The sequence below is a fragment of the Spirochaetota bacterium genome, assembly GCA_030154445.1.
Lineage (GTDB): Bacteria > Spirochaetota > Brevinematia > Brevinematales > Brevinemataceae > Brevinema_A.
Window position 1 is genome coordinate 1 of record JAGUQW010000003.1, and the last position, 57,671, is coordinate 57,671.

Below are 57,671 nucleotides of genomic sequence, written 5' to 3' on the forward strand. Positions count from 1 at the left end.
AGTATTATCAATAGTATCGTTGATAATAATATCGTCAACAGTGACTTCGTCTAGGATCTCAGTATTATCAATAGTATCGTTGATAATAATATCGTCAACAGTGACTTCGTCTAGGATCTCAGTATTATCAATAGTATCGTTAGTAGGCACTGTTAAATAGGACTGTTTTATAAAATCTGAAAAATTAACTATTTGATCTAAATTATTATTATTATCAGTAATTTTTACTATAGGTGATACTGGTTCATCTTCAAAAAAATCTATAAATAAAGGGTCTACATTATCATCTTCTATATACTCAGAAATAATATCTGTAGGTGCTAGAAATGATGTGTGTTGAAAATCATGAGATTGTGATAGAGAGGGTGCTTGAGTTACTTCTTCTTTATCCAAAGAAGGAACATCTTTTAGAATTTTAGAAACTTCTTTATCAAAATCTGCAAATATTTTATCCAAATCATTATGAAATTCTGGAGTCTTTGAGTTTTTTGGGCTAGAAAAATTAATGTTATCTATAGATAGGGGTGAAAAATCATCATCTACTAAGATTGGCTTTATTTCAAAAGGATCATTTTGTTCTAGAGTAGCTAAGGTATGTTGTTTAAGAAATTCGAATTTGGTTGATTGAAACTCATTATTATCAAGAGAAAAAACTTCTACTTGTATTTGATGTGGATCTGACATATATGACTCCATTTTTATCCTGAAATATTAATATTACTGGTATTTTTAGCATTAGTATTCTCTTTTGCTAGAAGATCATCCCAACCATTTTTTAGATTAGTTATAAGAGTAATGCTTTCTTTTATAGGAGCTGTGTTTTTTTGAATATTAGCTTCAACTAATAAACGATGTATATATATGTATAATCCAGAGAGATCTTCTGCAATACTACCTGCTTTAAAATCTAAAGACGATAATAATTCACTTATAATATTTTGAGTTTTAATGATATTATTATTTGCAGATTCAATATTTTTATTTTCAATTGCTTCGATTGCTAAGTGAGCAAATTTTATTGCTCCAGAATATAGCATTACTATAAGCTTTAATTGACTAGCAGTTTCGATATCATTTGTTTTATAAGTTTCATATCCATACATAAAAAAATCTCCTCAGATTAATCTATAATATTTATCGGTTGCATATTATACTTGGTTGAGAGCTTTCAAGATAAAATTTAAGGCACTTATCATACTTTGAGGATTAGCCTTGTTTTGATTTACTATATCAAAAGCTGTTCCATGATCTGGAGAAGTACGAATAAATGGTAATCCTAAGGTAACATTTACCCCATCATTAAAATGAAGTAATTTGAAAGGAATTAAAGCTTGATCATGATAGCAAGCTATCAACATAGTATATTTATTATTTTCAGCATCTTGAAAAATAGTATCAGAAGAATAAGGTCCAGAGATAGGGTATTTAAGAGCTAATTCCTTAATAATAGGTGTGAAGATAGTAAGCTCTGTATCTCCTATGATACCATTTTCACTTGCGTGAGGATTCAAACCACATACTGCAATTTCACCTTTAAGATATTTTTGATTAAATTCAATAGCTAATTTGAATATATGGTAACACCTTTCTTTTGTAATATAACTAAAAACATCTTTAAGAGGAATATGAGAACTCAATAAAATAACAGACCATTTAGGACTCCAAAATAACATCTCTGATTGACAATTAAAAGCTTGACCTAAATACTCTGTATGTCCCACAAAGTTGGTTATACCACTTAAGTAAATAGCTTCTTTAGAAATAGGAGCTGTCAATAGTCCATGGTAGTACTTTGATTTAATCAGTTCAATAGCTCGATCTAGGCTTTTAATGGCAACTCGTCCTGCATGAGGACTAATAATACCATATTCAGGAATATAATCATCTTTTATAGGATAAAAAGTAATATTATTATACTTACTAGCATATAAGTTCCAAATATGTTCTAAACCAATAATAGAGATATTTTTGTGTTTATCTATAGATAAGTTATCCAAACATTTTAAAGTTATTTCAAGACCAATACCATTAGGATCACCTAAAGTTATTAAAATACGCTTAGAAGACATAAATTATTCATTAAAAGAATCAATAATAATTTGTGATATATCATTATTATCACTATTACTAATAAGACAATGTCCATCCCAAATCACACCATTTTGAATAATAAGTTCTGGTGTAGAAATATTACCTAATATTTTAGCTGTAGGAAGTAACATTGTACGAGTTGTAGAATTAATATTACCTAATACAGTACCTTCAATAACGATAGAATGGCTTTTAATTTGAGATTTTACTTTTCCTGTTTTACCAATAGTTATATGTTCTATATTAAGTTCTTCTCCACTGAAAGTTCCATCAATGCGTAGAGCTCCAGAAAGTGTCAAACTTCCTTCAAAAATAGAATTTTCACCAATGATATTCTCTGTATTTTTTATACGATGAGGCATAGAGCTCTCCTAGATATTTTCTTGTAAATTAAATATATAAATTGTTTATGATTTTTTATCTAAAAATAAATGATCAAAAAGATCTTTATTTTTTATATTCAAATATTGTAAAGCTTCTGAAATAAAAATATTACACTCATCTAAAGCAATACTAAGTGGCAAGCCATAAATTGATATATCTTTATCTGTAGATGTAATAGTTTGAAGAAAATCTTCATTTGAAAAATTAGGATCATTAGTTATTATATCTATATAATTTTGTATATTTACAAAAAATGAATAAATGTTTTTAATTAATTGTACATATTCTTTTTTAATTAATTGTTCATGCTGATTAGAATTTGATGAAATAGTAAGAAAATCAATATAGCTATGAAAAATATGTAAAATATCTTGATATTGTGTATAAAAATTTTCTCTAAGATAATTACTTTTAGATGCTGATATTAGAATTTTTTGAGTAAATATAGTTTGATAATTATCATTAATATACTCGAGTATAGAATATAAAATATTAATAAAATCCAAATCTATATAATGTACATTATTGGAAATAATATATTTTATAGGAATTTCAGATAATAAAATAAAATCACTAAATTCTACAGGAATATTATTTTCTATAGTAGTTGTATAGGTTAAAATATGAGCACGAGTAATACCTATAGTTTCAAGATCTTGCCAAGTCAAACTATTATGCTCTAATTTGTTTATTATTTCTTGAATAATACAAATATTTTTATTAATCTCTAATAATCTTTCAGGATTTTTATTACTCTGATGAGCTAAAGTGAATTTTTTCTTTAAAATTTGTAATTTAGATAATATAGTAGATTTATGAGTATTTATTTGATGCATATTAAGTTACTCCTATAATTAATTATCTTTTTTTAGTATCTGTTGCTAATTCTTGCATAAATTTAGATGGGCTATATGCTTCTATATTAATTTGACGAGAATCATTATTTTGTAAGGTTCCAGAACTTTGAGTTGATGTTATATCCAAATTAGTATCGCCAATTTTTATTTTTACACCTGGCATAAATGCTTTGGAAGCAGATATAGATGCTGTTCCTCTTAATTCATGTAAATCATCTTTAGTCTTTTCAAGTAATACTAAAGTCTTATCTCTTTGATTTTTTAAACTAGAAATATTTTTTTGTACATTCTTTGCTTTAGGAGAATTCTCTACTAACATAGTTAATTGAGTAGATACGTCTTCTATTTGAGATTCTAAAGATATTATAGATTGATTCAAACTTTTAATTTTATTTAATGCAGTTTGAGAATAACCTACTTCAATTTTAGTATCAATATACGATTCTGCTCCTATTATTGTAGCAACAATTTCATGTTGAGCTTTAATATCTCCACCAGCAATAATAGATTTTTTATCGCCTGTAACATAAACTCCTTTATCCCCAATAACTTTACTATGTAGTAATGCCTTAGTCACAATGAGATTACCGCCAACAAAAACTGTTGTTCTTTCAATAAAACGAGCAAATAAATTACCCTTACAGGTTATTTTAGCTTCATCTTTTCCTTGAATACCTTGGTGTGCTACAATATCACCTTCTGCTTGCATAATACACTTTCCAATATGTCCATAAACCTCTATATTACCACCAGATATAACACTGAAACCATCGTCAATATTACCTTTGATGATGATATTACCAAGAAAATCAATATTACCAACACTCAAATCTACATTAGATGAAATTTCTAATGCTGGATCAACACAAATTTGCTTATTTTTTAGATAGACTTGACCTGTTTTATCAGCAAGAACTTCTAGGTTATTTGGTGACAAATAAACATTAGATCCAAGATTCCATTCAACTGGAGTTCCATCAATTTTTGGTAATTCACTGCCTGTAACAGTATATCCAACCTGCCCTTGTGTTGCAGGTATCATTGTTGCTAACACACTGTTTTTAGTAACATTATGAATAATATTTAGTTCTTTGAAATCAACACTACCATCAGATCTAACAGCATGTTTGAATACTTCACTTCCAGTTGGAAATGTATATTCAATATAAGCATTTGTACCATCTATAGAAGAAACACCTTGAGCAATTACAATAGGGATATTATATAATTCATTATCAAGAGCTTCTGTTATATATTTATTATTAATTCCAAAAATAACATCTTGTTTTTTTAATGCGTGAAGAATTTCATCTACTTCTGGAATTCTACCATTATCTATAGGTTTAGAAAAACTTAACATAGCTTCCATTTTATCTTTAGAAACAGTAATATAAAATTCAGAGTCATTATTTAATGATCTTACAAAAGGTGCTACAATAACAGGTTTAAAAGTTATTAGAGCTTTCACTATTAATTCATCATTAACAGAGGTGTAACCACGATTAGCTAATGCTTGTAAAATATTTTCTTTTGTAAGAGATCGTCCTACTCCCTCAGGTTTAAATACTTGCAAAAACAAACCCTTTTTTTTCATCAACAAACGAAAAGATCCATCTTTATTTTGAGCTAAATCATTATATTGATTATAATCAATATTGACTACAAATAAATGTCTGAATTCTTTTTTTACAGAAAAAATATAGCTACATGGAGTTTTAATAAAACCAAACAAAGAATTTTTACCTTGAACAACAAGAGAAAAAGATAGGTATTCTTTAGGAGTGTTGAAAATATCAATAGCTTTTTTGATAGCTTCTTTTTCAGAAAAAGCAAGAATTTCTATTTCTGAATCTATTGATTGTTTATAAAGATCTTGAGCTCCTGTAAGAAGTTCAGACCATTGATCTCTCTCTATTAATTGTTGTAATCGTTCCATAAAATCCTCATATATAAGACATATACTATCGTTGGTATGATGAGTTTATCTTAAGCTCTTGTCTATACTTATTAACAGTTCGTCTTGCTATTTTTATTCCTTTTTTATATAGAATATCAGTAATCATTGTGTCTGACAAAGGGGTAGTGTTGTTTTCATTTTCAATTATTTTTTTTATAATATTTTTAACGGTATAGGTATCAGCAATGCCTATTTTACGATTCCATAATATTGAGAAAGGAAAAATTTGTTCATTAAAAATAAAATATCTATCTTTTAAAGCTCTTGAAACGGTAGATATATGCCTTCCTGTAATTTTTGCAATATCTTTTAATTTGACTTCTTTATTATATTCGTCATTTTGATGATTTTTTTCAAGAAAAAAATCACTTCTCGCTAATATAAGTGCTTCTGCATGCCTTTGTAAAGATTCCATTCTTAAATGAAGTGCTTCTTTGATAGTATTAGCTTCTTTTAAGAATAATTTTAATTCTTTGATAGTATAGCTATTTTCTTGATAATCTTTTATTGATAAAGATGGCGTTAAAAAAGATGAAGGAGTTATTATAAGCTTATTATCTTGAACTGTAATTAGAAAATCTGGGTAAATAGGCTTAATATTGTTTTCAACTAAAGGACTTTTTGCTATTTTTTTAATATTTTGTAAGGCTTCTTGTAAAAGTATTTTATCAACATCTATGTGTTTTGCTAATTTATCTATTGTTATATTTTTATTAGAATATTTGGTTAACACTTCGGATACTCTATATTCTAAGCTATCTACAGTATAAAAATATCGCGTCATAAATAATAAATACTCAGCACTATCTAAAGATGCCAATCCTAAATAGGAGCTATTCATTATGAGTAGTCTTATTTTTTCTACTCTTTCTACATCAAAATTAATACCTTGACATAATTTTTGAGAAGATGTAATTAAAAATCCATTAGGAGATAAATTGCCAATTAAAAGATACAAAGCAGGGTAGTCAGATTCATCTAACTCTAATAGTAACTCTTCTCGAAGATTGTCAAATAGTTTTTTTTCTGTAGCTATAACATCTTCAAAAATATTAGATGTTTTTGTTGTAAAATGATCTTTCCACGGAATATAAATATTATCTACAGCTACTATTGGATTTTTGTCTGTTAATTCAGATAATAAAATATTAAGATTGACTTTATTCATTTTTAAAATAGATAAATTTAATGCCATTGTTTGAGAAAATATAGGGTTTTGTACCTGTTGAGTGTATAGCAAATAATACTCCATATAAACAAAATAAGATAAGTATTCTATAATATATCATATCTCTAAAAAAAATGCAAAATAAACATATAAAAAAACAACCCTTTGGTATAAGAGTTGTTTTTTTTTATTAAAATTATTTATCTGAGCTAGATGTTATATTTGAAATCATAGATTCTTGTTGTTTTATTTTTTCTTCAAAGGTGCTAATATTATCAATAAGTAATTGTACATTTATTTGATCTCTATCAATTTTAGAGCTATCTTTATACATTCTTTCATAAATGCCTAATAAGATATTATATTGTTTATTAATATCTAGAATATTTTTTTCTAGATCAAATATTTCTTGAATTAATACTTGTTCTGTTTCTATCATTTTAATAATTTGTTTGTTCTCAATACTGTTGTTTTTTTGCAAATAATTATATATTTTAGAAAGACTAGTATTATTTTTTCCAGAAGTATCACCAGGATTAAACTGAGATAAAGTAAGGGTATTATTTTGTTTTGAAATAGGAGTGAGTTGTTGTATAGTTTTTTTAGTTTGATCAATAGTATCTAACAAATTCTTGTTATTATTATTTTCAAATTGATCATCGATATTTATGATAATAGGGACATTGAATTGAGAGGTAACAACTCCATTTTGATAACCTTTCACATCTATTAATATATCGTAAGAATCACCTTTTTGTTCTTTCGGAGAGATACTCCAACTAATAGGCTTTTTATTTCTATAGCCAATTGCTGTAATTTTTTTAATGATAGGATCAAAAATATCTAGTGTTGGAGGGGCTTTTATTTCTAATGTTACTTCATCAAAAACTGCAACATTAGTATTTTGTAACCATAGATCTATAGATAAAGGAGTAGTTTTTTGACTAGTAAAAGAACTTGTTCGAACTTCTAATCCATTATTTCCAAAAACATCAATCAAAGTAGGCAGTCCAATCATAGTAGAAGCGATCCTAATAGAAGAATTTGGAGCAACAGATTGAGGATCAAAAAATAATACAACAGCATTATCTTTGTTATTAATTTTTGAATATTTTGAATATTTATATTCCCAAATATCACGGAGTGCCTGATCTATAGTAGTAAGATATATTCTACTAGGTTTAATGGGGTGTTGATTTTGTAAAAATCCTTTCAAGGATGATGAAGACAACTCACCGGTTTGATCAGATGTGAGCCAATATTCAGGTAATGATTCTAAAGTTGCCGTATATTCTGTATTGATAGTTTCATAATTAGGGAGAAAAAAAGCATTATTTTGATCATCTCCAAGAGTAGGATCTAAAATTAGCCTTGCAGCAACTTTTCTGGATTTTGTAGTATCTTTATTAATAATATCGTATGTTATTTGGACAGCATCGGGGAATAAAGTCTCAGTATTTGTAACAATAGCAATAGTCTGTATAATTTCTAAGCCACCAATAGCCCATCCATAAATAATAATATTATTCTGTATTACAGGAGGACTAATCCACCTACCATTTTCAGATCCAAAAACAACAGGCGTTTCATCAATAGATATTGTGGTAACATTTAAAGCATTTGTTGAAGAACCTAGAAATGGTGATAAGTTTTTATCATTAGGGGGAATAGGGGAAGTATATTTGAGAAAGGAATTAGGAAAAAATGAAGTCTCAATATTAATTGGAGTATCATTTTTAACAGCATCGTACACAATATATCTACCTGTTTTAATATCCATACTTATACTTATATATTGATTTGATATACTAACCCATTCTTTAGATTGGGTATAAATATGAGAATTTGACAATGTTAGAATAATAAAAAAGAATAGAAATCTGAATTTGTAGTTCATAAATTCTCCTAGTTATTTGTAATATAAAGATGTGTAAGTACTGTGTTATTTTTTAGTATTTATATTTTTTTCTTTAAGAGCTTTGACTCTTGTTTGGGCAACGGATTCTAATAAATTTAACTTTCTTTCTTTTAAATGTAATAGTTGTTCTTTTATCGTTAAAACTTGTTTCATTCTATCGACAAGTTCTTTTTCTTCCGTAATATTATCCATAATTTTACGACTACTATCAATATTATTTTGAATGCTTTGTTTCAAATTCTGAGATATAGGACTAGCACTAGGTGTCGTTTCTAACTTAGAAATCAAAATTCTAATATCATAAGCCATTCCTGAGTTAGGAAAATCTCTTAAAATTTGATGTAGTATTTGAAGAGCTGCGTTATAATTCTCAAGGCTTATGTACCCTTGAGCAATCCAATAAAGAGTATTGTCAGCATTTAAATCTTTAGTACCATAATTATAATTATAATCTTTTAATACATCTATTCCTTCTAATTCTTTATTATTTAAAATCAAACTTCTTCCTAATTTATAGAGAGCATAAGAATATTCTTCAATTTCTGCATATTCTTGTACTATTTGTTGATAATTAAAAGAAGCTTTATCATATTTTTTTTGAATAAAATAAATATCTCCTAAATAAAAATGTGCTTTTGCTTTGTAATAACGAGTTGTTCGCCAATCTTTATTCCTGAAAGGAAAAGCAATAATACTTCTAAAAGAAATCTCAGCTTGAGTTAATTCATTATTGTTTAGATATTGTAAACCTACAATATAAAGACGATTCAGTGTGTCAGAAGAATAAGCTGTATCATTATTAAGAGGATTACTGGTTTGAGTATTTAATGATACAGCTGTGAAAACAATAAAAAAGACAAATAAAATAAACCGTTTTGTCATATCTTGCCTCAACTTTTAAATTTTACTCTAATAACATCGGAAAGTTGATATTCATATCTAAAATTTTTAATAGATTAATTTTGATTTTATCCTTTGTATAATATATATTACAATTAAGATAAAACTTGATTATAATTTTTAAATACATTATAATATTATGATATATCTCTTAATTATAATAAGATTATATCGATAAGGAGTTCTAAGTGTTTAAAAAAATAATAAAAAAACCTTTTTTTGAAAAAAGAATAATTCAATTACAAACATTATTAGATATTAATACAGCATTTTTAACAGTAAATCCTGCAGATGTATATTATTTAACAGGTTGTACAGGTAGTAATAATCATCTTTTAATTTGTTCAGAAGTTGTTTATTTATTTACTGATGGACGATACTTAACCCAAATAGGAGAGCAAGCACAGATTTCACTTTCAGTAGAAGAAATTAGTGTAACTGTTTCTTTTGAATCAACTCTTAAAAAAATTTTAATTCAAGAAAATATCAAATATTTAAAATTTTCTCCAGATCATATGTCTTATCTTATTGGTAAATCTATGGTTTCAGCATTACCAAAAGAAACTCAAGCTATACAAGATCTTAGTTTATTTAATCTAAGGAGTATCAAAGATAATATTGAAATTGCAATAATCAAACAAAATTTACTGATCACACAAGCAGCTTTTATATATATTCAAAGTATTTTAAAGGCAGGATTGACAGAATTAGAAGTAGCAGCAGAATTAGAATTCTATTGTAAAAAGCAAGGTGCCGAAGGAATGGCATTTAGTACTATTATAGCTTCTGGTGAAAGATCTGCTTTACCTCATGGTATAGCAAGTAATAAAATTATTAATGATGGAGATTTGGTACAATTTGATTTTGGAATTGTTAAAGATCACTATTGTTCGGATTTCAGTCGTGTACTTCAAGTGGGAAATATTGATCCTAAATTAGCTGAAATTAGAGAAATTGTAGAAGATACTACAAGATTAGTAGAAGAAAATGCTTGTTGTGGAATGACTGGGAAAGAAATCGATGCGATTGCTCGAAATTATATAACACAGAAAGGTTATGGTGAATATTTTGGGCATGGATTAGGGCATTCTTTGGGGATAGAAGTACATGAAAATCCTAGATTAAATACAGTTTGGGATAAACCTATTCTTGAAAATATGGTTCTTACTATTGAACCTGGGATTTATTTGCCTGGATTGGGTGGAATTAGACTAGAAGATATTGTTGTAATGAGACAGGATAAATTTGAAGTGCTTACTGAATGTAAGTATGATTTTTAATGAAAAAAATATATAGATTTTTTCTTTTTCTTATTATTTTATTATTGATCTATGAAGGATTTAAATTTATTTACTTTTCAATAGCTTATATTAGTGAAACAGTAACAAAAAAATTCTATAAGTACACTTTAATTAATACTTATATGTCTTTTAAGGCTCGTATAGAGCACATCTTTACATATACTATACCTATATTTTCCTTATGTTCAGGTATATTTACAGGAATAATTTACACTACTTGGAAGTCTAAAATATCTGATGGTACTTTAGACTATATGTATTTTATTAAAATACAAAGTAGTAAGTATATAAAATTATTAATAAAATGGATTTTAATAATTTGTTTTTTACAATCAATAAATTATATGATTATTAATGCATACCAAATAAATATAGATTATTTATTTATGCTTCAAATATATCAGCAAGGGTTGATATATTTCTATATAATTGGTATACAAATATTTATGTTATCGATGACAACATATTTATTAATCATATATTCAACATATATACTTTTTATTATGATACATGTTATTATTAAACAGAAAAAAATAGAAGTGAGTAGAGAGAGTTATTAATGAAAAAAATATTTACATCTATTTTTTTAAATTCTTGGTCAAAAACATTTTTTTTTATATGTTTATGTGTACTATCTACATATTTTGTTATCAACAATTTTACAGAACAATTAACTAATATAGATAATTGGAAAAAAAAAGAAACTTGGATTATGTTATCTCTTATAATTCCAACATTGTTTCTATTGCCTAATTTTTTAAATACTTTTTTGTTTTTTAAGATAATTCAAATAGAAGATAACACCAAACAACAAAATATTTTATTAAAAAAACAAAACGCTTTATTACAACAAATATTAGAAAATAAAAAATAATAATATATAGTGAGAGGGTAGGATGAATTACGACGATATTAAAAAAGGAATGATTTTAAATTTTGAAAATCAATTATGGTATGTAACTTGGTGTCAACATCACAAGCCTGGTAAAGGTGGAGCTGTGATGAGAACAAAACTTAGAAATATTATTAAAGGGAATATACTTGATAGAGTGTTTCGTGGTGGTGATTCTGTAGAACAAGCTCGTGTTGATAATAGAGAAGCTCAGTATCTTTATAAAGAAGGCTCTGATTTTATTTTTATGGATCAAGAAACTTATGATCAATATTCAGTACCGAAGAATATTGTTAACGATATTATTTTGTATTTAAAAGAACAAGGTCTGGTTGATCTTAAAATTTATCAAGATGAAGTAATTGCTGTTGATATTCCAATGTTTGTGGAATTACAAATTACAGAAACAGATCCTGGTCTTAAGGGAGATACTGTTAGTGGTGGTTCAAAACCAGCAACTTTAGAAACTGGTGCAGTGGTACAAGTTCCTTTGTTTGTTAATGTTGGGGAAATAATTAAAGTTGATACAAGAGATGATCGTTATATTGAACGAGTAAAAGGATAAAAATTTAATCAAAAAAAATCTAAATAGTTATATTTAGATTTTTTTTGATTTTTTACTATATTTATCAAAAGAGGTTTTTAAATGAAAATTTTAACAATATTTTTGTCTGTAATACTGTTAGTATCTTGTAGTGATAGCTCTAAAGCAGAATCAATATACTATAATGGTACGATTATTACAATGAATGATGCTATGCCTATAGCACAATCCATAGCTGTAACTAAAGGTAAAATTTTGGCAGTGGGGTCTTTGGATGAAATTTATAATTATACAAATAAGCGTACTAAATTTGTTAATCTTAGTAACAAAACACTATTACCAGGTTTTATCGATCCTCATAGTCATATTTTTGGGATATCTATGCAATCTGTAGCTGCTAATTTATATCCTGCTCCAGACGGTGTTGTGAATAGTATTGATGATCTTTTATTAGAATTGAAAAAATATTATGAAACAAATCCTGATCTTTATAAAGAAATAGGATTTGTTATTGGTTTTGGTTATGATAATTCTCAATTAAAAGAACAAAGACATCCAACAAAATTTGATCTTGACAAATATTTTCCAGATATTCCAGCATATATTATGCATCAATCTGGGCATATAGGTGTTGCAAATAGCAAAGCTTTGGAATTTTTAGCAATAGATTCTAATACGGTAGATCCAATTGGAGGAGTTATTCAGAGGGTTATGAATACACAAGAACCAAATGGTATCTTAGATGAGAATATACATATAGATTCTTTTTATAAAATTGCTAAATTTTCTCCACTTTTTGCTGCAAAAATGTTTTTGAATGGTATTGATATAATGAAATCACTTGGATATACAACGGTTCAAGAGGGTAGATCTAGTGAAGATCAGATAGTTATTATGAAGTTATTAGGATTTTTAAGATTGTTACCTATAGATATTGTTGCTTATCCAGATATATTTAAAGCTCCTAAGGCTGTTATGACTGCTAGTAAAAAATATAAAGGACGCTTTCGTGTTGGAGGAATGAAAATTAGCTTGGATGGATCACCTCAAGGTAAGACTGCATGGCGAGATAGACCATATGTGATTCCACCTCATGGATACGATACTAATTATGTAGGATATCCTTCTGTTGAGCGAGATCTTGTTTTTGAAAAAATAGAAATGGCGTATGCAAGTAATATACAAGTTTTAGGACATGCTAATGGAGAAGCAGCTATTGATTTGTTTATAGATGCGGTAGCAAATGCTGACAAAAAATATGGCAATAAGGATCAAAGACCTGTATTAATACACGGTCAGTTCACAAGAAAAGATCAAATAAATAAAATCAAAAACTTAGGAATATTTCCTTCTTTATTTCCTTTACATACTTATTATTGGGGAGATTGGCATAGGGAACAAACTATAGGTAAGCCTAGGTATAATGATATTTCACCTACAAAATGGTTTGAAGATGCTGGTATGATGTTTACTTCACATCATGATGCCCCTATTGCTGTTCCAAATAATATGAGAGTATTATGGGCTACAGTAAATCGAATTTCAAGAACAGGTGAACAAATAGGTCCAGAACAAAGAGTATCTGTAATGACTGCACTCAAATCACTTACACTATGGAGTGCTTATCAACATTTTGAAGAGAATACAAAGGGATCTTTAGAAGTTGGTAAATTAGCAGATATGATCATACTATCAGATAATCCCTTGACAATAAATCCTATGGAAATTAATGATATTCAGATTATTTCTACTATAAAAAACGGTAATGTAATATTTCATAAAAAATAAATTTGACATTTTTTTTAATATATGTCATTATAAGATATATTAATTTTAAAGGAGGATATAAATGAAAAAAAGTTTATTTATATTACTTACTATCGTATTAGCAGGTTGTACTGTTACTAACGATAAAACCCAAGAATTGGGTGTTGATGGATTTCCTGTAACATCTGGATCCGGAATGAGTCTAGCTGCAGAATCTAGACTTATGACTCAGAATACTCAGAATGCACAAGGAGTCCTAGATAGATTTTTGGATCAAATGAGAGGTAGTGATCTTGTTACTACTACTCTTGAAACACCTATCGCTGTTCTATTCTTTACTCGTGGTGGACAGTATGGTTCTCAAACTTATGAAGGTCGTATAGAACTACACAATCCAACAGGCACAATGGAAGGCTTCCAATATATAACATCAGATCCTAAAGATTCTAGAGGCCGTCTTTCAGCACCTATAGTTTCATTTGTTGCTGACAAAGTGAAATTGGATTTTGGATCAATTGATGGTGATTTTTATTTTGGTGACGAACGTGGTGAGCCTTTAGTATTTTACATAGGTGATGATTTAACAGGTAGTAATCCAAAGGATTTCCTTGGATATAGAGCTAATTTAGATGGTGCTACAGTAACACCATCTACTGATGGTTCAGGAACACTTTATGTTTCAGGTGGTTATAGTAGTCCACTTATTATAGTTGCAGATAAAAAAGATAACTGGAACTTTTAATTCGTTTTCTCTAATTATAAAAAATTAATTAAATGACAAATAAAAAACACCCTATTTATAGGGTGTTTTTTATTTGAATTTATATTTAATCCCAGTTTCTAATTGAATAACAAATAAATTTTGTAAGTATTGATCTTTGACCCATGTTCCAATTTGAACTCTAGTATAAGGAATTAAATTAGGATACTTAGATGATATTTTTTCATACGCTATAGCGCCAAATACACCTGCCCTGAAAACACCAGAAATTGATTGTATATGTTGGATACTTGATGAAAAACCAAGTGTTAGTCCTAGATTAAGCATAGAATAGCCAAAAAGAAAATTATGACGCCATAGGATATCGTTTTTCTTAATAACAATAGAATCTCGTGAAAAATATTTATATTGAGCTTCTTTCATATTAGAACTATAAAAAAAGCTCATATAGGGAGTATACAAAAATACCAACGCTCCATTGCCAACTTTACCACCAAGAGTTAATGTTGGTGCAAACTCAATTTCTAAAATAGCAGTATTAATTTTATCACTAGTAATATTGTTAGGATTCAATCCTGTAAAACTGAGATATCCATGATTATAAGATCCATTAGGACCATCAACCAAAGATTCTCCTAAAAGATCTTTGTAATACCCAACTCTCATATTAAATTTTAATGGAAGAATAGGTTGCCAAACAACAAAAGCTGTAGCTTTTACAAAAGGAGCTAATCCAAGCTCTACACCTGTTTCTAAATAAGAATTTTGAAACATAATATTTTGTTTATCTCTTGATAATACTTTTCTGTAGTAGACTTTATTTCTATAGCAAACACCTGCAAAATTCCAAGCAACTCTAAATGCTGAATCTACATACCAACCTTGATCAAGTATAGAATTTTTTTGTTGGGCAAAACTACTATTCGTTATCCATAATAATATCAATAATAATTTAATCATTCTATTGATCCTCCTTAATGATATTTTACTAAAATAGTATACCTTATATTTCTTTAATAATCAATAAGATATGAAAAATTTACTAAAATAATTTAAAAGTGTTTTTTATCTCTTGATAGTTATTTTTTTGTATCTTATATATTTAAGCGAGAAACTAAGTATTAGTATGATATCAAATAAAGTTGACATTTTTTTTAAATCATGCTATTATAAGTAATATTCCTTTTAAAGGAGGATATGAATGAAAAATAATTTATTTATATTGCTTACTATCGTATTAGCAGGTTGTGCTGTTGTTCATAATATTGATAAGAAGGGTCAAGAGTCTAATGATGGATCTAGTTCAGAATTGAACCCAGTAGAAAAAGAAGAAGCTATACTAATAGCTAGTAATAATAAGAAAGCACAAGAAGTCCTAGACAAATTGATGAGTCAAATTAAAGTTGTAAATGGAAGAAAACAGATGGTTGTTCCATATTTTCAGCGTAGTGGTAATACAATAAGTATATACCTACATAATTCAACAAGTAAGATGGATAATTTTACATATGACTTATATACACTTAATATATTTGATAAAGTGCTTCCAAAACCTAAGATTACATTTTTTGCTGATAAAGTTAAATTGGACTTTGGTTTACTTCCTGATAACAGGTTCTTTAATAAACCTGGTGATGAGTTCGTCTTTTATGTAGGTGAAGATGTAACAGTTGCTAATCCAAACAATTTTCTTGGATACAGAGTTGATTTAGACGGAGCTACTATAGTAATATCTAATGATGGTAAAAACATTCTTAGTATAACTGGTGGTACTAGTTTACCACTTACTTGGGTAGTTTTGTGATTAAGTAAATAATTGGGATTCTAATTCACTCTCTAAATTATAAAAAATTAATAAAAAAATACCCTATAAAAGGGTATTTTTTTCTTGATAATTATTTTTTTTGTTTAGATATTTCAATATCATTTAATGTCATTCGTTTAACAAGTTCATTAAAGCTAGTCTGTGTAGGATTCCATTTGAGCTTTTTAATAGCTTTGGAAGGATCTCCCAATAATTGATCAACTTCAGTAGGACGAAAATATTTTGGATTAATATCAATCAATAAACGATTACTATTACTACAATATGCTTTTTCATCTATACCAGAACCTTCCCAACGGAGAGTTATACCAGCGACAGAAAAAGCTTTGGTACAAAATTCTCGAACACTATGTTTTTCTCCTGTTGCGAGAACAAAATCATCAGCTTGATCTAATTGAAGTATTTGATACATTCCTTCTGTATAATCAGGAGCATAGCCCCAATCTCGTTCAGCATCAATATTACCTAAAGAAATTTTGTCTGCAATTCCAGCAAGAATATCACCAATACCTATAGTTATTTTTCTAGTAACAAATGTTTCTCCACGGCGTTCGCTTTCATGATTGAATAGAATCCCATTAGAAATAAACATTCCATAAGATTCACGAAAATTTTTCGCAATCCAATAAGCATATAATTTGGCAACACCATAAGGAGAACGAGGATAGAAAGGAGTTGTTTCTGATTGTGGAACTTCTTGAACTTTACCATATAATTCTGAAGTAACAGCGTTATAAATTTTGATGTCTTTTTCTTTTTTGAGAGCACGAACTGCTTCTAATAAACGAAGAGTTCCCAAAGCTATACTATCTGCAGTGTATTCAGGCATTTCAAAAGATACTTGAACATGTGATTGTGCACCAAGATGATAAATTTCATTAGGTTGAATTTCATTAAGTATAAAGAAAATACTAGTAAAATCAGTAAGATCTCCATAATGTAGTTTGAAATTGCTTGATTGATGTTTTCGTAATTTTTCTATATATAGATGTTCAATTCTTTGAGTATTAAAACTTGAGGATCGTCTGATCATACCATGAACACTATATCCTTTATCTAATAATTGTTCTGCAAGGTAAGAGCCATCTTGTCCTGTAATACCTGTAATAAATGCTACTTTCATATGTTTATTCCTATTTTTATTTGGGATTATAATAACCTACAGCAACTTTTAAAAGTTGCAAAATAATTCTGAAATTACCCATCCAATTAATTTTAGTAGGAATAGGTCCTGAAGCTGGATAAACTCGGGATTGTGGGATTTCTATAATTTTGTATCCTAATTTTGGTACGCGTGATGCAATATACCATTGTAATTCCCATGTTTGAAAAATATTTCTGAAAATTTGTAATCGATCATCTGTTAACATCTTTACATTAAAGCCTCTATAGGCAGACATTGTTTCCGTATATTTAAATCCAGAAACAAAAGACAATAAAGGATTTGAAAAATATTTGATAGCTAATTCACGCATTTTTGGGGTATTTTCGTGATGACCACCTTTTAAAAATCGAGATCCTTGTACAAAATCATATCCTTGTTCTAAAAGTTTTATAAAATCAGGTATTTGTTCAACACTATCTTTATTGTTTCCATCTACAGTAATACAATATTGATAATCTTCATCAATAACTTTTGAGAATCCTACACGATAAGCATATCCTTGTCCTTTTGTAGAAATAGTTAATATCCCACGAATACCCATACTAGTTACAAATTTTTCATTTAAGGATCCGTCTGTAGTTTCACCATCAAGAAGAAAAATATCTACTTTAGAATTAATATTGTTGTCTTTAATACGTTGTAGTTCTTTTTGAATACGCTCTCCTTCATTCCATGTTGGAATAAGTAGAGCTATATGAGATTTTTTAGCAAAATATTCTTTGTATTCAAAAGAAGGTAATTCTTTAATCATGTTCTATCCTTTTTTATATCATATTAAATTTCGGTATTTTCTGAATTTTTAAATGAAACAGGTAATAAGAATAAAGCTAATAAACTAAGCCAATTTGCTATGGCAAAATAACGCCAATCTGTCGCTTGAGAAACAAAAAATAAAACTGCTAAATTCATAATCCATGGAAATAAGATAATAAGATTAATTATTTTTTTATAAAGGAAACAGTATACTCCATAAAATAAAAGTATAAGAGTTGTAAGCCATAATGGAATCAGAAAATATGATTTATCTCCTAAAGAATTCATTGTTATACTTGTTGGTGATACATGTGCATTCCACGATATACCGATAAAATTAAGTCTTGTTCGTAAATGAATAAAAGGACTTCCTATCCAAGTATAAAAATAGTAAGATAATAAAGTTTTATTATCTTTAGTAATATTATCAGCAATATTATAAAAATCTTTAGTGTTTTGCTCATTAGTATTTGCCCAAAACATTGCTGTCACATAATTATATTGAGCAGCCATCCATATATTTCTATCAACAGACTTGGTAAGTTTTAAAATTTCAGGATGTAAGGATTCTTCTTGTTTGTATAAATAAGCTGTATTTATTGGATTAAATACTAAACTCGATTTGTGTATAGTTAATGTTTGACTAAAAGATAATACATTAAATAACATTATATTCACAATCAAGATACAAGATAAACTGCTTAAAAAAGGAATAAAAAATATTTTCCAATTTTTATGTTGAATAGCATATATGAATAATAGCAGGAGTCCACAAAAAAGTATTCCTATACCATTGAAGCGTATCATCCCTACAAAACTCAAAATCATTCCTAACATGATAAGAAATATATTTTTTTTAGTATATTTAGAATTAATATAAAATTGTAAAAAAAGATATGCTAGTAATAGTATACCTTGAACATAATAAATATCTTTCCATAAGATAATCATAAACAAAGCATTAACAGGAATAATCTGAAATAATCCAAATACAATAAGAAGAATTTTTTTTGAGAAACCATATTGGTAAAAAAAAGTACACCAAAGACTATAAATTAAAGAAAAAGTTGTTACTTGAACAAGTGTTAAAAATCCTACTCCTATATTATAATCAGTACTAAAAATCGTAATAATAGACCATAACAATTTTATAAAAGAAGCATAGAGAATAGTGTGATGCGTATTAAAATCATTGTTTTGAACCATATATAAAACTTGATAAGAATCATTACTTAGAAAACCTGGGAAATATATAATCCAATAAATCAATCCTATTCCAAAAAACAAGCAAAAACTTTGCCAATAAAATAATTGTATATTATTTTGTACTGTATACTGTTTATTAGATTTTGTTTGAAGCCATTCTATAAGTAATATATAATTAAAAAATATCACTATACTTAGTAGTAAGTACAGTATAAATTCATAAGTTTTAAATTGCCACAAAATTCTTTCTGGTAAGAAAAATATACCACCAGTTAATGAAAAAGAAGTATAAAGAGATAGTAATAATACAAGCCAAAAATGAAGATGCTTTATGCTATATAATAATAATAATTTTTGTTTGTTTTTTATTAAATATGTTGAATAGGAAAGAAGAATTCCTAATAAAACACCAATAATTATTCCTAAATTTAACATTTGAATTTCCTAATAAATATATATATATAATATTATATATATATATTTATATTTGTCAATAGTTTTTGTATAGAATACTAATTTTATCATAATGTTGTTTTTTTATGATTTTATAAGTTATTATATTTAATACATTTATCTCAATTATTAAATAAATGAAAATAGAATCTTGACAAATAATACTAAAAACGATACAATATACTATATATCAAAATATTTTTAATTAAAAATAGATAATTTATAGAGGATTTAAATGAATAAAGATTCAAAAATTTATATTACAGGACATAGAGGATTAGCTGGGTCTGCTATTGTTCGTGAATTACAAAAACAAGGATACACAAATTTATTACTAAAAACTTCAAATGAAGTCAATCTTTTAGATGCTGTTGCAACTGATAAATTATTTGTTGATGAAAAACCTGAATATGTCTTTATGTGTGCTGGTACTGTTGGTGGTATTATTGCAAATAAAACCTATCCTGTAGAATTTACCCAAAATAATACTTTAATGGCTATTAATATTTTGTCTTCTGCTCATAAGCATCATGTCAAAAAACTTGTATATTTAGGAAGTTCTTGTATTTATCCTAAAGAGTCTATGCAACCAATTAAAGAAGAGTATCTATTAACAGGATCTCTAGAACCAACAAATGAAGGTTATGCTCTTGCTAAGATTATGGGTATTAAACTTTGTGAATATTATCGTAGAGAATATAATAAAGATTTTATTTCTGTAATGCCTTCAAATCTTTACGGTACTAATGATAATTATGATCCTGAAAATTCTCATGTAATTGCTGGTTTATTGTATCGTTTTCACGAAGCAAAAGAGCAAAATTTATCCGAAGTAATTGCTTGGGGTACAGGTACACCAAAACGAGAATTTATTTATACAGATGATTTCGCACGAGGAACAATTTTTGCGATGAAAAATTATTCAGATAACATACATCTTAATATAGGGTCTGGACAAGAAACTTCTATCAAAGAATTAACAGAATTAGTTGCTGAAACAATAGGTTTTACAGGAAAGATAATTTTTGATTCATCAAAACCTGATGGTACAATGCGTAAAATAATGGATAATACTAGAATACTAGCAATGGGATGGAAATCAGAAACAAGTCTTAAAGAAGGGTTAAAATTAGCTTATCAAGATTATCTTCTTGCTCTTAAAGAAAACAAAGTACATGTTAGAAAAGTTAAAATTTAAATCTAATACTCTATGATCACATATTTTTAAGTATTAGATATATTTTAAATATATCAAATTTTGAGAGGGTAAATATGTTTGAAAAATATATTAGTGTACCGATTATTCCTGTTGCTGTTGTAGAAACAGAAGAGGAAATTAGAAATATTGCAGAATGTGCATTAGAATTTTTGCCTGCATTAGAATTGACCATGAGAACAGAATATGCCTACAAAGCTTTAGAAATCTTAGCCAAACATTATCCTCAATTACCAAGAGCTGCAGCAACAGTATTGACCGTAGAACAAGCTGAGCGTATTATTAATTTAGGTACAAATATTATTATTAGTCCTGGTTTTCAACCATGTTTATTAGAACATGCCAAACAAAAAAATTATCATTATATTCCTGGAGCTGTCAGTCCTGCAGAAATTGAACAATGTCTTGCTTATGGACATAAATATATTAAATTTTTTCCAGCATCTGTTTTTGGGGGAACGAAATGGCTTCAAGCTGTTGCGCCTGTATATTCCCATATGGATGTTAAATTTATGCCTTTAGGTGGAATAAAATTAGAAAATGTACAAGAATATTTAAAAGAATCTAATGTGTTTGCTTGTGGAGGTTCATGGCTTTGTCCTCGAAATGTTCTTGAACAAAAAGACTGGAAAGAGTTACGTAGACGATTCCAAGAAGCACATAATTTATTAAAGGAGATCAAATAATGTCTTATATTGTTGGTTTTGGAGAAATTATGTTGCGTCTTTCTGCTCCTGGAAATGAAAGATTATTACAAAGTCCTATCTTAGAAACAGTAATAGGTGGTGGAGAAGCTAATGTTTGCGTATCTTGTTCAAGATTTGGTTTACCATCTCGCTATTTAACAGCATTGCCAAAAAATGCTTTGGGTGAAAAAACTGAAGAATTACTTAATGGTCAAAAAGTGGATACATCAGCTATAGCTTGGTGTGGAGAGCGTTTAGGGATTTATTTTGTAGAAAAAGGATCAAATCAAAGAGGATCAACTGTACTTTATGACAGAGCTAATTCATCTATTGCAGAAGCTAAAACAAGTGATTTTAATTGGAAAGATGCGTTTGATAATGCTCATTGGTTACATATTTCTGGTATTACACCTGCGTTAACTCAGAGTGCTGCAGATCTTACTTTAGAAGTCGTAAAGCAAGCTAAAAAATATGGTCTTAAAATTTCTTGTGATCTTAATTTTCGTAAAAAACTTTGGAATTATGGAAAAAAATCTTCAGAAATTATGCCTGAAATTGTAAAATATGTAGATGTTCTTATAGCAAATGAAGAAGATATTCAATTATCTTTAGGTATTCCTCTCAGTACAGATGTTACAAAAGGGCATCTAAAAGCAGAAGACTATATACCTTTATTAAAAACAGTAATGGAAAAATATCCTCACTTAGAAGGAATTGCTACAACATTAAGAGAAAGTATTAGTGCTAATCACAACGATTGGTCGGCTCTTTATTATGCTAAAGAAACATTATATGTTTCTAAAAAATATGAAATTACAGACATTGTAGATCGAGTTGGTGGTGGAGATTCTTTTGCGGCGGGATTAATCTCAGGCTTACATTTTTTTCCTGAATCTTTACAACAAAGTTTAGAATTTGCTGTAGCATCATCTTGTCTTAAACATACAATTCCTGGGGATTGGAATCTTATTTCTAAAAAAGAAGTTATGAATCTTATGAGTGGTGATGGTTCTGGTCGTGTACAACGATAATTTATAATACTATAAAATTTTAAAAACCTCAGTATATTATGTATTGAGGTTTTTTATTTGTCTAAAGCATAAAAATTTAAATAAAAAAATGCCCAGCAAGGATACTGAGCTTTTTATGGTAGTATTGAACTAACTACAATTATATGATAACATAATATATAAACTTTGTCAATCTTTTTTGTTTTTATTATTTAATGATAAATATTGAATTTTTATAAAATTATTGTTATAATATAAAAAGTTTTATTTTAGAGGTCTTATATTATGGGGATTCGTTATAGTCGATTAATTAATAATCATAATAATAGAGAAGTTGTACTTCTTAAAGGATATCCTTGTAAATACGGTAAATGTAAGTTCTGTAATTATATAGAAGATAATTCCACAAATGATGGCGTAATATCAAATATTAATAGTGCCGTATTATCAGAAATTACAGGAGAATTTCAAATTTTAGAAGTCTTAAATTCTGGATCTGTATTTGAAATACCACAATTTAGCTTAGATAAAATAAAAAAAATTGTCCAAGAGAAACAAATAAAGATCTTATATTTTGAAATTTATTATGGATATATCAAAAGAATAAATGAAATTAGAAATATGTATCCTAATCAAGAAATACGCTTTAAAATGGGTTTAGAGACTTTTGATAATGATTTTCGTAAACACACTTATGGAAAGAATTTTTCATTGACGCATGAAGATTATATAACATTAGGAAAAGAAATCTATTCTATTTGTCTTTTGGTCTGTACCAAAGGTCAAACAAAAGATATGATTACTAATGATATAGAACTAGGACTAAAATATTTTCAACACATTACCATTAATATCTTCGTAGATAATGGGACAGTCGTAAAGAGAGATAATGAGTTAGTTGAATGGTTTATTAGTAAATATTCTCATTTACAACAAGATCCCCGAATAGAATTATTAATAGATAACAAAGACCTCGGTGTTTTTGAACAATAAAATCTAACTAAAAAACACCCTAACATAAGTTAGGGTGTTTTTTTTATAACACAATATCAATAGCTTTACATAATATGGAGATAAGTTCATCAGAGCGTGTATCTATACTTTTATCTGACCATAGATTTTCTTTTGATAGAGTTGGGGTGAAAGCATATAAAACTTTCTCATATTCTTTTGATTTTTTATCAAAATCAGTCCCAACACTACTATTTTTAATACTATGAAGAATAGTAAGATTCCCAATCATATGTTTTTTATTATCAGAACATTGTATCCATTTTTTATCTGATGAATTTTGCGGTCCAATATGTTCAATAGTATCATTTTTTGTAAGAGCTTTGAATTTAAAAGCTTGTTCTTGGTTATCATGTTTTAAAATTTGTAAATTATGTAAAAAGTATAAAAGAGGTCGTCCCCATTTACAGTTATGATAAATATCTGATTCTTTGAGAATTGAGTGAAATTCATTCACTAACCTTTCTTCAGTATATTCACTATCAGATACAATTTTAGGTTTGATTTTTAGGATATCCTCCACAGAATTTTTCTCATTAACAGCCTTAATTAAAGAAAAATCAAATGATTTTATTTTTTCAACTGTCCATCCATGAACTAGATGAATCCAATGCCATCTTGCAATAAACTTAGCAATTGTACAAATATCTTGGTTTGAATATTCTTGATATTTCATTGTTACTAACACAGGAATCCATGTGTAAGCATTTTTTCCTAAAACAAGAAGATGTCTTAAACACCAAATATAAGGATCATTCATATCCCATATATCTTGTAAACATTGTGTAAATTTCTCAAAATCTTGTAGTGCTAGCAATTTATCTTGTTTGAATGATCCCGTATTCCAAATCTCTTTAATATTCTCGTTATATGTTTTTTTAATAGATGATGGACGGTACATATTGATATAGTATCTAAAAATGGTTTCAAGCGAAATTTCAAGAAAATTTGCTTGTTTTTCTAATTTTTTCCATTTTGAGCTGAATTCATTATATGTAATAGGATCGTTTTTTAAATTAGCCATCGCTTCGGCTTTAATAATATCTGTTGAATCTAAATCTAGTCCTCTAGTATTTAATACAGAAAATATCTTGAGTGCAGCTTCTCTAGAATTAGTATCAACTTGTACAAACTCTAGATGATCAAAACAAAATTTAATAAAATCAACTAATTGAAAATTATCTCGAGCTTTAAAGTGATCATGATATTCTTTTTGTAGTTCTTTTTAATTTCCATACATATTGTATTATATCAGTAATATCAGATTGCATATCAACTGGAGATGCTGATTTTAAAATTTCTTGAAAAATTTTAGAGTCTTGATGATTGTTTTTTAATTTTTGAATTGGTTTTCCTAGCTCTTTTGTGGAAATATATTCATTAAAGTCATCTTTTAGGATTTCATTATGGTCTACACAAGCTTTCAGAAAAACCATAATAGTAGTTAACCTTTGTTGTCCATCAATAATAGAGAATCTATTTACTCGCCCTAGTCGTCCTTGGTCTACGATTTTTAGAATAATAGAGCCTATAAACACACTAGATTCTTCATCTTGATTTTGAAGATCTAGTAAAGTATCTATCCAAGCATCCCAATTAGGTTTGTCCCATACATAAGAACGTTGAAAATAAGGAACTTCATATACATCTTTTCCAGAAGATAAAATCTTTTTAACTCGTACTTTTTTTACTTCCACTATATAAACTTCAAAAAATATAATTCCCCAATTCTACGCTAATATTATATCATACAATATTTTAAAAAACAATCCTAAAATTATATATATTAAGGTTTTTTCATATTACACAAACTTTATAAATAAAGGTAAATACCTATTAAGTTGTTTTGAAATTTCATCAACTAAAGAATATTTATTACGAGAGAGACCCCATTCATATAAAAATCCTCGAAAAAAAACAATAAGCGTATTTGCTATTTCTTGTTCCGATTCTTGTACTAGTAATAAATCTTGTATCTTCAATTCTTTAATACACTTATAAACTTCTTGGTATAGATTTCTATCTTGGGAAAGAAGAAAATTATCATGAAGTATAATATTATGGATAAAAATTTCTAAAATAAGATCTGGCCCCAAAGATTCTGCAATATAACAAAATTCTAAAAAAATAAATACTATTTTTTCTTGAGAGTAAGCTAAGGTGTTTTCATTGATATTTTTTACAAATTGTTCTGAATATAAATCTAAAATTTTAACAATAATAGCTTGCTTATTGTCAAAATAATGATAGAAAGTACCTATAGAAATATCAGCTTGAACACAAATATCTTTAATGTGCAGTTTCTGAAAAGGTTTGATATTTATTAATTGTAAAGTTGATTGGATAATTTTTTGCTCTGTTTGTATCGCTTGTTCTTTTCTTGATAATTTTACCATACATTTTCCCTCTATCTAATAATTTTTATTATAATAAAAATATTGACAAATTGCAATAAACATAATAGAATACATTCATAGAATATATTTTATGAATATTAAAGGAGGTTAAAATGACCTATAATCATTTTCAAAAATTAACTTTATTACTTGTACTGACAACGATATCTTGTTCAAAAGATACAGGAAATATACAAAAAGAAGCGAGTGCTATTACTAAAAAAGTGAATTCTACATTGGCACAATATTTACCTTTTGAGAATACAGAAGATTTTGATGCTGCTCAAAAAGGATTTATTGCTAATTCTGAAGGAAATATGAGTTTTACTTTTATTTCCAATCAAACAGCACCGAGTACTGTAAATCCTTCTCTTTGGAGACAATCTCAACTAAATAACATCTCTGGATTATTTGAAGTTATTCCTGGTATTTATCAAGTTAGAGGATTTGATCTTGCTAATATTACTTTTATTAAAGGTAACACAGGTTGGATCGTTGTTGACCCTCTAACAACTACTGAATCTGCTCAAAAAGCTTTGGCTCTATTTAGGGCACATAAAGGAAAGGCTCCTATAACAGGTGTGATTTTTACCCATTCTCACATTGATCATTTTGGTGGGGTTAAAGGGATTCTTTCAGAAAAAGATATAAAAAATGGTGTGCCTATCGTTGCTCCTCAACATTTCTTTGAAGAAGCTGTATCCGAAAATCTTTTAGCTGGTAATGTTATGGGAAGAAGATCTTCTTATATGTACGGAAACCTACTTCCAAAAGATGAAAAAGGAAGTGTTGATGCAGGATTAAGTAAAGCAGTTGCTGTTGGAACAACAGCTCTTATAGAACCAACAAAAACTATTTCTAAAACTGGAGAAAAATATTCTATAGATGGTGTTGAGTTTGAATTTTTAATGGCTCAAAATACAGAAGCTCCTGCTGAGTTTATGTTCTATATGCCAAAATATAAAGCTGCTTCCAGTGCAGAAGTAATCAATCACACCTTGCATAATTTTTCTACCTTAAGAGGAGCAAAAACAAGAAACTCTTTATTATGGGCTGAAGCAATTCAGACTTCTAAAAAATTTTTAGCAAATAGAACTGATATCTTATTTGGATCTCACCATTGGCCAACTTGGGGACAAGACAAGATCAATACTTTTTTAACAAAACATGGAGACTTGTACAAATTTATCCATGATCAAACATTAAGACTTGCAAATATGGGATATACTTACCTAGAAATAGCAGAAGCTATTGTTCTTCCTGACAGCCTAGCAAAAGAGTTTTATAATAGAGGATATTATGGAACAATCAATCATAATTCAAAAGCTGTTTATGACTTTTATTTTGGTGCTTGGTGGGATGGAAATCCTGCTAATTTATATAAGTTACCTCCTGTTGATGTAGCTAATAAATATGTCAAATTCATGGGTGGAGAAGATAAAGCAATCACTATGGCTCATGACTCTTTCCAAAAAGGTGAATATAGATGGGTTGTTGAAGTTATGAATCATGTGATCTTTGCAAATCCAAATAATCAAAAAGCTAAAAATTTGAGTGCTGATGCTATGGAACAGTTAGCTTACCAATCTGAATCAGCGGTTTGGAGAGCTTATTTCTTAACAGGATCTTTAGAGTTAAGAAATGGTGTGCCAGTAGGGCATCCTACTCCTCAACTAGGTTCTCCTGATATGATTAAAGCTTTACCTTTTAGTACTTTCTTAGATTACTTGGCTGTTCGTTTGAATCCTGAAAAATCAATAGGTGTGAATTTATCAGTAGCTACTACCGTAGGTGTAAACAAATATACAATTATTATTGAAAATTCTGTGCTAAAATATCAAAAAGGATTACATTCTGATGCTGATTTATATGTGACTATGTCAAAGGATACCTTTGAACAATTACTTTTAAAACAAATAAGCCTTACTGATCTAGAAAGTAAAGGAGCTTCTGTTTCTGATAAAGAAAAATTCAACAAACTGATGGCTCTCTTTGACGATTTTGAATTTTGGTTTAATATTGTAACCCCTTAATAAATTTATTAATAAATAATGTCATACGATGCGATTATTATCACTAGAAATACAATTGAAATTTTTAAAAGGGAAATAGCTTCCAGAGTGGAGAACTCATAAATTAAGAAAATGTAAGACGCGTAGTTTTCAGAAACAATTTGAAATTCTAACTCAATAATATAACGATAAAAATAAAAGCCACCCTAATCGGTGGCTTTTATTTTGTATATTTATTTATATAAATTTTGTACCTATATCAATTAGTATTTCGTATAAAAATATATATATAAATAATACACCTCAACACAGGGGGGGATTTTAGTGTTGATAATATAGGATGTGGAAGAAAGTTTTAAATACTTTGAAATATCCAATAAAATTAGTCCAGTAGAGTTTTTTGATATTCTAATGTTTGTAGTGTATAATATTAAGATATTTTTATATAGGTGAGGATAGTATGATCGCTTTCATTTTATTAATTATGATTTTATTTTATTTTAGTAGTAGTAAGCAATTTTATCAATTTGAATCTCCTCACAAAAAGGGAGAAAAGGCTGAAAACGCTTTAGTATCTAGATTGTTACAATTAGGAATACAAGAAGAAGATATTTTCTATAATTTATATGTAGAAAAATCTAATGGTCAGTTTTCACAAATTGATTTAGTTATTTTAACAAAAGTTGGGGTAATTGTTATTGAAGTTAAAAACTATAGTGGTTGGATCTATGGAAATGGAAATCAACGACAGTGGACAAAAGTATTAGCCTATGGAAAAGAAAAGTATCGTTTCTACAATCCTATCATGCAAAATAAGAGTCATATTTTGGCATTAAGAAAAAAATTCAGACAATTCCAAAATGTACCTTTTTATTCACTCATTGTTTTTTATGGTAATTGCGAGTTAAAAGCTATCAATTTTATTCCTAAGGAAGTATTTATTGTAAAATCATCAAAAATATCAAATGTTATTAAGAATATTATAAATAATAATAAAGTGATTGAATTTAATAAAAAACAAGTAATTCAACTACTAAGACAATATATGGGAAATGGTGCAAATAAAGAAATTCAACATCAACATATTAAGAATATAAGGTTATTATTAGAGAAAAAATAATACCACTCAATAACCCAGAACAATTATCCAAACTAGTAAAACTATTTAAAGGGAAATATTGATTTAAGTATTACTTTTTTTTTATTTATGATATAATACATATTGTAATGAATAGGGTAATTTATTATTAAATAGGAGGTAGGTATGAAAAATGTTTATTTCAAACCGTTTGTTGGTAAAAATTACAAAAATAACATACAAAAAATAATGATGTTAGGAGAATCTCATTATTTATGGGAAGAAGATCAAACTCCCGAAAATAGCTATGAATGGGGACAAACATTAACGAATGATGTTATGAGTGGAGTACTTGAAGGTACACATAATAGCCAACAAACATTTAATAATTCTAAAGCTGTTATTACAGGGGATTATAAGAGTAATAATAAAGAATTTTGGAATAATATGATTTTTTATAACTATATACAAGGTTTCGTAGGAAATTCAGCTTTATATGGAGTCCATGATAAACACTATTTGAATGAAGAAATGGTTGAACAATCAAAAAAAGCACTATTTGAAATAATGAATGAATATACTCCCAATTTAGTAATTGTTTGGGGAAAAGATTGGAGAAAAATGCTTTCTTGGATGCCTGAAAATGATTGGAATTGGATTGATAAAGATCTTTTTCTATGGAAATATGATGAATATCCAAATGTATTATTTTGGAATATACAACATCCATCAACACCATTTTGTTATGATGAATATCATCAAAAATTTCAAAAAGTAAAATCTTATTTATAATCAAAATATCTGAAAATATAAAAAAATAGAATATTAGAAATAGTATTCTATTTTTTTTATTGTTAGTAATACCTTGAAAAAAATATAGATCAAAGTATTCTTAAATTTTTCCATAGTATTTTTCATAAGAAAATAGCTATTTTTCGCTTATCTCCACAACACAATGGTAACAAAAGCGAATATGAATGTTTACAAAGTAGGTTAGGGCAATCGACATTACGAATTATATACAAATAAATCCAACACTATAAAGTCTAATTTCTATAAAATCTCCTAATTAAGATTTTATCTGTTGTATCCACTCATCAATATTACTTTTGAATTCATTAAATTTATTTTTATCTTCTATGTGTATAGGTTAGATTTTCTGCCTCTTTAGCACTACTTTGAAATTTTAAATTTAATTAGCTTAAGAGAGTTTGTTTCTAATTAAAGAAATAATAACTTTCTGCCTTGTTTCGGGGCGTTTTTTGTCATGTAATTGCATAAGAATAGCTGTTTTTTGTGAGTTTGTTAAGCTATTAAATTTTTCTTGAAGATGATGAATTGTGAGCATCGTTTTAAGATCTGGAGGGATAATATGATTATAACAATCATCTAAAATTGTCCAAGAGCCATTTTGTTTTGCAAGATGAACCCTTTCATACCCATGTTCTGTCATTAATCCTTGTTGTGCCAATTTAGTAATGAGCTCTTTATTTATTTTGCTCCAAGTACTTTTATCTTTTCGTCGAGTAAATAATTGCTGATAATGAAAGTTATCGATCTTCTTTTTGGTGCTATCAATCCAACCAAAGCAAAGAGCTTCTTCGACGGCTTCTTGCCAAGAAATAGAGGGAATACCAGAGCTTTTTTTGTGGTAGATAAGATAAATACTAGTTTGAGATATTGAATTTTGTTCTAGCCAATCTCGCCAATCTTGACGAGAGTAGGGAGTAAATTCATTCATATTGACCTCGTAATTGTTATTTGGACATCTACGAAAATGTCCATGCGGACAGAAATTATATCTATATGATACTTTTCTAAAAAGAAAAGGAACGGATACTTGCCAAATTACGGAGTATAATAAAGAATAGCACTACTAAAAAATAGTGCTACTTGGATTCGTTATGTTAATTATTGAGCTTGAATGTTTTCCCAAATACGAGAATGAATTTCTAAAGTTTCATTCTCAAGAGCCTTGAGAACTTCTAAGCGTCCTAATTCTTCATAAGAAATAGGAGACTCTGTTGTAATATATTCTCGTGCAGGAATATTAAGAGATATAGATTGAAGATAGTTAATAATACGTGCATAAATTTCAGGTCGATGAATAAAATTAATAAACTTCATTGCGGCTTCTTTATTAGGAGCATCTTTCAATATAACAAGATTATCTACCCACATCATACCTCCTTTATTAGGAGTGACGAAAACAGTATTAGATAATTTTTCTTGACTAAGAGAGGGAATAATTGCTCCAGGATAACCATGAACAATATCAATTTCTTCATTAGCATAAGCAAGTGGATAGGAATCAGCATCAAAACGTAGAATATTTTGTTTCCAAGCATTTAGTAAATTTTCTACGTCTTGAAGTGCTTGTGTATTTGTTTCATCAACTTTGTATCCTAATATTAAAAACGCTGATCCCATTACTTCACGCATATCATTAAGTAAAGACATTTTACCTTTATAAGCAGAATTTGTAAAAATTTCATAACCTCGAATATCATTACTGACTTTTGTTTTATCATAGGCAATAAGAGTTGGCCCAAAAGTAAAGGGAATAATATATTCTCCTGTTGGATCTACAGAAATAATGCACTTTATAATATTTGAGTCAACATTTGTAACATTAGGTACTTTTGTTTTATCAATAACCGCAAGTAATTCTTCTTTCATCATGATTTCTGCATAGTCAAAGGACGGTGTTACAATATCATAGCTAGCTGGATTAACTTTTACTTTCACATAAGCTTCTTCATTGGATGCCATCGCGTCTTCAATGATTTTAATACCTGTTTCTTTCGTAAAATCATCATAGACATCTTGTGGGATGTTGCCTGTCCACATAAAAATTTTTAATGTTTCTTTAGAACTACCACAAGAAACAATTGAAAACACTAATAAAATTAATGATAATATATTTTTCATTAATACTCCTTCTTAGTTTTTAATCTATTACCGTTTGTAGAGTATTTTCCCATCAAATACCGTTAATATAACATGATTATTATGAATTTCATCTATCTCTTGTTCAAATATGTTCTTTTCTAAAACAATAAAATCAGCATATTTTCCTTTTTCAATACTACCTATTTTATCTTGCATAGATACTTGGTGTGCTGCATTAAGAGTATATCCTTTAATAAGATCTTCAAGAGATAATTTCTCACTTTCTTTTGGTAAGGATTCTTGTTTCTTTGGAAATTTCCTCGTGTGTCCTGCTTGTATATTATAAAATACATTCATTGCGAGTGTTCCTAATCCAGTAGGATAATCACTACCAAATGTTGTTAATACTCCCTTCTTAATTAAGGAATTAAAGGGATATAAATTTTGATAACGTTCATTCCCTAATGTATGTCTAGAATCTTCTGATGCTACATGCCATAGTGGAGTTGTATTTGCAATAACACCACTATCAGTAAAATAATGTAGTGTGTCTTTATTAAAGACTTCGTTATGTGCAATAGTATAGGTTGATGACGATAATGGAAATTTTTTTTTTGAATTTTTACAAATCTCTAACGCTGTATTGATTGTTTTATCTCCAATTGCATGAAGATGAATATTTAGTCCATTTGCAGAGGCCTTATTAATTACTTGTTGTAATTCTTTGGTGCTATAAAATATACTACCACGTTGATCGCTATTTTCATAAGGCTCACTCAAAGCTGCGTTTCTTGCTTCTACAGTACCATCAAGCCAAATTTTCAATGTGTTCATACGAGTATAGTCGGATTGAAAACGAATATTTAATGTATTCAAAATATCAACAGGATCATCTTTTGGATTTTCATGATTGTTATAACTGTAACTTGTAAAAAATCTGAGTGTGGATTTTCCTTCAAGAGCTAGATTTTCCATATAATTAATGGTAGATACGCTGTTATCATTGAAAAAAAACTCAGATGCATTAAATACAGATGTGATTCCATACGATGAAAACAAATGAAACATGGAACTTAAATCTTTTTTAAGAATTTTTTCAAGAAGTCCTAATTTTTTAATAATAGGTTGCATCGATTGAGATTCTACAATCCAACCTGTTGGATTACCGTCTTTATCTCTTTTATAGTAGTCTGAATAAGGAATAGGATCCTTAGTTTCTTTAGTGATATTTGCTATTTCTAGGGCTTTAGAATTAACCCACATAGAATGACAACCCTCATCAATAAATATAGCAGGTTTGGTCAATATAATAGCATCTAATTCCTCAGCGGTAGCCTCATCTTTGTCAAAAATATCTGCTGCAAACCCACTTCCAAAAATAAATTCAGTATTAGGATTATTTGTTGAGTATTGTTGTATCGCCATTAAAAGTTCTTGTTTTGTGTTTGATGGATCAAAACGTATTCCAAGATTTAGAATTTCACCTAAAAATATATGAGTATGGGCATCAATAAATCCTGGAAGTACTAATTTATTATCTAGGTCAATAATATGAGTCATAGTATCACTTAATTCAAGAGCTTCTTTTGTTTCACCAACATAAATAATTTTATTATCCTCAACTAAAATAGCTGAAGCCCATGGATATTGTTTATTGACAGTATAAATTTTACCGTTGATGAAAGCATATTTACTATTATTTTTTGATAATATTTTTATCAATTTATCTCCTAAGATTATTTATCTTTAGAGCTATTATATCATATTTTATTTTGTTTTGTCAACTGACGTCCATGCGGACGGCAACTAATATTCTTAGATGAGAGTTCTTAGGAGGTGTCTGAGAAGAAATAAGATAAGTAGAATACTACTAAATTACGGAGTATAAAAAAAAGTACCACTCGAAAGTAGTACTTTTTGTAACTCGCCCAACTGGACATCGGAGGAGACGGGACTTGAACCCGCGGCTTTCGGCGTGACAGGCCGATACTCTAACCAAACTGAGTTACACCTCCAATTTTATTATTAATAAAATTATAATAATTTGACGGGAGAGGGACTTGAACCCCCGACCAAGAGATTATGATTCTCCTGCTCTACCGACTGAGCTATCCCGCCTCAATGGCAAAGATATAACATTTAACCATTCTGATTCTTTGCGGAGGGAAGAATTGAACTTCCGACCTCCGGGTTATGAGCCCGACGAGCTACCACTGCTCTACTCCGCTATGTGTATATATATTATATGTTATTTCTTTTTAAAATGCAAGCTTTTTTGTAATTTTTTTTTATTTATTTTTATTTACACTAAACCATGTGTTTTTATTTGTTGAATTTGTTGGTGGTGTAGGGCTTCTTTCTATTGTTTTGTTCATAATTCTATTTTTTTTATTTTGTAAATCTTTAAAATCAACTTGAATTTTTTGAAGTAATAATTTTTCATTTATAATATCTTCAGTATTATTAGTTAATATTCTCCCAACATGTTTAAAATATATAATACCATCTGGAAGAGGGGATAATTTTATATATCTTGTTTGAATTTTAGTAAAAAATGCTGTTGCCAACTGTAAGGCAAGATAAGAGTCTTTAGTACTACATATTTCTAAACAAATAATATTTAAAAAATTATATAATTGAGTTCTAACATTAGTTTTTTCAATAGTTGAATTAGCATTATTTAACTCAGAAAGTAACAAACGATATTCAATAACTTGTTGTTGAGAATATAAAGATACTGTAATATCCTTTGCTGCCATTATTAATTTTTGTAAACGCTTTGCAAATAAAAATAAAGCTAAAGAAAAAATTAAAGCAACTGCTGATAAAATAATATAACCACTAGACTCTAATTTTTCAGGAAATATAGAAATAATATTATCCGTCTTTTCTTGAATAAAATCTAATGTTCTTTGTATTGTTTTTTCTTGAGGTACTATTATTGGTACTACTATATCATTTGTTTCAGATATTATATTATCTGTTGGAAAGGGAAAGGGAGCTGTAGTAATATTAGTATCAGTATTTGTTGGCATAGTTTACTCCAAGTATTGTTTATTATTCAACAATAATACTTTTTAATAATTTTGAATTTTTATCTGTCCAGATAGTAATTAATATGAGAATAATAGCTAAAAAGAAAATAATATATTGAATAGCCCAACCACCACGAACATACAAACTTTTATAAGTTATAGGCATGACAGGTACTTCTGCAACATAAATACCTTCTTCATATTCTTTAATAGGAGCAATATCCATACGTCCCATAGGATCAACAACTGCAGAAATACCTGTATTAACAGAACGAGCAATAGATCTTCGTAAAGAAATAGCATTATGAGTAGTATTAGCTAAATGTTGCCATAAAGGTGCTTTTGATCCAAGTTTCCATTTATATGCCCATCCATCATTTGTTGGATTGACAAAATATTGAACTCCTTTATCAACAAAAAGTCGCCCTAATATTGCATAAATATCTTCAAAACAAATTAATACTGCAATTTTTATTCCATTTTTGCCAGTAAAGATAGTCAAGTCTTCTCCTGGTGATGCCCAAGCAGCTCCTAAAGATGATAATAAATTATCTAACCAAAGCCAATTTTGTGATCCTGGTATCCATTCACCAAAAGGAACAATATGTATTTTTCTATACATATTTGTTACCATTATATTATTAGTATATTTAATAAAAGTAGCACTGTTATAGGATTTTCTTGTTTTTTGATCAGCAGAAAAATGGGTAATTACTACAGGGGTATTAATTTCTTTTGATAATTCAATAAATTGTTTTTGATACTTATTTTCTGGACTATCTATTCCTAAAACATCTATATTTTCCCAAAAATAAGAAGATAGCATAATTTCAGTTTGTAATATTAAATCGGGATTTTGATTAGTAACAGATTTTATCATGGTTAGATATTTTTGAGATAATTCATCTCTATCTTTAGTCCATGAACTATGACCTGGTCTATTAGGTTGCATTAAAGCAACTCTTTCTCTAAAAAGTTTGGTATCAATAATTTTTTTCCAGTGATTTGTGGAAGAAACGCCATAAGCTAAATTACATAAAAATATAAACATGGTAATATAGAGAGGTATCACTACTTTTTTAAGAGAAAGGATGATATCTTTATGTTTTTCCCAACTTAATACTAATTCTGCTAAAGCAGAATTAGTTAATAAAATAATAAAGCTAACTCCCCACGCTCCAATAATATCAGCTGATTGAAGAAATACTAAATATTTCCATAAAGCATCTGCTGGTGTATTCCATCTAAAACCAAGAAAACCCACAGAACGAAGAATCTCGAAACAAAGCCATACCAAAGGAAATATTACAAATCTTATTGCTGGAAATTTAACAGAAACATATTTAGTTAAAATCATTGCCATCATCGCATATAATGAATAAAGAGGAAATACAAAAAATGCACTAATTTCATGAAAAGCAATAAGCCAGTATAAAGTACAAAAATAATATAAATAACTAAACAAAAATCCATATTTAGCAAGTTGTATTATTGGTAATTTCTGAATAATATATATTAATGGAACATAGGAAACCCATATCAATGGAAGATCAAACATAGAAAAAGAGAGTGTACTTAAGATAACCCAAGTAAAAAAACAAAGAAAAGTAGATTGGCGTATAGAAATCCTAAAATTTGGCATTTGTATTCCTTATTTTAAATACTTATAATAATAAGTAATATTGAATTTTTTGTGATATACTAATTTTATTATTTTAATTATTTGATCCCACTGAGATAAAGATATATTGTGATATGGTATAGGGAGTATTTGATAAGGACTAAAAGCAAGAATTAAAGCTGTTTTAGTAGTGTTAATTTGATACATATTAGATAATTTAGTTTGTTGAACTCCATTAGATGTAGTCCAGATTATGGTATCTTCTAAAAATTCAAAGTACATTTCGTTTTGTAAAAATAGAGTGTTTTTATAAATAATATTAGCTCTTTTTTTTATAATATGTGGAATAAGAATTCTGTAAAAGATCCACAAAATAAACCAGACAATAATAATTTTCATTTCTAAAATATTAGAATAGATGATACTAATAATAACAGATACAATAATAAAACATACAAGACTATTTGATATTATTTTAAAAAATATTCTGTTTATAAAAAAAAGTAGTAGATTATCGGAATACTCTTGCTCCGATAATTTGACAACAATTTTAATCATTTTTCTACCTTCTTAATATAAATACAATATTATTATATTAGTAATAGATATTTTCTAATTATATCAACTCTGTTTTATTATGTCAATGTAAAAAGAAAATTAATTTTTATATTTAATATTGTAATTAATATGATATCAATATAATTTAGTAGAGTTTGAAAATATAAAAAGTATTATATTTTTTTGTTTACATAATAGCTATTATCGATAATTAAAAACACCAATAATATTTTTTAATTGGAAGAAAATTATATTCAATAATGATATAAATTAATGATTTAAGACTTTATCTAAAAATTCTTTAGTACGCTTTTCTTTAGGATTTAGAAATAAATCTTGTGAAGATGTATCTTCTAGTATATTTCCCTCATCCATAAACAAAGTGCGTGATGATATATTAGCAGCAAATCCCATCTCATGAGTTACTACAAGCATAGTCATACCATCTTTAGCAAGATCTCTCATCACATCTAATACTTCTTTGACCATTTCTGGATCTAATGCTGAAGTAGGTTCATCAAACAAGATCACATTAGGCTCCATGGCCAAAGCTCTAGCAATAGCAATACGCTGTTTTTGTCCACCAGAAAGTTTGTTGGGGTAGTCATTAATTTTATCACTAAGCCCTACTCTTTCTAAGAGAATTTCTGATTTTTTTAAGATTTCTTTATTAGATATATTTTTTACCAAACGAGGAGCTAAAGCTAGATTTTCTAATACTGTTTTATGCGGAAATAAATTAAAATGTTGAAATACCATTCCAACATTTTTACGAATTTCATTAATATCAACAGTTGGATCGCTAATATCTATATTATCAATATAAATATGTCCTTGTTGAAATTCTTCAAGTTTGTTGATACAGCGTAATAATGTAGATTTTCCACTTCCGGAAGGCCCTATAATAGATACCACTTCCCCTTTGGCAATACATGTAGAAACATCTTTTAAAACAACTAAATCACCATAGCTTTTATATAAATTTTTTATTTTAATCACTGGCTTTAAAACTCTCTTCAATTTTTCTCATAAATTTAGTAAATGTTGCTATCAAAATTAAGTAAATAATCCCTACTAATAATAATGGTTCTATTCCTCTATATGTCTGACTAGTAATAATATTTGCAGACCGTAATAAATCCACACCTCCGATAAAACCTACAACAGAAGTTTCTTTGATGAGCGTGATAAATTCATTCACTAAAGTTGGTAATATTTTTTTGATTACTTGAGGCATAATTACCTCTCTCATTGCTACTGAATAAGTCATTCCCAAAGCTCTTGCAGCGTCCATTTGTCCTTTGTCTAGATTATTTACACCTGATCGGATAATTTCAGCAACATAAGCTCCTGAATTCAATCCAAATGTTATCCCAGCTATAAAAAATATAGGAACATCTTTTAGTACTCCTACAAATACTAGATTGGCTAGTATCATTAATTGGACTACTACGGGTGTTCCTCTAAACAGATCAATATAAACTGTTGCAAATACATTAAAAGGATTGATATTTGTGTTTGGTACTGTAACAGTTGAAAGTCTCATGAAAGCCAATAAAATTCCCAATAATACCCCTAATACTGTTGAAAAACATGTAACCCCTAGAGAAAAGGACAATCCTTGTATAATATAATAATACCTATTTCCGTCTATAAAAACATGTTTTAGTGTTGCTAAATATTCCATGATATTCCTTATTTTCGATACATATTAAATTATAACTAATATAATTATTTTAGTATTATTTATAAGAATATGTCAATATAATATATTTATATATTTTCAGGACAGTATATAAATTTTCTAGCGATAGTTATCTAGTTTACGCAGACCTTAAGATTAATTTGATAAAATTTCCAAATCAACAAAATCCTATCAGGAGGAAAATCTTAGATCCAAATCTCAGAACCCCTATCACTTCACAATCACAGTTCAAATAGCTAATAAAATCCGTACCATTATTTCTACTACCACATACAAACAATAAAAAACATCAATAATATCTTGATAAAAATAAAAGTATATTATACCTCCTTATTATATTTTAGGCGGTATAATAAGAAAATTATTTGTATTTGGTACAAGTATTTATGATTTAAAGAATGCTTTTAACACTCTTCAATCCTATTTACACTAGAAGGATATATTAAATGAGCAAATTTACACTTACTGAAGTTGTTGAATCTTTAGAAATAATAATAAAATCAATCTAGGACAAAAATCATCTATTCTCACCATACAAGCTCAAAAAAATATTTTAGAATATACCAAACTAGGCAATAGTATCGATAATAAGGGTTTTTATTTAATTGTTACTAGAAAGCGTAGTATTTTTTTTGATACGGATATGAGGGCTAAGATGATGAAAATAATAACATTACCAAAATTAATAGTTGGAGATATTGTTATTATTTTACAACTTATTACAATTATATTTGTACAGAAGTTTTGATTATCTAAGGGAGTTACTTATGTAAGTTTGGTGGAATATTGATAATATAGAAATACTTATAGAATATAAATTAAAAACACCCCATTTTAGGGGTGTTTTTTCAATTAATTATATAGTACTATTTTTTTGTATAATTTATAGCCGTACTTATAGCTGTTGCCATATCAACTTCTCTAAATCTATATCCACCAGTAGGATTTTTATTAACTTCTATTGTACTTAATGTTGTGTCAGTTTTTTTAACAATATAATATGTTTCAAAGATATTACCATTTTCCCATTTTCCTAAACCACCTGTACTGATTGATCTCCAAACAACACTTTTTTGGCTAGGAGTTTGCTTATATAAAGTTGTATAACCTTCTTTATCTTTAATTAAAATAGCACCATTATTAGCATATAAAGGAAAATTATCACTAATAGTCAAAGTCCCTTCTTTAGCAATTTTACTCACTATTTCATTATCAAAAATTGTGCCAGGATGAATACTTGTACTACCATCATATAAAATTACAGAAGTTTCTTTGAATTTATCTGAAGAAAAATATATATTGTCTATAGAGTTATAATTAAAACCTGGTTCAGATATTTCCTTTTTAAAATAAGACCACACATCCATTCCATCTACAGGTCCTAATTGATCAAGTGTATCTCCCAAACCGGCATCGATAGTAGGATCTCCCATACCGCTACCAATACTATCATTAGTATCATTAGTTTCTTTATTACCACTAGCGGAACAAGATCCTAGTATAAAAAATATGCTTAATAATACTATATTTAAAATAGATCTTTTCATTTTAAAATTCTCCTACAAATTTTTATTTTTTATTTTTTATCGGTAATATTAATTACAACACAATACAACTTGATTATATTAATTTAAATGATCGTATTTTTTCTAGTTATAATCACAAAAAAAACCTACTAAATGTAGGTTTTTTTTGTGATTATAACTAGAAATTATTGTGCTTGAATATTTTCCCATACACGAGCTTGAATAGCCATTGCTTCTGAACTAATCGCTGTTAACATAGTTGAACGACTTAGATCTTCATAGTTAATACGAGCTTCTGTAGTAATTAATTTTCTTGCAGGAACATTAATAGATAAGGATTCAATATGATCCATAATTCTAGCATAAACTTCAGGTCTATGAATATAATTAATAAATTTCACAGCAGCTTCTTTGTTTGGGGCATCTTTTAATACCAAGAAACTATCCAACCACATCATTCCACCTTTTAATGGAATAATAAATTTTGTATTATTTTTTTTCTCTTCTGTTAAATTTGGAATAATAGTATCAGAATATCCTTGAACAATATCAACTTCACCATTAGCATAAGCCAACTGAAAAGAATCCGAGTCAAAACGAAGAATATTTTGTTTCCATGTCATGAGCAATGATGTAACTTCTTGCATAGCTATAGCATTAGTTTCATCAATACCATATCCTAAATAAATAAGAGCTGCCCCCATTACTTCACGCATATCATTCAATAATAACATACGCCCTGTATAAGCTGAGTTTGAAAAAATATCAAATCCTGTAATATCATTCGTAACCAATGTAGTATCATAAGCAATGACAGTAGGACCAAAAGCAAAAGGCATAATGTATTGATGATTACTATCTATTGCTAAGATATGTTTCATAATATTAGGATCTATATTTGTAAGATTTGGCATTTGATTGGTATCAAGAATTGCTAACAATCCCTCTTGCATCATAATAGTCGCATAATCTAAGGATGGAGTTACAATATCATAACCACCACCACTAGTTTTGACTTTGGCATAGATCTCTTCATTAGAAGAAATCGCATCTTCTATTATTTTGATTCCTGTTTCTGTTTCAAAATCTTTATATACATCTACGGGAATATTATCTGTCCACATAAAAATTCTTAAAGATTCTTGTTTTTCTCCGCAAGATACTAAGCTCAAAAAAAGCACAGGTAGTATAAATCTATATATATTATTCATAAGTATAAGTCTCCTATTTTAATAATTTTTAACTATTTGAATGCTATTTTCATGTAATGTTTATTAAGTGTAAATAAAATAATAGATCCCCCTATTATTAAAGTTGATAGCGCATTAATAGTGGGTGATAATCCAAAACGAATGGCTGAAAACATATAGAGTGGTAGAGTTGTTGATCCTGGGCCAGATACAAAAAAAGTAATAGCAAAATCATCAAGAGATAGTGTTAATGTTAATAAAAATGATGCTATTAATCCTGGATAAATAATAGGTAAAATTACTTTTAACCAAATCTGTAATTCATTTGCTCCAAGATCTTTAGCTGCTTCAATAACAGATAAATCACTATCTTCTAATACTGATAATATCAATAATAAGGCAAAGGGAATATTCATCGTTGTATGAGCAATAAAGATAGAACCAAGTCCCAAAGGTAATGCCATCACAACAAAGAGTGTTAAGAGTGAAATACCTATAATCAAATCAGGTAACATTAGTGGTAAATAAGATAATGTTAATAAAAATGTTCTTAATTTATTGTTTTTATGCCAAATAGCCCATGCTCCACAACCCCCTAAAAAAGTCGACATTAGAGCAGAACCTATACCTATAAGGAAACTCATTTTTAGAGCATCCCATAAACGTGCCGAATTAGTAAATAATTCTATATACCATTTTATACTAAATCCTTCCCAACTAGTAGCTTTACTAATATTAAAAGAATAAAAAACAATCAAAAATATAGGTATATAAAAAATTAATAGTGTAATACTGAAAATAATAAAATTAAATAGTTTTTGTGTTTTCATTATGTATTTCCTTTTAATTCTTTAGGGTAATTACAAAGCATTAATAATAAAGCAATCGAACATATCACCGTCGATATAGCTGCTGCAAGGGGCATATTTCGTCCAACAGTAGCATTATGTACAACTAAGCTCCCCAAAACATAAGAGCTTTGACCACCAACTAATTTTGCTACAGCATAATTTCCAAAGGTATTAATAAAAGCAAAAATAAAAGCTGAAATCACTCCATTCTTGATACTAGGTAAGTATACATAAAAAAAACTTTGCCACGGTTTTGCACCAAGATCATCGGACACTTCCCACAAAGAAAAATCAAATTTTTCAATAGCGGAAAATATCGGAATAATCGCAAAAGGTAAACATATATAAATAGATAGAAGAGTAACAGCAAAATTATTATACAAAAGCGGTAACGGTTTGCTAATAATATATAAATGTTGCAAAAAATTATTAAGCATACCATTATTTCCTAATATTTTAATCCATATAAAAATACGAATTAAAAAATTAGTCCAAAATGGTAAAATTAATAACATTAACCAAGTGTTTTTTTGAGATGATCGTGAAATATAATGAGCTGTCGGTATAGAAAGTACCATACAGACAATAGCAGATATTAATGAAATTACAAAAGTTCTAAAAATAGTTACTGTAACACGAGGTTCTAATAATTCTCTATAAGCATCAAAAGTAAAGGTGAGCACTACCTGCTCCCCTACTTTTTGTAATGCTACAAATAACCCGTCTGTTTTAATATTAGGGTGGAAATTTCTAATTACTGTAATAATAGTATCCCAAGAAGACTGATCAATAAAAGATACAATAACAACTAATAATGTTGGTATTACAAAAAAAAGACTCATCCATATCAAATATGGAGCAATATAAAAATAAAGTTTGTTATTATTCATTAGGCATCACCTCTACAATATAAGAATCATCAGAATCCCATAAATACCAAGCTTCATCACCCCAATGTACAACTTCTGTTCCATCTTCAAAGAATATATCATGTTGTTCAAATGCTTTGATATAATCTGTATGATTTGGAATTTCTAAAAAGTATTTACTTTGAAATCCAGCATAAATAACATCGTATACTTTACCTTTAATCAGATTATGCCATTCATTAGGTAAGATTGGTTTATTTTTGAGTACTTCAATTTTTTCAGGACGAATAGAGACTTTCACTTTGTTTCCTAAGGACACTTCTTTGTCTAATTCAACAATAATTTCACCAAGAGAGCACTCTATCAATGCATGTGTAGCATCTAGTATTTTAATGATAATTCCATTAATAAAATTGTTTTCTCCAATAAAATCTGCAACAAAAGGTGTTGCTGGAGTTTCGTATAATTCTACTGGAGTTCCTATTTGAAGTATTTCCCCTTCATTCATTACGGCAATTCGGTCAGAAACACTCAACGCTTCTTCTTGATCGTGCGTGACTAAAATAAAAGTAATACCTACTTCATCATGAATACGATCTAATTCTAATAACATATGTTGTCTTAATTTTGCATCCAAAGCAGATAATGGCTCATCTAATAATAATACTTTAGGTTCATTAGCCAAAGCTCTTGCAATAGCAACTCTTTGTTGTTGTCCCCCTGAAAGTTGAGAAGGGTATTTGTTAATATGTGATTGTAATCTTCCAAGTTCTATATACGATAATACTTTATTATGAAATATATCTTTTTTAATACCTTTAACTTTAAAAGAAAAGGCTATATTTTCATAAACTGTCAAATGAGGGAATAGAGCATATTTTTGAAAAACAGTATTGATAGGTCTTTCATTCGCTGGAATCATAGTTATATCTTTATTTCCAAGATATACAAGACCTTCATTAGGCGCTAAAAATCCACCTATAATTCTTAATAAGGTTGTCTTACCACATCCTGAAGGTCCTAATAAAGAAAAAAATTCGCCAGAATTAATTTCTAATGATATATTTTTTAGTATTTGATTAGATTCATAAAAATGACTGATATTTTTAATAGAAATAGAATTATTTATAATTTGTTTCATTGCAGTTTTTCCTTAATATATAATGATATATCTAATTTAGATATATCAAAAAATGCATATTGTATGATAAATTAAAATGGACAATAAGTAGTAAAAAAAAATAAGATAAAAAAAAGGAAATCAAATTTGGATTGATATTTTTAACATGAAAAAGACATGAAAATGTAACAGTTGTGTGAGATATTGGAATGCCGTATCAACAGGTAGTATAAAAAAATATAGAGTGGTCATATGCCCCCCCATTGTGAAAATTGTTTCATATATAATAAAACAGTTGTGATATTATATTGTATATAATATTTTTTGTCAATAATATGCAAATTATATATTGATTTTAATAAAGATATAATTTATAATATTATCATTGATAATATTATAAATTAGGAGTATGCTGTGATATCTATAAAACAATATTTTTCAACTATAAATTATAAAAAAATATTAAAAACTTGTTTGTTTGTAATTTTGTCATCACAATCACTTTATTTAATCATTCACCTTCAATTTTTATTGGGAATGCCTCAAGCAAGTCTTTCTATTAATGATAGTTTGTATTTTCTAGCAATAGGTATAGGATTATATATTATATCCAAAGGAAATAAAATTCAATATTGGACAGGGTATGCTATCATTCTTTGGCCAACAGTTATTTTACAATATTTCTTTATTAAAATATTTAACAAACCCTTCTTATTATCAGAATTACATAATTTTGGAACTTTATTAAAAGTCTCAATGTTACCAGTAAAAATTTTATATATTAGTTTGTTTATATTATGGTTGTATGGGCTTTTTTATTTAATATTTAATTTTATTAAGAACTGGTTCACAATAAATCTTATATCAAAATGTATTCCAATATTGATCGTATTATTTTATATTAAAATATTTATGAGTCCTATCTCACCTTCATTTTGGCAAAGAAATCCTGCGCAAGTATTTTTTTTTAGTGGAATTATTCAAACTATTCGATCTCGTATAGAAGAATTTAATATTACAGTATCTCCAGAAACAGTAAAAAGTAGCGTGGCATTATTAAAACAATATGAAGCAAAAAGAAAAGTTTATTCTATAAAGGATTCGCCTCAGACTATTCCTCAAAAGAAAAGACCCATTGTAATAATTGTATTTGAATCATTCTATGATTACAAACATTTTATCCCCCTCTTTGATGAAGATCCTTTTCCACAAGAATACAGAAAATTGATGAATAATAATACCTATACAGGACCAAATCAAACTTATGGTAGTTTTCCAGCAAGATTCGTATCTTTAACAAGTACTATTCCTATAGAACCTCCATCTAGTCATACTAACATTAATTACCCAACTTTACCACGAATATTATCACAATATGGCTACACTCCTATTGCTTTAGAAGCTGTAACTCCTACATATGGTTTGCAAGACTATTATAAAATATGGCAATTTCATACTATTGATTTTCATATGTTTGGTAATGATTGGAGTGGAAAGAGGGTACCCTATGATACTTTTGAAAAAAATATTACTCAAATTATTCTAAATACTCCAGATAATATTACTCCTTTTTATTTTGGATTCTCTTTCTTAGGGCATAGTGGCACCTTGGCTTTTACAGACAAATTGAAAGATCCTACAACTGATATTTCTAGTTTTTTAGCTTTATCACAAGACAAAACTATGGCTAAGAGATTACTTAAAGCTAATATTTTTAATGCTGAAAGATTGCTTTCTATCAAAAAGATGATTTTACAAAAATATCCCGATGCATTAATTGTACTTAAATCAGATCACTATAGTACCGATTTGAATCAATTTTTGAATAACAATAATACTATTCCTCAGCAATATAAAGATTCCTTTTACAATGATCCCGCCCCTTTACCATTTGTAGTAATAAATGGTACTAACGGTATCTTATCTTTAGAAAAAGGATTTTCACCTGCTAATATCCCATTAATGATTCTAGCTGAGAGTAAATTACCTTATAAAGGAACTATTCTTTCTTTATTATACAGAAATACTCCTAAAAACATGATGAATATTTATAATAAATGGTATCAAAAAGACGGCAATGAGTACATACTCATAGATTTAGAAATTTCTAACAATCAACAATACAAAGAATATAGTAAAGCTATCAACACGGTATCATTAGATTTATACAAAAATACTTTACCACCTGTTACACTAGATTTATATAATAACTTTGAATAATATATAAATTGACTTTTTATATTTGATAAACTATCTTTCTAAATATAACATATTTATTTAGGAGTTTATATATGAAAATTTTGATATTATTATTTTTGATACTATTAAATTCTTCTCTTTTTTCAAATACTTATTATAAAAAATCGGATTTCGATTATAAAACAACAGTTCAAAAAATAAAAAAAATTATAGTAGATAATAATTTAGAAATCCTTATAAATATAGATCATAGTAAATCTGCTAAAATTAATAAATTATATATGCCGCCCTCCGTAATTATAATATTTGGTAATGCACAATTAAATACCTCTCTCATGCAAGAAAATCCTGCCTGGAGTATTCATTTACCATTTGCAGTGTCTGTATATAATGATTCTCAAGGAGATACATGGATAGCGATGCCTGATATGAAATATTATGAAAAGAAACTCAAACCATCTCCTATTCAAAAAAAGAAATTATCTTTTATCCAAGTAACATTAAATAAAATTCTAAATTTAAATTAAATATTTATAAAAAAAAAGAGAGTATATACTCTCTTTTTTTTATAAATATTTAACCTAGAATATCAATAGTATTTCCATTATCATCATCTAATAGAGACTTTTCAGGAATATATCTTTCATCTTTTTCATCTTTTTCTTCTTGATGATGATGGAACGATGAATTATCCATCCCATGTTTAATAGTATCCATAACTTCTGTATGATTTTCATCATCAGGTATTCGTATTACAGATTCTTTATTTTTTAAATTTTGTTCTAAAATTATTTCTGCATGTTGAGCATGTTTAATATTATAATCAGAATCTAAAGGTTTAAGTGTTTGAGATTGAGTAATAGTCATCATCATATCAATAGGTTTAATACTCATATAATGTCTCCAATTTAAAAAAAATACCAATAGTTGTAAGCCGGATTCTGTTTTTAAGAAAACATCTGTCTTATTATTATTATTACTAATAAAATTTTTGCGATCTACCCGTATGAAATCATAAAACCAATGAAAATACATACTGCTTAATCTTGCCTTAAGAAGGGTTTTTCATGCCTCTTCTTTTATAAGAAGAGCGGTAGGCTCTTACCCCACCTTTTCACCATTGTGATCTTAATTAAGATTTCACTGTTTATTTTCTGTGACACTTTCCCTCATATAATATATATTATATGGACGGCTCTTAACCGTTTCTTGGTTTTTTAAGGTCCGGACTTTCCTCTCGCATCTATAATATAGAGTATGAGCGTTTTCCCTATTGGTATATATATTTATTTTTGTTTTTTAGCCAATTCTTTATAAGAATATAGTACATTCACTACTTTTTCTTTATCTCTCATTTCTAAATATAATTTATGAGTATTATCTATATTGTTCATGCCTATAGATCCTATAGGATGTCCTTTAGATATATTTTGTCCTGTTTTCACATTCAATCTATCCATACCAGCGTATACAATTGTTCTATTATTAGAAATTTTTAATATTACTACATTTTGTAATGTATTAATATAGCCAGCATATTGAACTGTTGCTTTTATCGGAGCTTCTATTGTAGATTTTGATTTTAATATTATATTAATACCTCGTCCAGAAGGAGTAGTTGATACAACTTGGGATAATTTGATAGGTAAAGGAATATTTTCAAATTTAGTAGTTCTTATACCTGTTCCAGATTTACTCTTAATATACTCGGCTTTTTTACTACTTTTTGATCCTGTAGATTTTGGTACACTTTTGTCAGTAATATATATTTTTAACACTTCACCTATATAAATACGAGTATTTTTTTTATTATTCCAAGATAACAATTGAGATCGAGAAATATTATATTTGATAGAAATATCATCTAAAGTATCACCTCTTCTTACTTTATATTGAATCAATTTTTTATTTGAAATTATATCTTTCTTTGTAGAATTTTGTTCTAAATTTTTAGTAACTTTCACAGAAATATTTAAAATTTCTCCTACTAATAATTTATCATTATTTTTATTATTATTTGTTTTAATTTGAAATGGGCTTGTACCAAATTTTGCTGCAATATAAGATAAGTTTTCCCCATTTCTTACTGTATATTTAATATTTTTATACTTAGATAAATTAGAATTTTTAGGTTCGCTAATGTTTTTAGAGTAAATAGTCAATATTTCATTAATATAAATACTAGATTTTGTTTTATTATTCCAATCCAATATATCTCGTAATGACACTTTGTAATTAATAGCTATTTGTCCTAATGTTTCACCGATTTTAACTTTATGAATTGTTTTTTGTATAGTATTTTTTTGAGGAATAACTTTATTACCTACAATTAACTGCTCACCAATATAAATAGAACTAGAATTTTTTTGATTTAATTTTTTTAATGCAGCAATAGATGTTCTGTATTTTAAAGCGACATCACTTAGTGTATCACCCTTTTTTACTTTGTAAGTAATAGGCTGTGTTTTTATGATTTGTGAATCTATTTTTGTTAATGTTATAGGATCATTTTTTGTTATAGGAATTTTTAATACTTGACCTTCAATTACATGATTTTCAGAAAGATTATTTAATGTAATGATATGTTTGATTTGTGTATCAAAAAATTTTGCTATACTTTGAAAAGAATCTTCTGTTTTCACAGTATAATTAGAAATATACGATGGTACGTATATTTTTTGACCAATTAACACATTATCACTATATAAATCATTCAATTTTCTTAGATCAGATAAAGTAATATTTTTTTTGTTAGCTATTTCCCATAAAGATTCATTCCTTTGAATCGTATAATTATTAGAATAAATATTAGTAGTTGATAAAAATAGAGATATTATAAAAATAATAAATAACATGACTCTTCCTCCATATATGTAGAATTATCTCATAGTGTGTATCGGCACCAATTAGAGATTATATAGCAATTATCTTATATATTCTTGCTTTTCAAATATAATTATATTATACTATATTATAATTATATTAACAACTTAAGGATAGATTTATATGTTACAATTTTGTTCTAACATTTTAAGAAGTTTTGCAACAGATGCTTATAAAGTAAGTCATTTTTTACAATTACCAAAAAACACTCAAGCTGTTCGTTTTTACATTGCACCAAGACATGCTCTAAGACCTGAAAATAATAATTATATTGTTTTTGGAATTAGATATTTTATTGAGAAATACCTAAAAATACCTATTTCCTATCAAGATATTGAAGAAACTAAAAAAATATGGGAATCTTTTAATCTAGGAGGTATCTCATCTACATTTCCAGAAAAAGAATTTAAAAAAATAATATCTAAGTATAAAGGCTTTCTTCCTATAAAAATAGTCGGGGTCAAAGAAGGTACTATTTTAAATAAATATAATATACCTATTTTTATTATTTCTGTTGATGATCCGGATTTAGTTTGGTTACCAGGATTTATTGAAACGGCACTTCAACGATCAATATGGTATCCTTCCACGGTAGCTACAATATCATATAATGTAAAACAAGAATTATTAAAAGCTTATAAAATAAGTGTTTCTACAAATAATTATGAAAATATTAAATACCAATTACATGATTTTGGTGCAAGAGGTGCATCTTCAGGAGAAAGTGCTGGTATAGGTGGTTTGGCACATCTTTTAAATTTTATGGGAACAGATACTATGGAAGCCGTATATTTAGGAAATAAATTATATCAAATTCCTATTAAAGAACTCGCTTGTTCCATTATTGCATCAGAACATAGTACTGTTACAAGTTGGGGTAATAAACATATTGGAGAAAGAGAGTCTTTACTTAATATAATAGATATTTGTAAACAACATGGAGATCGTATATTTGCATTTGTTTCTGATTCTTATGATTATTTTTATACTGTTGATAAAATTTGGGGAGATCCTGAAATTATTAAAGCTATCCAAGATGCAAATCTCTCTCCTATTGTTCGTCCAGATTCTGGAGATCCTGTAGAAGTTGTCCTTTATGCTTTAGATTCTCTTTCTAAATCTTGGGGATATACAACAAATAATAAGGGATATAAAGTATTAAATACTATTAGAATTATACAGGGTGATGGCATGAACATAGATCGTATAACAACATTAATTAATAAAATTATTGAACATAAATATTCTGTAGAAAATGTTTCTTTTGGTATGGGAGGAGGATTACTACAAAATTTAAATAGAGACTCTATGAGTTGGTCTATGAAAATGTATAAACTCAAGCAAAATGATGAATGGAGAGATATTCGAAAAAATCCTCTAACTCAGCAAGAAAAAGCTTCTTATAATCCTCAAAATATTGTAGATAACTCAGAATGGGTAACTCATTACCAATGGAATGATATGTTACTAGAACCAATTATTTATATAGAAAATTTCCAAGATATTCGAAAAAGAACACAAATATAATATTAATTTAATGCGTACAATTGTTCCAATTTTTTCCAATTCGTATTTGTAATTAATAAATTTATTATACTACTAATATCTTCATTGTGTTTATTGTTTTTTTGAAATTGTATTTTTAATAACAATCCTGGGATAATATTTATCGATTCTTTTAAATTTTGTTTATTTGGAGTAAAAGAATATACATAATATGCTGTTGACTCATCAATATCCCACAAATAAAATCCTTGAGTTGTTTTTTTTAATGGGAATGTAGAAAAACTATTACTAATAGTAGAATATTTTGCATTATCAATATACATTTGATAATAACTAACTTCTTCAGATGCATAAACTAATGATATTTTTAATTTTTTTTTAGAATCATAATCAAAAATATACTCTAATTCTATATTGTAATTGATATGATTTTTTTGCATGTCAAATGAGTATGTATAATTACTTGATATCATTTGCCGTGAAAAAGGAAGTTCTTGATAACTTTCAGAAAGTATTGTGTTAAATGTTTTTTTTAATAATAATGAGCTTTCTTTTAATACAGCACCGTATTTTTTTTGTTGATATAAATTATCTACATTACTAAAAGTAACTATAGTTAATAAAAAAATATAACAAAATATTAATAAATTATATCTATACAAAATAACCTCTTTTATTTATTTATTTTGTGAATTCTAGATATTCTTTCATAACATCTTTGGATGTTCCAGTCATTTTCACTTCGCCTTTATGAAGCCATAAAGAATTTTCACAATGCTCTTCAATCGCTTTTGTATCATGGGAAATCATGACAACAGAATTATCAGAGTTAATCATTTGTTTGATACGCTCTGTACTTTTAGCTTTAAAATGTGCATCGCCTACACTAAATACTTCATCTAAAAGAAGTAAACTTGGTCGAATGCAAGCTGATACTGAAAATGTGAGACGAGATCTCATTCCACTTGAATAAGTATACATAGGTAAATCAATAAATTTTTCTAATTCTGAAAACTCTATAATTTCTTCAGCTAATCCATTATCAAGATCTTTCTTAGGGATACCTAATAACAAAGCATTTAAGTATAAGTTATCTCTACCAGTTAAATCTTCAATAAATCCAGCTCCCAAAGTAAGCAATTGTATTTTTTTAGCATCAATTGTCAAAGATCCTGTATCAGGGGCAAATGTTTTTGATAGGATTTTCAATAAAGTAGATTTACCAGAACCATTTGTCCCAATAATACCTAAATTTTTACTTTTTTCTAAGTTAAAAGATATTCCTTTTAGCGCTTCAATTTTATTAATTGTAGAATCTAACTCTGTTTTTGTAAATATTTTTTTTAAACTAAAACTACTACGAATTGTGTAGGTTAATGTAATATTTTTAGCTTCAATTATATTTTTATTCATATTCTACTCTCCACTTATCGTGCATTAATTCTATTATAAATTTGATCATTTTTATATAAAATATAGATACCTAACATAATAAAGAAAATAGTAATAAATATTAAATATAATACTCTCATGGTAGGAGGAGCTTGTCCGTAAGTAAAAATATCTCGAAAACTTGTTGTCAATATTCCTACTGGATTTAATTTCATAAAAAATATGTATTTTTGAGGGATTTTATCTATATTATAAAATATAGGAGTTGCAAACATTCCTATCATAATAATATGAGGTAAAATATTAGAAAAATCATTCATAAAGACATTAATATGAGCCACCATCATAGAACAAGCCCAAGTAAGTAAAAACAATGCAACTATTAAAAGAGGTAAGTATAGCATATATACAGTAAACGGTAAGCCATACACCACCATCAATATTCCTAAAAAACCTAAAGAAAATAAAAACGGAGTTAGTGATGATATACAAACCGCTAGAGGGAAAATAAATTTAGGAACATAATTGTCTCGACATAAAGACAAATTTGATGTTATGCTGGATACAGATTGTTGAACAGACATAGAAAAATAACGCCAAACTAACATAGCTGAAAAAAAGAATACTGGATAATAAGGATCTTTTTGTGAAAAAGCTACTCTCACAAGAATAATATAAATTCCCATATTTAATAAAGGATCTAAAAACCACCATAAATAACCTAGAGCTGTAGTAGACACTTTGGCTTTTTCCAGTGCTTTTACATAATAAATAATGTAATCTATATTACTTAACAATTCTCTATAAAAACGTTTCATTGCCGAAAAAAAAGTCATTTATTATATCCTCTAAAATAATTAAAATATATTTTATATATTATATCTTTTTTTTTAATTTAATACAAGTCTACATGTCCATTTAATTAAATTATTTTATATAAGATATTAGAGATATCTTTTTTTATAAGATCACAATTATTACTTTTTTTTAATAATTCTAAAACTACATTTTCTGCATATTCTTTAAATACACCTTTACTAACTAAAAAAGTCCAATCTGAAGCTTGTGCAAGAAAAGTATGATATATTTTATCTTGAGAAATAACTTGTTTATGTTTTAATAACATCTCTAACTCATATAAAGAAGGTATTAATTTACTCCAAATTTTGTTAGTTTTTATATTGATCCATGACTCCGCATTATAATTTGTACCCCATGTAGATAATAAAGGTTCTTGTATAGGATACAACACATTTAAAAAATCATCTTTTATTAAAATATTATTATCCTGTAATTTTTGTATTAATATATCTAAAAAGTATATCCCCTCTTTCCACCAATGTCCAAATAATTCCATATCAAAAAAAACAGAAATATTATCATTGTTTTGATAATTACCATGCAATGATTTAATATAATCTTCAACATCTACATATATTTGATCCTGTGCTTCCTCTTCATTATATAGATTCTTTATAGACTTATTTTTGTCTGTTATTGCGTATAATGATACACCTGATAAAGGTATATCATTTTCTTGAAGCAGTTGATTTATTTCTCTACTGTCATCTTTTAAATCTCTATGAAATTCTCTATATACAGAATTTCCAGGATAACCTGTAGATGCATCCCATATTTTTGATGTGCATTCATAATTTCTACAAATATAATTAATATGATTGGAAGTATAACGAGAGTGATTAACACTGGAAGAAGGATCTGCAAATGTATATTTCACTCCATACTGAGATAGATGCTTACTTAATTCTGGAAATATAGCACACTCAGGACTCCAAAAACCATTAATATTAGTAAAAAATAATTCAGATATTTGTTTACCCAACTTAATTTGAAGATCTAATACATGAGGAAAAGATCGTAAGCTGGGTAAAAAAGCATGCGTAACGGAGCTAGTCAAAATATTCAAAATACCTATTTTAGAATAATATTGGAAAATTTTAATTATATCAAAATCCCAATTTTTATATAATATTTCTAATTCTAATATTTTTTGTAAATCTTTTTTTACAATTAAATTTTCATTATTATTTTTTAAATTGACCGAAAGTATTTTTTTTCTTACTTCTAAATATTTCATAAAATTATCTTTAAAATTTGTAGAAGATAATTGTACTAATAATATAGGAGATAAATTAATAGAAATACAAATATTCTTACTCTTATAAGATTCTAAAATATTCAAAAATGGTAAGTAAGAATGTAGAACAACTTCATGTAACCAATATTCCACTTCTGTATCTAATACATAGGGAATATGTGCGTGTAATATTATATTAAATTTTTTCACTATTGATTCCTTTGAATTGATTTTTTAATATAAAAACTTGTAATAACAAAAATTATTTGGTATAATGAAAATATCTCATCTGTAAATAGGATATTAAAGGAAGTTCATTATGACTATCCCTCATATACATAATATATCTGAAGAACAAATAAATAATCTCCAAAAAAATTCCTTTATTGTAATTGATGTAAGAACTATAGAAGAATATGAAGACGGGCATATAGACTCAGCTGTACATATTCCTGTAGATAATATGGTAGATAATCTTGATAACATACCTCAGGATAAAATTATTTTACTGTATTGTCGAAGTGGTACTAGATCACAACATGCCACAGAATATCTTAAAAATAATAATTATCAAGCTTTCAATATAGGTAGTTTTTTTCACCTAACTGATAATATTATAAAAAAATTAAATGGATAATACATATGATTAATAATATACTACACCAAGATCATAATCGACAAATATCCGAACGAGATTTTTTACTACTAAATATGGATGATGTTTATATTATTGATGTTAGAAATTCATTTGAACTTAGTAGTGGTTTCTTGAAATGTGCTCAAAATATACCGTTTTCAGAAGTATTAACTTTTCCTTTTTATATACCAAAAGATAAAATTATTCTTACTTATTGTAATTATGGTAATAGAGCAGGTAAAGTTGCTTTAGCATTATTTGAAGCAGGGTATAATGCTTATTCTTTAGGTGGATATTCTCTCTTTTCCCAAAAGATTAAATCTAAGTGTAATTATCAATCAAATAAATAAGAGGTTATAAAATGAAGTGTAAAATAGCTTTAGGTTCAGATCATGCTGGCTATCTCTTAAAAGAAGCTATCAAAACATGGTTAGAAAACAATCAATATGAAGTTATTGATTTTGGAACAAACTCTGAAGATAGTGTTGATTATATTGATTTTGTATATCCTGCAGCAAAAAGTGTTGTAAAAAAAGAAGCTGATTTTGCCATAGTATTATGTGGAACAGGTCTTGGTGCATCTTATGTTGCAAATAAAGTACATGGTATTAGAGCAGCTCTTTGTCAAGATGAATTTTCTACTGAATTATCCAAATTACATAATAATGCAAATGTTCTTGTCTTAGGGGGGCGAGTCCTAGCTCCTCAAAGAGCAATTAATCTCATGAAAACATGGTTAAAAACAGAATTTGAAGGCGTTCGTCATCAAAAAAGAATTGATAGAATTCATGAGATAGAACTTCTTGAAAGTAATACTCATAAGAATGATTTAGAGGTATAATATGCAAAAAATAGAAAATCTTAATATTTATTTAGAACAAATTATTCTTAATGAGGATAGAGATTTTATATGGAATAAATTTATTACTGCTAAAGAGTTTCAAGCGTTGTTCGCCGAAGAAAAAAAACAATTTAAACAAGGTGACGCAGGAGTTTTAAATTGGACATATTTACTATGCTTTAAAATGAGTGGTAATTATGAAATTGAATCTTATCAAGAAAACATGCATTTACTTATGAAAATATCATCTCCAAATTGTTCTTCATTATTATTAATAACAATGGAGGAAAATAGAAATGGTGTTTTATTAAGAATAGATCATAGAAGTTTTTTTGGGCCAAAAAAAATACAATATAGATCTTTTTTTCTTAGACATTGGGAAAAATTCTTAAAAAATTTTTCTTAAAAAATAAAAAATATATATTATTTTAATAATTTACATTTTAATAAAAATCATAAAAAACCGATATAATATATAGAGATATTTTATTATCAACAAGGAAGGGGTCTATGCACTTCATATTGTTCTTAATTATTTTTATAATGATACCAAATATATCTATAGCTCAAAGAGTTCAAATATCTGGAATACCTGGTCAAGACAGTGATATGAATATTACAGATATGTTAGATCAAATTATGGCACCATATTACAGTGAATTAACAAATCTTAATAATAATAAAATTGATAAAGAAATTGAATTTGAATTATGGCAAGATTTCAAACAACAAATCAAAGAATTTGAGCAAGTTAATAACTATATTATGGGATACGAATCCGCATTCCGATCATTAACTAATACTATTTCAGATCCAACAGCAATACAAGCACAAGTCGCCAGAACAGCCAAATATGGTGAATATCGTGCAATTATCAATACATTAGCAAGTCCTCATTCTTTTGCATCAGCACCTATTTCTATAGACAAAACTATTGTAAAAGGTGATTTTTCTATAATCATTAACACAAACACTAATTCTATACAATTTTCCGGTGGAGATATAACAAGCCTCTTTAATTTGTTACGATCAACTCTATCAAACAATATAGACGTCAAACTTCTAAACGCATCCGATACAAAAAAAATTATTGCTCTTGTCGGTAAAAAAGAAGGAGCTATTAATAAAATTCAATTTGATGGAGATCTAGCACCTTTATTAGATACTAGGATTCTTACAACTGGAGAGCAAAGTGAGACTAATATCCAATGGTCTCTATTCAACACTAATTTAATTATTTCTAATTCTAGTATTACAATAGAAACATCGTATCCTTTAAAAGATAAAACATTATTATCATTTTCTGCATTATTAACAGATATAATTCTTCTTGTAGAAGATGAAAATACAAATAAAATATCATTATCGAACCTTACTCAAAATACAATTGGAGAAATTACTAACTTAAATATTATCTTACCTGGAGCAACACCTATT

The 57,671-nt window shown here is 27.6% G+C and carries 56 protein-coding genes, 3 tRNA genes and 1 other RNA gene (1 of these 60 running past the window's edge); 21 read left to right on the forward strand and 39 right to left on the reverse strand.

All coding sequences use genetic code 11. The features are described 5' to 3' along the window. The 9 genes from KFW21_01620 to KFW21_01660 form a co-directional block, all read right to left on the reverse strand. On the reverse strand, window positions 1-684 hold a 684-nt coding region (locus KFW21_01620), incomplete at its 3' end, for a hypothetical protein (GenBank protein ID MDK2818132.1). A gap of 14 nt (window positions 685-698) precedes the next feature. Continuing rightward, complete coding sequence (fliS, locus tag KFW21_01625; protein ID MDK2818133.1) at window positions 699-1,103, reverse strand: flagellar export chaperone FliS; 405 nt, start codon at window positions 1,101-1,103, stop codon at window positions 699-701. 45 nt (window positions 1,104-1,148) lie between these two features. Next, window positions 1,149-2,069: a 4-hydroxythreonine-4-phosphate dehydrogenase PdxA gene (locus KFW21_01630; GenBank protein ID MDK2818134.1), complete on the reverse strand. Its 921-nt coding sequence runs from the start codon at window positions 2,067-2,069 to the stop codon at window positions 1,149-1,151. Window positions 2,070-2,072: 3 nt separating this feature from the next. Further along, window positions 2,073-2,453 (reverse strand): polymer-forming cytoskeletal protein, encoded by a 381-nt coding sequence (locus tag KFW21_01635; protein MDK2818135.1) that lies wholly within the window; start codon window positions 2,451-2,453, stop codon window positions 2,073-2,075. A 45-nt stretch (window positions 2,454-2,498) separates the two neighbouring features. Then, window positions 2,499-3,311, reverse strand: a complete 813-nt coding sequence (locus KFW21_01640) for a hypothetical protein (protein MDK2818136.1) — start codon at window positions 3,309-3,311, stop codon at window positions 2,499-2,501. A 22-nt stretch (window positions 3,312-3,333) separates the two neighbouring features. Then, window positions 3,334-5,268, reverse strand: coding sequence for a DUF342 domain-containing protein (locus KFW21_01645; protein MDK2818137.1), 1,935 nt, complete (start codon window positions 5,266-5,268; stop codon window positions 3,334-3,336). A gap of 25 nt (window positions 5,269-5,293) precedes the next feature. After that, window positions 5,294-6,529: a hypothetical protein gene (locus KFW21_01650; GenBank protein ID MDK2818138.1), complete on the reverse strand. Its 1,236-nt coding sequence runs from the start codon at window positions 6,527-6,529 to the stop codon at window positions 5,294-5,296. A gap of 124 nt (window positions 6,530-6,653) precedes the next feature. After that, window positions 6,654-8,354, reverse strand: a complete 1,701-nt coding sequence (locus KFW21_01655; GenBank protein ID MDK2818139.1) for a hypothetical protein — start codon at window positions 8,352-8,354, stop codon at window positions 6,654-6,656. Between the two features lie 45 nt (window positions 8,355-8,399). Then, window positions 8,400-9,257: a tetratricopeptide repeat protein gene (locus KFW21_01660; GenBank protein MDK2818140.1), complete on the reverse strand. Its 858-nt coding sequence runs from the start codon at window positions 9,255-9,257 to the stop codon at window positions 8,400-8,402. 206 nt (window positions 9,258-9,463) lie between these two features. Here KFW21_01660 and KFW21_01665 point away from each other — a divergent pair, with 206 nt between their 5' ends. From KFW21_01665 to KFW21_01685, 5 genes are all read left to right on the forward strand, one after another. Further along, on the forward strand, window positions 9,464-10,555 hold the full coding sequence (locus KFW21_01665; protein ID MDK2818141.1) for an aminopeptidase P family protein: 1,092 nt from the start codon (window positions 9,464-9,466) through the stop codon (window positions 10,553-10,555). A gap of 580 nt (window positions 10,556-11,135) precedes the next feature. Then, window positions 11,136-11,450 (forward strand): hypothetical protein, encoded by a 315-nt coding sequence (locus tag KFW21_01670; GenBank protein MDK2818142.1) that lies wholly within the window; start codon window positions 11,136-11,138, stop codon window positions 11,448-11,450. A 22-nt stretch (window positions 11,451-11,472) separates the two neighbouring features. Continuing rightward, window positions 11,473-12,033 carry an elongation factor P gene (gene efp, locus KFW21_01675; GenBank protein MDK2818143.1) on the forward strand — a complete coding sequence of 187 codons (561 nt, stop codon included), beginning with the start codon at window positions 11,473-11,475 and terminating at the stop codon, window positions 12,031-12,033. An 81-nt stretch (window positions 12,034-12,114) separates the two neighbouring features. After that, window positions 12,115-13,800, forward strand: a complete 1,686-nt coding sequence (locus KFW21_01680; protein ID MDK2818144.1) for an amidohydrolase — start codon at window positions 12,115-12,117, stop codon at window positions 13,798-13,800. A gap of 61 nt (window positions 13,801-13,861) precedes the next feature. Next, a complete protein-coding gene (locus KFW21_01685) occupies window positions 13,862-14,521 on the forward strand; it encodes a hypothetical protein (GenBank protein MDK2818145.1) in 660 nt (219 codons plus the stop codon). Between the two features lie 69 nt (window positions 14,522-14,590). Here KFW21_01685 and KFW21_01690 read toward each other — a convergent pair whose 3' ends face one another. Next, window positions 14,591-15,460 carry a hypothetical protein gene (locus tag KFW21_01690; GenBank protein ID MDK2818146.1) on the reverse strand — a complete coding sequence of 290 codons (870 nt, stop codon included), beginning with the start codon at window positions 15,458-15,460 and terminating at the stop codon, window positions 14,591-14,593. A gap of 241 nt (window positions 15,461-15,701) precedes the next feature. On the opposite strand from KFW21_01690, the gene KFW21_01695 reads away from it, so the two are divergent. Continuing rightward, window positions 15,702-16,304, forward strand: coding sequence for a hypothetical protein (locus KFW21_01695; protein MDK2818147.1), 603 nt, complete (start codon window positions 15,702-15,704; stop codon window positions 16,302-16,304). A 91-nt stretch (window positions 16,305-16,395) separates the two neighbouring features. Here KFW21_01695 and gmd read toward each other — a convergent pair whose 3' ends face one another. Genes gmd through KFW21_01710 form a run of 3 tightly spaced genes read right to left on the reverse strand, consistent with a single transcriptional unit; the run spans window position 16,396 to window position 19,884 of the window. Next, entirely contained in the window at window positions 16,396-17,448 is a 1,053-nt protein-coding gene (gene gmd / locus KFW21_01700; GenBank protein ID MDK2818148.1) for a GDP-mannose 4,6-dehydratase, read from the reverse strand. Window positions 17,449-17,464: 16 nt separating this feature from the next. Beyond that, entirely contained in the window at window positions 17,465-18,241 is a 777-nt protein-coding gene (locus KFW21_01705; GenBank protein ID MDK2818149.1) for a glycosyltransferase family 2 protein, read from the reverse strand. Between the two features lie 23 nt (window positions 18,242-18,264). After that, window positions 18,265-19,884, reverse strand: a complete 1,620-nt coding sequence (locus KFW21_01710; GenBank protein ID MDK2818150.1) for a hypothetical protein — start codon at window positions 19,882-19,884, stop codon at window positions 18,265-18,267. A gap of 253 nt (window positions 19,885-20,137) precedes the next feature. Between KFW21_01710 and KFW21_01715 the strand changes: the two genes are divergently transcribed. From KFW21_01715 to KFW21_01730, 4 genes are all read left to right on the forward strand, one after another. After that, window positions 20,138-21,100 carry a GDP-L-fucose synthase gene (locus tag KFW21_01715; protein MDK2818151.1) on the forward strand — a complete coding sequence of 321 codons (963 nt, stop codon included), beginning with the start codon at window positions 20,138-20,140 and terminating at the stop codon, window positions 21,098-21,100. Window positions 21,101-21,174: 74 nt separating this feature from the next. Further along, window positions 21,175-21,804: a bifunctional 4-hydroxy-2-oxoglutarate aldolase/2-dehydro-3-deoxy-phosphogluconate aldolase gene (gene eda / locus KFW21_01720; protein MDK2818152.1), complete on the forward strand. Its 630-nt coding sequence runs from the start codon at window positions 21,175-21,177 to the stop codon at window positions 21,802-21,804. Continuing rightward, the gene (locus tag KFW21_01725) at window positions 21,804-22,835 is read left to right on the forward strand and encodes a sugar kinase (GenBank protein ID MDK2818153.1); all 1,032 of its coding nucleotides are present in this window, start codon (window positions 21,804-21,806) and stop codon (window positions 22,833-22,835) included. Before eda ends, KFW21_01725 begins: the two co-directional genes overlap by 1 nt. 264 nt (window positions 22,836-23,099) lie before the next feature. Next, window positions 23,100-23,807: a radical SAM protein gene (locus KFW21_01730; GenBank protein ID MDK2818154.1), complete on the forward strand. Its 708-nt coding sequence runs from the start codon at window positions 23,100-23,102 to the stop codon at window positions 23,805-23,807. 43 nt (window positions 23,808-23,850) lie between these two features. On the opposite strand, the gene KFW21_01735 is transcribed toward KFW21_01730, so the two are convergent. The 3 genes from KFW21_01735 to KFW21_01745 all read right to left on the reverse strand — a co-directional run bounded on the left by KFW21_01735 (window position 23,851) and on the right by KFW21_01745 (window position 26,221). After that, on the reverse strand, window positions 23,851-24,849 hold the full coding sequence (locus KFW21_01735; protein ID MDK2818155.1) for an HNH endonuclease: 999 nt from the start codon (window positions 24,847-24,849) through the stop codon (window positions 23,851-23,853). Window positions 24,850-25,024: 175 nt separating this feature from the next. Further along, entirely contained in the window at window positions 25,025-25,522 is a 498-nt protein-coding gene (locus KFW21_01740; GenBank protein MDK2818156.1) for a DUF262 domain-containing protein, read from the reverse strand. A gap of 105 nt (window positions 25,523-25,627) precedes the next feature. Further along, window positions 25,628-26,221: a TetR/AcrR family transcriptional regulator gene (locus tag KFW21_01745; protein MDK2818157.1), complete on the reverse strand. Its 594-nt coding sequence runs from the start codon at window positions 26,219-26,221 to the stop codon at window positions 25,628-25,630. Between the two features lie 113 nt (window positions 26,222-26,334). Here KFW21_01745 and KFW21_01750 point away from each other — a divergent pair, with 113 nt between their 5' ends. The 3 genes from KFW21_01750 to KFW21_01760 all read left to right on the forward strand — a co-directional run bounded on the left by KFW21_01750 (window position 26,335) and on the right by KFW21_01760 (window position 30,103). Then, the gene (locus KFW21_01750) at window positions 26,335-28,254 is read left to right on the forward strand and encodes an MBL fold metallo-hydrolase (GenBank protein MDK2818158.1); all 1,920 of its coding nucleotides are present in this window, start codon (window positions 26,335-26,337) and stop codon (window positions 28,252-28,254) included. Between the two features lie 439 nt (window positions 28,255-28,693). After that, window positions 28,694-29,353, forward strand: a complete 660-nt coding sequence (locus KFW21_01755; GenBank protein MDK2818159.1) for an NERD domain-containing protein — start codon at window positions 28,694-28,696, stop codon at window positions 29,351-29,353. A 144-nt stretch (window positions 29,354-29,497) separates the two neighbouring features. Then, window positions 29,498-30,103 carry a hypothetical protein gene (locus KFW21_01760; protein MDK2818160.1) on the forward strand — a complete coding sequence of 202 codons (606 nt, stop codon included), beginning with the start codon at window positions 29,498-29,500 and terminating at the stop codon, window positions 30,101-30,103. A gap of 409 nt (window positions 30,104-30,512) precedes the next feature. Here KFW21_01760 and KFW21_01765 read toward each other — a convergent pair whose 3' ends face one another. From KFW21_01765 to KFW21_01840, 16 genes are all read right to left on the reverse strand, one after another. After that, window positions 30,513-31,052, reverse strand: coding sequence for a YdeI/OmpD-associated family protein (locus KFW21_01765; GenBank protein ID MDK2818161.1), 540 nt, complete (start codon window positions 31,050-31,052; stop codon window positions 30,513-30,515). A 170-nt stretch (window positions 31,053-31,222) separates the two neighbouring features. Beyond that, the gene (locus KFW21_01770; GenBank protein ID MDK2818162.1) at window positions 31,223-32,242 is read right to left on the reverse strand and encodes an extracellular solute-binding protein; all 1,020 of its coding nucleotides are present in this window, start codon (window positions 32,240-32,242) and stop codon (window positions 31,223-31,225) included. Between the two features lie 27 nt (window positions 32,243-32,269). Then, a complete protein-coding gene (locus tag KFW21_01775) occupies window positions 32,270-33,925 on the reverse strand; it encodes an amidohydrolase (GenBank protein ID MDK2818163.1) in 1,656 nt (551 codons plus the stop codon). Window positions 33,926-34,143: 218 nt separating this feature from the next. Beyond that, window positions 34,144-34,218: transfer RNA gene (locus tag KFW21_01780), tRNA-Asp, on the reverse strand. A gap of 30 nt (window positions 34,219-34,248) precedes the next feature. After that, window positions 34,249-34,321, reverse strand: a tRNA-Met gene (locus tag KFW21_01785). A gap of 38 nt (window positions 34,322-34,359) precedes the next feature. After that, window positions 34,360-34,431 (reverse strand) — tRNA-Met (locus KFW21_01790). Between the two features lie 60 nt (window positions 34,432-34,491). Continuing rightward, window positions 34,492-35,238, reverse strand: a complete 747-nt coding sequence (locus KFW21_01795; GenBank protein MDK2818164.1) for a hypothetical protein — start codon at window positions 35,236-35,238, stop codon at window positions 34,492-34,494. Window positions 35,239-35,260: 22 nt separating this feature from the next. After that, entirely contained in the window at window positions 35,261-36,880 is a 1,620-nt protein-coding gene (gene lnt / locus KFW21_01800) for an apolipoprotein N-acyltransferase (protein ID MDK2818165.1), read from the reverse strand. A gap of 9 nt (window positions 36,881-36,889) precedes the next feature. Next, entirely contained in the window at window positions 36,890-37,417 is a 528-nt protein-coding gene (locus KFW21_01805) for a YcxB family protein (GenBank protein ID MDK2818166.1), read from the reverse strand. Between the two features lie 270 nt (window positions 37,418-37,687). Further along, on the reverse strand, window positions 37,688-38,416 hold the full coding sequence (locus KFW21_01810; GenBank protein MDK2818167.1) for an amino acid ABC transporter ATP-binding protein: 729 nt from the start codon (window positions 38,414-38,416) through the stop codon (window positions 37,688-37,690). Further along, a complete protein-coding gene (locus tag KFW21_01815; GenBank protein MDK2818168.1) occupies window positions 38,409-39,104 on the reverse strand; it encodes an amino acid ABC transporter permease in 696 nt (231 codons plus the stop codon). Before KFW21_01815 ends, KFW21_01810 begins: the two co-directional genes overlap by 8 nt. A gap of 884 nt (window positions 39,105-39,988) precedes the next feature. Then, the gene (locus tag KFW21_01820; protein ID MDK2818169.1) at window positions 39,989-40,669 is read right to left on the reverse strand and encodes a hypothetical protein; all 681 of its coding nucleotides are present in this window, start codon (window positions 40,667-40,669) and stop codon (window positions 39,989-39,991) included. Between the two features lie 164 nt (window positions 40,670-40,833). Continuing rightward, complete coding sequence (locus KFW21_01825; GenBank protein MDK2818170.1) at window positions 40,834-41,859, reverse strand: extracellular solute-binding protein; 1,026 nt, start codon at window positions 41,857-41,859, stop codon at window positions 40,834-40,836. 32 nt (window positions 41,860-41,891) lie between these two features. Beyond that, entirely contained in the window at window positions 41,892-42,668 is a 777-nt protein-coding gene (locus KFW21_01830; GenBank protein ID MDK2818171.1) for an ABC transporter permease, read from the reverse strand. Then, on the reverse strand, window positions 42,668-43,579 hold the full coding sequence (locus tag KFW21_01835; protein MDK2818172.1) for an ABC transporter permease: 912 nt from the start codon (window positions 43,577-43,579) through the stop codon (window positions 42,668-42,670). The genes KFW21_01830 and KFW21_01835 overlap by 1 nt, the downstream gene beginning before the upstream one ends. Next, window positions 43,572-44,699: an ABC transporter ATP-binding protein gene (locus tag KFW21_01840; protein ID MDK2818173.1), complete on the reverse strand. Its 1,128-nt coding sequence runs from the start codon at window positions 44,697-44,699 to the stop codon at window positions 43,572-43,574. Before KFW21_01840 ends, KFW21_01835 begins: the two co-directional genes overlap by 8 nt. 393 nt (window positions 44,700-45,092) lie before the next feature. Between KFW21_01840 and KFW21_01845 the strand changes: the two genes are divergently transcribed. Beyond that, window positions 45,093-46,898, forward strand: coding sequence for a hypothetical protein (locus KFW21_01845; GenBank protein ID MDK2818174.1), 1,806 nt, complete (start codon window positions 45,093-45,095; stop codon window positions 46,896-46,898). Window positions 46,899-46,969: 71 nt separating this feature from the next. Beyond that, window positions 46,970-47,404 carry a DUF302 domain-containing protein gene (locus tag KFW21_01850; GenBank protein ID MDK2818175.1) on the forward strand — a complete coding sequence of 145 codons (435 nt, stop codon included), beginning with the start codon at window positions 46,970-46,972 and terminating at the stop codon, window positions 47,402-47,404. A gap of 49 nt (window positions 47,405-47,453) precedes the next feature. Here KFW21_01850 and KFW21_01855 read toward each other — a convergent pair whose 3' ends face one another. From KFW21_01855 to KFW21_01865, 3 genes are all read right to left on the reverse strand, one after another. Further along, window positions 47,454-47,771 (reverse strand): hypothetical protein, encoded by a 318-nt coding sequence (locus KFW21_01855; protein MDK2818176.1) that lies wholly within the window; start codon window positions 47,769-47,771, stop codon window positions 47,454-47,456. 20 nt (window positions 47,772-47,791) lie between these two features. Further along, window positions 47,792-48,156: RNase P RNA component class A (gene rnpB, locus KFW21_01860), an RNA gene on the reverse strand. A gap of 7 nt (window positions 48,157-48,163) precedes the next feature. Further along, entirely contained in the window at window positions 48,164-49,732 is a 1,569-nt protein-coding gene (locus KFW21_01865) for a LysM peptidoglycan-binding domain-containing protein (protein ID MDK2818177.1), read from the reverse strand. A 151-nt stretch (window positions 49,733-49,883) separates the two neighbouring features. On the opposite strand from KFW21_01865, the gene KFW21_01870 reads away from it, so the two are divergent. Further along, window positions 49,884-51,287, forward strand: a complete 1,404-nt coding sequence (locus KFW21_01870; protein MDK2818178.1) for a nicotinate phosphoribosyltransferase — start codon at window positions 49,884-49,886, stop codon at window positions 51,285-51,287. Between the two features lie 2 nt (window positions 51,288-51,289). On the opposite strand, the gene KFW21_01875 is transcribed toward KFW21_01870, so the two are convergent. The 4 genes from KFW21_01875 to KFW21_01890 form a co-directional block, all read right to left on the reverse strand. Next, window positions 51,290-51,928, reverse strand: coding sequence for a hypothetical protein (locus KFW21_01875; GenBank protein MDK2818179.1), 639 nt, complete (start codon window positions 51,926-51,928; stop codon window positions 51,290-51,292). Between the two features lie 19 nt (window positions 51,929-51,947). Further along, window positions 51,948-52,679 (reverse strand): ABC transporter ATP-binding protein, encoded by a 732-nt coding sequence (locus tag KFW21_01880; protein MDK2818180.1) that lies wholly within the window; start codon window positions 52,677-52,679, stop codon window positions 51,948-51,950. A gap of 14 nt (window positions 52,680-52,693) precedes the next feature. Then, window positions 52,694-53,494, reverse strand: coding sequence for an ABC transporter permease (locus KFW21_01885; protein ID MDK2818181.1), 801 nt, complete (start codon window positions 53,492-53,494; stop codon window positions 52,694-52,696). Between the two features lie 86 nt (window positions 53,495-53,580). Beyond that, a complete protein-coding gene (locus tag KFW21_01890) occupies window positions 53,581-54,966 on the reverse strand; it encodes a hypothetical protein (GenBank protein MDK2818182.1) in 1,386 nt (461 codons plus the stop codon). Window positions 54,967-55,075: 109 nt separating this feature from the next. Between KFW21_01890 and KFW21_01895 the strand changes: the two genes are divergently transcribed. From KFW21_01895 to fliD, 5 genes are all read left to right on the forward strand, one after another. After that, window positions 55,076-55,393, forward strand: coding sequence for a rhodanese-like domain-containing protein (locus tag KFW21_01895; GenBank protein MDK2818183.1), 318 nt, complete (start codon window positions 55,076-55,078; stop codon window positions 55,391-55,393). 5 nt (window positions 55,394-55,398) lie between these two features. After that, entirely contained in the window at window positions 55,399-55,743 is a 345-nt protein-coding gene (locus KFW21_01900) for a rhodanese-like domain-containing protein (protein ID MDK2818184.1), read from the forward strand. 11 nt (window positions 55,744-55,754) lie between these two features. Next, window positions 55,755-56,234 (forward strand): ribose 5-phosphate isomerase B, encoded by a 480-nt coding sequence (rpiB, locus tag KFW21_01905; protein MDK2818185.1) that lies wholly within the window; start codon window positions 55,755-55,757, stop codon window positions 56,232-56,234. Between the two features lies 1 nt (window position 56,235). Further along, the gene (locus KFW21_01910) at window positions 56,236-56,640 is read left to right on the forward strand and encodes a hypothetical protein (protein MDK2818186.1); all 405 of its coding nucleotides are present in this window, start codon (window positions 56,236-56,238) and stop codon (window positions 56,638-56,640) included. Window positions 56,641-56,744: 104 nt separating this feature from the next. Beyond that, window positions 56,745-57,671 carry the 5' portion of a flagellar filament capping protein FliD gene (fliD, locus tag KFW21_01915; protein ID MDK2818187.1) on the forward strand. The gene runs 1,068 nt beyond the window's last position, so only the first 927 of its 1,995 coding nucleotides appear in the window; its start codon is at window positions 56,745-56,747; its stop codon lies off the right edge, out of view.

What these genes read in the sequence shown, in the direction of transcription:
- fliS (MDK2818133.1), bottom strand. Translation starts at nt 1,103, where the DNA reads ATGTATGGATATGAAACTTATAAAACAAATGATATCGAAACTGCTAGT.
- KFW21_01630 (MDK2818134.1), bottom strand. Translation starts at nt 2,069, where the DNA reads ATGTCTTCTAAGCGTATTTTAATAACTTTAGGTGATCCTAATGGTATT.
- KFW21_01635 (MDK2818135.1), bottom strand. Translation starts at nt 2,453, where the DNA reads ATGCCTCATCGTATAAAAAATACAGAGAATATCATTGGTGAAAATTCT.
- KFW21_01640 (MDK2818136.1), bottom strand. Translation starts at nt 3,311, where the DNA reads ATGCATCAAATAAATACTCATAAATCTACTATATTATCTAAATTACAA.
- KFW21_01645 (MDK2818137.1), bottom strand. Translation starts at nt 5,268, where the DNA reads ATGGAACGATTACAACAATTAATAGAGAGAGATCAATGGTCTGAACTT.
- KFW21_01655 (MDK2818139.1), bottom strand. Translation starts at nt 8,354, where the DNA reads ATGAACTACAAATTCAGATTTCTATTCTTTTTTATTATTCTAACATTG.
- KFW21_01660 (MDK2818140.1), bottom strand. Translation starts at nt 9,257, where the DNA reads ATGACAAAACGGTTTATTTTATTTGTCTTTTTTATTGTTTTCACAGCT.
- KFW21_01670 (MDK2818142.1), top strand. Translation starts at nt 11,136, where the DNA reads ATGAAAAAAATATTTACATCTATTTTTTTAAATTCTTGGTCAAAAACA.
- efp (MDK2818143.1), top strand. Translation starts at nt 11,473, where the DNA reads ATGAATTACGACGATATTAAAAAAGGAATGATTTTAAATTTTGAAAAT.
- KFW21_01680 (MDK2818144.1), top strand. Translation starts at nt 12,115, where the DNA reads ATGAAAATTTTAACAATATTTTTGTCTGTAATACTGTTAGTATCTTGT.
- KFW21_01685 (MDK2818145.1), top strand. Translation starts at nt 13,862, where the DNA reads ATGAAAAAAAGTTTATTTATATTACTTACTATCGTATTAGCAGGTTGT.
- KFW21_01690 (MDK2818146.1), bottom strand. Translation starts at nt 15,460, where the DNA reads ATGATTAAATTATTATTGATATTATTATGGATAACGAATAGTAGTTTT.
- KFW21_01695 (MDK2818147.1), top strand. Translation starts at nt 15,702, where the DNA reads ATGAAAAATAATTTATTTATATTGCTTACTATCGTATTAGCAGGTTGT.
- gmd (MDK2818148.1), bottom strand. Translation starts at nt 17,448, where the DNA reads ATGAAAGTAGCATTTATTACAGGTATTACAGGACAAGATGGCTCTTAC.
- KFW21_01705 (MDK2818149.1), bottom strand. Translation starts at nt 18,241, where the DNA reads ATGATTAAAGAATTACCTTCTTTTGAATACAAAGAATATTTTGCTAAA.
- KFW21_01710 (MDK2818150.1), bottom strand. Translation starts at nt 19,884, where the DNA reads ATGTTAAATTTAGGAATAATTATTGGTGTTTTATTAGGAATTCTTCTT.
- KFW21_01715 (MDK2818151.1), top strand. Translation starts at nt 20,138, where the DNA reads ATGAATAAAGATTCAAAAATTTATATTACAGGACATAGAGGATTAGCT.
- eda (MDK2818152.1), top strand. Translation starts at nt 21,175, where the DNA reads ATGTTTGAAAAATATATTAGTGTACCGATTATTCCTGTTGCTGTTGTA.
- KFW21_01725 (MDK2818153.1), top strand. Translation starts at nt 21,804, where the DNA reads ATGTCTTATATTGTTGGTTTTGGAGAAATTATGTTGCGTCTTTCTGCT.
- KFW21_01730 (MDK2818154.1), top strand. Translation starts at nt 23,100, where the DNA reads ATGGGGATTCGTTATAGTCGATTAATTAATAATCATAATAATAGAGAA.
- KFW21_01735 (MDK2818155.1), bottom strand. Translation starts at nt 24,849, where the DNA reads ATGGCTAATTTAAAAAACGATCCTATTACATATAATGAATTCAGCTCA.
- KFW21_01745 (MDK2818157.1), bottom strand. Translation starts at nt 26,221, where the DNA reads ATGGTAAAATTATCAAGAAAAGAACAAGCGATACAAACAGAGCAAAAA.
- KFW21_01750 (MDK2818158.1), top strand. Translation starts at nt 26,335, where the DNA reads ATGACCTATAATCATTTTCAAAAATTAACTTTATTACTTGTACTGACA.
- KFW21_01755 (MDK2818159.1), top strand. Translation starts at nt 28,694, where the DNA reads ATGATCGCTTTCATTTTATTAATTATGATTTTATTTTATTTTAGTAGT.
- KFW21_01760 (MDK2818160.1), top strand. Translation starts at nt 29,498, where the DNA reads ATGAAAAATGTTTATTTCAAACCGTTTGTTGGTAAAAATTACAAAAAT.
- KFW21_01765 (MDK2818161.1), bottom strand. Translation starts at nt 31,052, where the DNA reads ATGAATGAATTTACTCCCTACTCTCGTCAAGATTGGCGAGATTGGCTA.
- KFW21_01770 (MDK2818162.1), bottom strand. Translation starts at nt 32,242, where the DNA reads ATGAAAAATATATTATCATTAATTTTATTAGTGTTTTCAATTGTTTCT.
- KFW21_01795 (MDK2818164.1), bottom strand. Translation starts at nt 35,238, where the DNA reads ATGCCAACAAATACTGATACTAATATTACTACAGCTCCCTTTCCCTTT.
- lnt (MDK2818165.1), bottom strand. Translation starts at nt 36,880, where the DNA reads ATGCCAAATTTTAGGATTTCTATACGCCAATCTACTTTTCTTTGTTTT.
- KFW21_01805 (MDK2818166.1), bottom strand. Translation starts at nt 37,417, where the DNA reads ATGATTAAAATTGTTGTCAAATTATCGGAGCAAGAGTATTCCGATAAT.
- KFW21_01815 (MDK2818168.1), bottom strand. Translation starts at nt 39,104, where the DNA reads ATGGAATATTTAGCAACACTAAAACATGTTTTTATAGACGGAAATAGG.
- KFW21_01820 (MDK2818169.1), bottom strand. Translation starts at nt 40,669, where the DNA reads ATGAAAAGATCTATTTTAAATATAGTATTATTAAGCATATTTTTTATA.
- KFW21_01825 (MDK2818170.1), bottom strand. Translation starts at nt 41,859, where the DNA reads ATGAATAATATATATAGATTTATACTACCTGTGCTTTTTTTGAGCTTA.
- KFW21_01830 (MDK2818171.1), bottom strand. Translation starts at nt 42,668, where the DNA reads ATGAAAACACAAAAACTATTTAATTTTATTATTTTCAGTATTACACTA.
- KFW21_01835 (MDK2818172.1), bottom strand. Translation starts at nt 43,579, where the DNA reads ATGAATAATAACAAACTTTATTTTTATATTGCTCCATATTTGATATGG.
- KFW21_01840 (MDK2818173.1), bottom strand. Translation starts at nt 44,699, where the DNA reads ATGAAACAAATTATAAATAATTCTATTTCTATTAAAAATATCAGTCAT.
- KFW21_01850 (MDK2818175.1), top strand. Translation starts at nt 46,970, where the DNA reads ATGAAAATTTTGATATTATTATTTTTGATACTATTAAATTCTTCTCTT.
- KFW21_01855 (MDK2818176.1), bottom strand. Translation starts at nt 47,771, where the DNA reads ATGAGTATTAAACCTATTGATATGATGATGACTATTACTCAATCTCAA.
- KFW21_01865 (MDK2818177.1), bottom strand. Translation starts at nt 49,732, where the DNA reads ATGTTATTTATTATTTTTATAATATCTCTATTTTTATCAACTACTAAT.
- KFW21_01870 (MDK2818178.1), top strand. Translation starts at nt 49,884, where the DNA reads ATGTTACAATTTTGTTCTAACATTTTAAGAAGTTTTGCAACAGATGCT.
- KFW21_01880 (MDK2818180.1), bottom strand. Translation starts at nt 52,679, where the DNA reads ATGAATAAAAATATAATTGAAGCTAAAAATATTACATTAACCTACACA.
- KFW21_01885 (MDK2818181.1), bottom strand. Translation starts at nt 53,494, where the DNA reads ATGACTTTTTTTTCGGCAATGAAACGTTTTTATAGAGAATTGTTAAGT.
- KFW21_01895 (MDK2818183.1), top strand. Translation starts at nt 55,076, where the DNA reads ATGACTATCCCTCATATACATAATATATCTGAAGAACAAATAAATAAT.
- KFW21_01900 (MDK2818184.1), top strand. Translation starts at nt 55,399, where the DNA reads ATGATTAATAATATACTACACCAAGATCATAATCGACAAATATCCGAA.
- rpiB (MDK2818185.1), top strand. Translation starts at nt 55,755, where the DNA reads ATGAAGTGTAAAATAGCTTTAGGTTCAGATCATGCTGGCTATCTCTTA.
- KFW21_01910 (MDK2818186.1), top strand. Translation starts at nt 56,236, where the DNA reads ATGCAAAAAATAGAAAATCTTAATATTTATTTAGAACAAATTATTCTT.